This is a genomic window from Maribacter sp. (genome assembly GCF_039974175.1).
GTDB lineage: Bacteria > Bacteroidota > Bacteroidia > Flavobacteriales > Flavobacteriaceae > Maribacter_C.
In genome coordinates this window covers 403,219-460,889 of the sequence record NZ_JBDWJN010000009.1, presented here as the reverse complement: position 1 = coordinate 460,889, position 57,671 = coordinate 403,219, and the positions used below count along the sequence as shown (strand labels likewise).

The following is a 57,671-nucleotide window of genomic DNA, read 5'->3' as shown; positions in this document are numbered from 1 at the left end:
CTCGTTTTGGTGCAAGTTCTTGTATTCAATAGGCTGAATTTTTTCGGATTCATAAATCCAATGGTGTATATACTGTTCTTGTATTGGTATCCTATCAAACAAAATAGGGCAGCCTTTATCGGCCTTAGTTTCTTACTAGGATTATCAATCGATTTCTTTTCAGATACCATGGCAATCAATGCGGCATCTACCATTACTATTGCTTATATGAGACCCGCAATAATGCGTTTCGTTTTTGGGGTTAACTATGAGTTTCAAAGTTTCAAATTGGGGAACGCCACCAAAGTACAACAATTCACATTTTTAGCGTTATTAATAGTAGTACACCATTTGGTTTTCTTTACGTTGGAGATTTTCAGTTTTTCAAATTTGCTTTTAATTTTGAAAAAGGTGGTTTCCATCAGTGCTGCCACCTTAGTGCTTTGCTTATTATTTGGTTCTCTGTTTAGCGTTAGAAAAGGATGAAATCGTCATAATTGAAAAAATAACAAAATAGGCGGATGAAAAAACTGCTACTTTCATCGATAATAATCATTATCGGACTCACTTTTATCGGGCGACTGTCTTATTTACAGATATTTAGTTTTTCCCCTGATGCCGTAATGGAAGACCCTGCTATCAAAGCAATCTATGATTATCCGGAAAGAGGCTATATCTATGATAGATATGGCAAACTTCTTGTTGGTAATGACCCGGCCTATGATGTGATGGTTATCCCCAGAGAAGTAAAGGCTTTAGATACTTTAGAGTTCTGTCGATTGTTAGATATTGACAAAGATAAATTTGTAAAGGAATTAAGACGGGCACGCATATATTCACCTAGACTTCCCTCCGTATTGGTACACCAACTTTCTAAAGAAGATTACGCTAGGCTTCAAGAAAAAATGAGAAGGTTTCCAGGTTTTTACATTCAGAAGCGTTCCCTTCGATATTATGATACCAATTCAGCAGCAAATGTCTTAGGATATATTAGTGAGGTAAATGAGCGTGATTTGGCTAAGAATCCGAATTATGTGCAAGGCGAACTAACAGGTCGAACCGGGGTTGAAAAAGTATATGAAGATTCGCTACGAGGCACTAGAGGAGTACAATACATTCAAAAAGATAGGTTCAATAGAGACATCGGTAAATACAAAGATGGCGAGTTAGATGTGCGACCTGTTCAAGGAAAAGAGATTACCATAACCATTGACAAAGAAGTTCAAGAATATGGCGAACGACTGATGCACGGAAAACGTGGTGGAATCGTAGCCATAGAGCCTTCATCAGGAGAAATTTTGACTATGATTTCAGGGCCAACCTATGAACCCTCTTTATTAGTTGGACGAAAACGTTCTAAGAACTACAGCAAACTACATTACGATACCATTTCTAAGCCCACTTATGACCGTTCCATTCTAGCGGAAGGTTCCCCGGGCTCGCCCTTTAAAACGATCAATGCCCTTGTCGCTTTGCAAGAGGGGGTTATTACCCCTGCAACGACCTTTAAATGTTACAATGGGTTTTATGTTGGAAGAACACTAAGAGGCTGTCACTGTGGTGGGGGCACACGAAATATGAATGTTGGAATTTACAAATCATGCAACGCTTATTTTGCCAATACCTTCCGAAAGATTTATGAAAAATTCCCTACCTCTGATGAAGGGCAGGATGTTTGGTCAAACCATATCAAAAGTTTCGGGCTTGGTGACTATTTAGGCTCAGATCTTCATACCGGTAGAAAAGGAAGAATTCCAACCAAAGAATATTATGACAAATGGTACGGAGATAACCGCTGGTCGTCATCCTATATCATTTCCAATTCCATTGGGCAGGGAGAAGTTTCGGTGACGCCAATTCAGTTGGCAAACATGACTGCGGCTATCGCCAATCGCGGTCATTATTACACACCACATGTAATTAAAAAAGTGGCTGGAAAAGATATTAGCATACCAGACTTCGTAAAACCCAAGCACACTACAATAGATAAAAGGCATTTCGATCCCGTTATCAGGGGAATGGCCGATGTGTATAAAAAAGGTACTGCCCAATACGTTCAAATACCAGATATAGAAATTGCTGGGAAGACCGGAACGGTTGAAAACTTTACGATAATTGACAGTGTTAAAACCCAATTAACAGATCATTCTGTTTTTGTTGCCTTTGCACCCGTTGACAATCCTAAAATCGCTATCGCTGTTTATATTGAGAACGGGTATTATGGGGGTCGCTACGCAGGTCATATAGCTTCTTTACTTATCGAGAAATACTTAAAACGTGAAATTACACGCAAGGACCTCGAAAGAAGAATGCTTGAAAGAACCTTAGAATCGGAGTATGCCAAGCCGTATAGCGGAGAACCTTTCGAGATCAATGAATACGATTGGAGCCAACATGCCATAAAACCAAAAACGGAAGACCTCCGTTCAAGATAAACGATTATGGCAGGTAAAAGTGTACTCAAGCGGGTTGATTGGCTAACCATTATTATTTATGTAGCGTTAGTTTCAATAGGTTGGGTAAATATCTATTCAAGCACCTTTGCCGACGAAACCGTATCTATATTCAATTTTAGTACCCTACACGGAAAACAGTTTTTTTTTATCGGAGTAAGTGCAGCCAGTATTGTATTACTTCTTGCCCTTGAAGCAAGTTTTTATGAACGATTTTCAAGTGTATTATATATCATATCGGTGGTTTTGTTATTAGGTCTTTTTCTTTTCGGAAAGACTATTGCAGGAGCAACCTCATGGTATGATCTTGGTTTTTTCAATTTTCAACCCTCTGAATTAGCAAAGGTTACTACGGCCCTTGCCTTGGCCAAATATTTAAGCGATATACAGACCGATATTAAGCGACGAAAGGATCAGTTGTATTCCTTTTTAGTAATTCTAATTCCTGCAATTTTGATTGTACCACAACCCGATCCGGGTAGTGCGCTGGTTTTTTTTGCTATGATCTTTGTCATTTTTCGAGAAGGTTTACCGCTCTACTATTTGGGTTTTGCCCTATTGGCAGTTTTGGTCTTTATTACCACTTTGATGTTCGGTACTATTTGGGTAACCATCTTTTTGGCTTTAATCATCATGCTCTTTCTCTTGCTAAAAAGAAAGACTTTCAAAGTACCCGTTTTTCCGATGATCTCGGTGGCTGTAATTGCAGTCTTATTTTCACTTTCCGTAAATTTTGTGTTTAATAGCGTTTTTGAGCAGCGTCATAGAGACCGTTTTAGTCTTTGGCTTCGCTTGGAGAAAGACCCCGCAAAGTTGGAGAAAATTAGGAAGACCATTGGTTACAACACCTATCAATCAGAAAAGGCCATTGAATCGGGCGGGTTGTTTGGCAAAGGGTTTCTAGAGGGTACGCGCACCAAAGGTGATTTTGTGCCGGAGCAAGAGACCGATTATATTTTTAGCACTATAGGCGAAGAATGGGGTTTTGCAGGAACTACTACCGTTGTTTTGTTGTTTACGTTTCTATTATTGCGATTGGTCTATTTGGCTGAACGGCAGAAGCATCCCTTTAGTCGAATGTACGGTTATGGAGCAATATCAATCCTTTTTATCCACTATTTTATAAATATCGGAATGGTTATCGGAATACTTCCAACGATTGGGATACCACTACCCTTCTTTAGTTATGGCGGTTCAGGGCTTCTGTTCTTTACCATCTTACTGTTTATTTTCTTGAAGTTGGATTCCAATCGCTTGAAAGAAGGAATTTAGATCAAAATTCTAACCAGAAATTGCAAGCCGCAGTGAAATTTAGGCTTACTTGAACTTCCAATCTTGCAAGCGTAGTTCACGTTCCAATTCCTCTTCAAGTTCATCAGGTAATTCTCTAAAAAAATCAATCCCCGTACGTTTTTCTATGGCATCTATAGTCACTGTGAACTGCTGAATGGATTTTGAACTGGGTCGATTCTCCATTAAAAATGCAATTGCTTTGAGGTTTTTCGAACTTCCCTTCGCCACGATTTTGTAGTAGGCACGTGGAACATCAACATCTTCCTCCCCTATCTCTTCCAAGCCAGCTTCTAAAATACCCCCAGTGATCACGAAATGAGTTCCTGTTTTCTTTACCCATTGTCGGACGCGCATTTCAAGTTGGTTCCAGACCCCTGCATTAAATTCTCGGTCTTGCGGACTTATATTACTTGTATAAAAGGTTTCGTTATATGCATATTCAGAGAAGCGTCGGTCGCCTGCCGGACAAAGATGGCCTCTATCATAACCCGAACCCTTATAATTTCGCCAATCAGCAGATTTCGTCTTCACCTTAGGGTCTTCAATAAAATAAGGTCTTTTACGATTGTCATAGGTTAAATGTTCCTTGTCTAAAACATAGGTCACCCATTCTGCTTGTTCGTAAGGTTCATTGTACGACAGTGAAAAATAATCATGATGTACAATGGCACCGGTTGTGGATGTGGGTAACACATAAGAAGGCATTGTTGTACGTACAGTTTGCCCCTCTGGAGAGGTATAGGTATCTGGCGTATAAAAATTCTCAAAAAGCCAAAACCCCAATACACAAACTAACAGAAGTATTGTATATATGGTCTGGTTTTTTACACTTTTTTTCATTGCATAAATGTACTTTAATTTACATGGAAATCCTTCTTATGAACTGTAAGATGTCCGTCTATATTTCGACTTAAATATGCAACTTCTCCAGTTACTTTTTATACCTTGGAAGGAGAATACGTATTTGTATTTAATACTAAAAAAGAAAGGAAGAACAATTATGCTTACTTGGAAAGATGTTATTCACTTTGCGACTAAAGGAAACCCTACTCCAGATAAAAGGGTAGAAAAAACAGAGGCTGAATGGCTGGAAATTTTAACACCAGAGCAATTTAGAATTACACGAAAAAAGGGAACCGAAAGACCCCACTCAGGAGAATTATGTCATATTCATGACGCTGGAAAATACAATTGCATTTGCTGCAATACACCATTGTTTGATTCTTCTATTAAGTTCGAATCAGGAACAGGGTGGCCAAGTTTCACGGAACCAATCAAAGAAAATGCGATTAAATACGAGAAAGATACCGCATTTGGAATGGTACGCGTAGAGGTCATGTGTAACACTTGCGACGGACATTTAGGTCACGTTTTTCCCGATGGGCCCGAGCCTAGCGGACTCCGTTACTGTATCAATTCAGAATCGATGAAGATTGAAAAAGAAGAGGTGAACAATGAATAAAAATTTAGAAGTTGCAACCCTAGGGGGCGGCTGTTTTTGGTGTGTTGAAGCGGTGTTTCAACAAATTGATGGAGTCGTAAAAATCGTATCAGGCTACACAGGTGGTACCGCCCCCGGCAAACCTACCTACCGCGAAGTTTGTTCGGGATTAACGGGACACGCCGAAGTAGTTCAACTAACGTTTGATACCAGCGTAATTTCATATCACGATATTTTAGAGATATTCATGACGAGCCATGACCCAACTACTTTGAATAGACAGGGCGGTGACCTAGGTACGCAATACCGTTCGGTGATCTACTACCATAACGAGCGACAAAAAGAGGTGTCTGAACAGCTGCTCTTAGAAATGGCGTCTTATTTTGATAGTTCCATCGTTACGGAAATAAGTTCATTAGGGGTGTTTTATGCTGCCGAGGAGTATCATCAAGATTATTATGCAAACAATCAGTCGCAGGGCTATTGTAGTGCTGTTATTACACCTAAACTTGCTAAACTTCGCAAGATGCATGCGAGTAAACTAAAGCGAGTTACAAGCTGATCTAAACTGCAACTTTTTGATAAAACAAAACCCCGCTCGTGGAGCGGGGTTTTGTTTTATATTTTAGTTAACTAAGGTATATTATCCTTTTACGCTGGCTAGCTTACCATTCTTAATGTTGTTGATTTTCAAGTCTTGTAACACATTAACGGCTTCTTCTACATAAACGTCTTTCGCTAAATTCTTGTGCCAACGGTCTCTCTTTTCGCGTAAAACAGAGTCTTGGGTAAACAATTCTTGTTCGTACTTTAATGATTCAAAAGTAAGCTTAGAATCGTATTCATTCATTTTCTTAAAATAGTCTGATTTTTCCTTGTCCTTTATGCTTTCTGCTTTATAGGCTTCATAGTTCAACGAAATCATCGTTTCATCTTGTTGAGACTTTATCCATTGAGCATTCTCTTCTATTAGCTTTATTTGCGGATTCGATGCCATTCGTTTTGTGCTATTGGCAATGGTTTGATCGTAATCGATATAACCATCCCAAAAGTCGTACTCTGCAGGTGTAATCTTGTCCCATTTCAAGGGATTTGATTGATCTCTTTCCCCGATGTCGATATAACTATACTTGTCAGGAACAACAACATCACTTTTGACACCTTCGAGTTGTGTTGAACCTCCATTGATTCTATAGAACTTTTGCGTTGTCAATTTCAAGGCACCCAAATCACCATTCTCGTTACTTCGAACAATATTGTTTAGGTCAATTACATTTTGTACGGTTCCTTTTCCGAAAGTCTGTTTGCTACCTATTACGACTGCTCGTTTGTAATCTTGCATGGCAGCTGCCAAAATTTCGGAGGCAGATGCGGAAAGTTCGTTCACCAAGATCACCAAGGGGCCATCCCACTGAATACGTTCATCTTTGTCATCATATACATCTTTATCTTTCCCAGACGACTGTACTTGTACGATTGGACCATCTTTTATAAAAAGTCCGCCCATTTCAACAACAGTTTTCAAAGAACCTCCTCCGTTATCACGTAGATCTAATATTAAGCCTTCAGCACCTTCTTGCTTTAAGCGTTCTACTTCTTTGGCAACATCTGTAGCAGCATTACGCTCACTGTAGTCGTCAAAGTCTACATAAAATTTGGGCAAATGAATTAAGCCGAAATTTTGATTGTCCTTTTTAATATTTGCCGATTTTGCGAAAGACTCTTCAAGTTCAACAACATCTCTTGTCAATGATATAACTTGTTGTGACCCGTCGATCTTTCGTACTGTCAAATCAACCACGGTACCTTCAGGACCTTTGATCATTTTGATAGCGTCATCTAAACGCATCCCTACGATATCAACCGGTTCCTCGCCATCTTGACCTACTTTCATAATAAGATCACCGACTTCTAAACGAGAATCTCTCCAGACCGGTCCTCCAGATATGATATCGGTAATTTTAGCTCCTTCTGGTTTCTTCTGTAAACGAGCCCCAATGCCTTCAAACTTGCCCGACATACTGGCATCGAACTTGTCTTTATCATCTGGTGCAAAATAATAGGTGTGTGGGTCAAATTCATCTACAATCGTATTGAGGTACTGAACAAACCAATCTTTACGCTCTAAATCATCGACAAAATCAAAAAACTCAGCCAATGTCTTTCGCGTAGACTCTCGAGATGAAGCTTCAGCGTCTTCAGCCGTCATAGGTTTTTCATCTTCCGCATGACCGTGCTTTTTGGCTGTTTCCGCATCTTCATTTGCATGCGATATCTTAGAATCATATGTATTTAAAGTCGCATATTTCAGCTGTTGTCTCCAACGTTCTTTTAATTCCTTTCTGGAGCTGGCAAATGCCATTTTATCATAGGCTATGTCTATCGATTCTTCCTTGGAATAATCGAAAGGACGCTCCAAAACTTCCTGGTAGATTGCTTGTGCATCTGCCATGCGTTGTACCAAGCGCTCGTGTACCACGTTAAAAAACGTAATGTCAGTATTTTTTATCTGATCATCAATTTGAAACTTTTGTTGCTCAAACTCCTTGATATCAGATTCTAAAAAATATCGTTTTGTAGGATCGATGACATCGATAAAATCTTCGAATACATTTACCGAAAAATCATCATCAATATCTTTGGGTTCGTAGTGACCTTTTGACAACACATAGGTGATCAAATCAATTAACAACTTGTCTTTATCATCATTTTCAAAGGTCTTATTCGTAAAGCTGCATGATGCAACTGCAATCAATAGTGCAAATAAACCGTAAGCGAAATTCTTCTTCATAAAATTCTATTTACTATGTAATTTAATTGATGTGAACTATAATGTATCAAAGTAAAACTCCATGCATAGATTCTACTTCAATTGATTCTCTAAGATACTGAAAAAACCGTGCCAGTATGGAGTGAAGCGGTATTTTTTTGTTGTAAGCTACCTTATAGATATCTTTTTTTAAACGTATTTTTACAACTTAAATTATACGTTTTGTCGAAACCTTTGATTCTTGTAACAAATGATGACGGAATTACGGCTCCAGGATTAAGGGCTTTAGTGCGTTATATGAAGGAAATAGGTGATGTTGTAGTGGTGGCTCCAGATAGTCCGCAATCGGGCAAGGGACACGCAATTACCCTAGATATTGCGCTGTATTCCAAGAAAATGAAAATTGACTTGGAAAATGGGGCTAACGAAGAATACAGTTGTAGCGGAACACCTGCAGATTGCGTTAAAATGGCACTACAAGAACTTTTGGGCCGAAAACCTGATATCTGTGTCAGCGGTATCAATCACGGTTCAAATTCTTCTATCAATGTAATTTATTCTGGAACCATGAGTGCAGCCATCGAAGCGGGTATTGAAGGCATTCCGGCCATCGGTTTCTCTTTATGTGATTATTCTTGGAATGCTGATTTTGATCCCGCAGGTGAAAGTATTAAAAAAATTGTGCGCGAAGCCCTTTTGAATGGCATTCCCCAAGGAGTTGTACTGAATGTAAACATCCCAAAACTAAAAGAAAAGGACTTTAAAGGAATTAAAATTTGTCGACAAGCACGAGCCAATTGGAAGGAAAAATTTGATAAGCGAACGAATCCCATGGGAAAAGATTACTATTGGTTAACTGGGGAGTTCGAGCTTTTAGACAAAGGAGAAGATACTGATGAATGGGCCTTGGCCAATGGTTATATTTCAGTTGTTCCAACGCAATTTGACCTAACGGCGCATCACGCCATACAACATATAAATAACTGGAATTTACACGGCTAAACCTCCCTTAAGCGGTACAATTCTTAAGTATGGACTATGATCATAAAACCAACCAAACCACAATGAAAATAAACACTAGAAAAGAATTGCTCATAGGATTTATAGTGGGTATTATTGCGAACACCATTGGTACACTTTTATACATACTATTATTTTCAGATCTTGGTATACCTGAAACTTTTCAAGCTGCGGTGCAACAGGGTCATATTGGCAGTCTTTTAGCCCTAGGCGCAATTTTGAATCTACTTGCCTTTTTCTTGTTTTTAAGAATTCGAAGAGACAATAGAGCGAAGGGAGTTCTGTTCGCAACTATCTTGACCGCCTTGCTGATTTTGTATTATAAGGTGTTTTAAATAAGCTCAAGTTCAAGTATTAAGTTCAAACTCAAAATAAGGGGCATTGAACTTTATACTTGAACTTGACACTTGAACTTAATAATGAAGTACTACATTATAGCGGGAGAAGCTTCAGGAGATTTGCACGGTTCAAATCTTATCAAGGCATTGAAGGTCAAAGACCAAACTGCGGAAATACGCTGTTGGGGCGGTGATTTGATGCAAGCCGCCGGGGGTACTTTGGCCAAGCATTACAAAGAAATTGCCTTCATGGGCTTTTTTGAAGTAATTTTAAATCTCTTTACCATATTCGAAAATATTAGGTTCTGTAAAAAGGATATTACGGAGTTCCATCCCGATGTGGTGATTTTTATCGATTATTCTGGATTCAATCTGCGCATTGCCAAATGGGCAAAAAAGCATAATTATACTACCAATTACTATATTTCTCCCCAGATTTGGGCCTCCCGTGAGGGTCGCATTGAAAAGATAAAACGAGATATCGATGCCATGTATGTCATTCTTCCGTTTGAAAAAGAGTTTTATGCCAAGCATGAGTTTCCCGTTCATTTTGTAGGCCACCCCTTATTGGATGCCATTGCAAATCGACCTAACTTCAATGAACAAAGTTTTCGCTCAAGCCATAAGCTCCAAAATGAAAAACCGATAATCGCACTACTTCCAGGAAGCCGAAAACAAGAGGTCAGAAAAATGCTTTCCATTATGTTATCTGTAGTTGAAGATTTTCCAGATTACGAATTTGTAATTGGAGGAGCTCCAAGTTTAGAGAGTGAGTTTTATGCGCCTTTCCTAAAAAATCCGAATGTTAGTTTTTTATCGAACAAAACCTATGATCTATTGAGCATTGCACGTGCCGCCTTGGTAACCAGCGGCACAGCAACATTAGAAACTGCAATTTTCAAAGTACCGCAAGTGGTCTGTTATAAAGCAAATTGGTTATCATATCAAATTGCCAAACGCATTGTTACCCTCGACTACATCTCTTTGGTAAACCTGATTATGAAAAAGGAAGTTGTAAAGGAACTGATTCAAGGTGATTTGAATACCAAAAATCTTAAAACCGAACTGCATAAGATACTTGACGGAAGCCATCGAGGCAAGCAACTTGATAGCTACGTAGCGTTAGAGAAAACCCTAGGTGGACAAGGAGCTAGTTCAAAAACTGCAGAATTGATCGTGGCGAATGCCAGTTGAGAAGAATACTCCCTGCAAACAATAGAATTTCATAAAGTCGCGTTCCTATAATTAGGAGCACGCATTTTTTAAGGCCCTACCAGAACACACATTTCTAAAATATTTATTTAATTTTGAAGGCATGGGCAATAGAAAGGCTTTGCAACTATATAAATTTGGTTACTTTTTATTGGCATTGCTTCTCGCTAGCTGTGGTGCGGTAAAAAAGAAAACCACCTACGGTACGACGCCCAGAGAACGAACTGTTAGCGTAGCCCCTTCAAAAGAAGATTCACCCAATAGAACACCCAGAAAACGAAAAGAAAAAGTTGTCTTAACACCGGCTGACCATATTATCAATACGGCATTAACCTATTCAGGAACGCGCTATAAATACGGGGGAACCACTAAAAAGGGAATGGATTGTTCTGGTCTTCTCTATGTCTCTTTTGGAAAGCATGATGTTCAACTGCCTAGAGTGTCTTATGTGATGGCAGAGAAGGGCAAACGTGTTCGCATAAACAAAGTAGAAAAAGGCGACCTGCTTTTTTTTAAAACCAAAAAGCGTGGCAGACGTATCAATCATGTGGGAATGGTGGTTTCAGTAGCTGATGACGAGATTAAGTTTATTCACGCTTCGACTTCAAGAGGCGTAATCGTATCGTCGCTTCGGGAAGGTTTCTGGAACAATGCTTTTGTAAAAGCAACACGCGTCTTATAGTTTTCTTTTTTAAGTACATTTAGGTAAGAAATTACCAAAAAATGTCGTTGCTTAAATTTATTCCGATTAAACTTACTCTCTGCCTGATGTTGGGTATTTCAATTGGTGTTCAATTCGAATTAGGCATCTACATTCCGCTGCTCACTTGCCTAATTTCGATTGCCCTCCTTGCGCTTATTTTTGTAAAGCAAACAGGCAGAAATTCGATTTCTTTTGGAATAATGGCTCTTTTGAGTACAATTTGTTTGGGTGTTTTAGCCGTGTCGCTTTGGAAACCCAAAAATCAACAGAACCACTACTACCATCAAAACCTACAAACATCACATCTTTGGAAGGTAAAGGTTCGGGAAGTTCTAAAATCAACTCCCTTTTCCGATCGCTACGTAGGGAAAGTGTTTGCTATGGATGGAAAGAACGTATCGGGCCAATTAGTACTACATCAATATCGAGATTCCGCTACCGCAAAATTTCAGGTAGATGATGAATTGTTGGTCTTTGGGAGGTTGTCGGAAGTAAAACTTCCGTTAAACCCCTATCAATTTGATTATAAAGCCTATCTGAATGACTTGGGTATCTATCATCAGCTCCAGATCAATAAAACCAATCATATGGAGAGCAAACATTCTTCAAAGACCGTGTATGGGTTAGCTGCTTCGGTTCGGCGTAACATTATATCAAAATTAAAGAAAGCCAATTTCGGAAAAGAAGAATTGAGTATTATTCAGGCTTTACTTTTAGGTCAACGTGACGATATTTCGCAAGAAACTTATAACAATTATAAAAAAGCTGGTGCAGTTCATATTTTGGCCGTTTCAGGATTGCATATTGGAATTATTCTTCTAATACTTCAGTTTTTATTGCGTCCGCTAGAGCTTCTTCCGAAAGGAAAAACTATCAAACTTATGGTAATTGTCTTCTTGCTTTGGTGTTTTGCCCTGTTGGCAGGTTTCTCCGCCTCAGTCGTAAGAGCGGTTTCCATGTTTTCTTTTGTAGCCTATGCCCTCTATTTGAATCGCCCCAGTAATACATTCAACATTTTAGCATTATCAATGTTTTCCATTTTACTGCTAATTAACCCCATGTTACTTTTTCAAGTGGGGTTCCAAATGAGCTATGCCGCAGTTTTCGCGATTCTATGGATTTACCCATTATTTCAAAAATTATGGTTACCGAAAAATACGATCATCCGCAAGATATGGCAGTTATTATCGGTTAGTGTAGCGGCACAAATTGGTGTTCTCCCGATAAGTTTGTTTTACTTTCATCAGTTTCCCGCACTCTTCTTTGTATCAAACCTACTTATTGTACCAGCTCTCGGATTAATTCTAGGATTCGGAATCGTAACCGTCATACTGGCGCTTTTTGACGGACTCCCCCTATGGCTGGTTGAAGGCTACAATACAATGATCAACTTTATGAATTCAATAATCGAATGGGTTGCCCAACAAGAAGCTTTTGTCTTCAAAAACATCTCCTTCGATGGTATGCAATTGCTACTTTCTTATGCAATTATTTTCAGTCTCATGCTCTTCTTTGCACGCATAAGTTATAGACGTCTGATGGTGTTTCTAGGATGCGTCGTGGCTTTTCAAATTTGGGTATTTTACACCTCCTTTACTGCAAGTAAAACGTCATCTCTATTAATAGCGCATAAAAACAAAACCTCAATCTTATTACATCAATCGGCGTATCAACTGAATATATATACTTCAGACAGCATAGGTTCCAAGGCAATTGCCAAAGATTATCAAATAGGACTTGGTATAAAGAATGCGCAATTTAAAACGTTACAAAATAGCTATAACTGGAAGAATAAAGAGGTTCTTTTATTAGATAGTTTAGGAGTCTATTCTTCAGAAAATGTAGACTACCTTGTACTTACGCAATCGCCAAAAATCAATTTAGCACGACTTATCGATTCGATCAGACCGAAATACATTATCGCCGACGGAAGCAATTATGGGAGCTATATTGAAAGATGGAAAAAAACCTGTGCGAAAAGAAAACTCCCTTTTCACCATACGGGCGAAAAGGGAGCTTTTTATTTTAAATAAAGGATCAATGGTCAGATAATTCGAACCCTTCGGTTTCGTCATCATGAATAATAGTTTCTTTATCCTCAGCTCCATGGGTAAGTCTTTTAAGCGGTTTTAATAACAATATCACCAAGAGACCGAAGAGCACCGCAAAAACGAATAGCCCTCCAAAAACTTTGAGCTCACCAGCCTGTACCGACTTTTCGCCAATGACGCCTGCCACTTTATTACCTAATCCTGTTGCTGCCCAGTAAACGCCCATCATAAGCGCCATGTATCGAGCAGGTGCTAGCTTTGTGAAAAACGATAGCGAAACAGGAGATAAACATAATTCACCCAGTGTGTGGAACAAGTAGGCAAGTACTAACCAATACATTGCCGAACTACCATTTGCTTCATACTGTAGCGACGCAAAAACCATGTATACGAAGCCTATTCCCATAATCACGACCCCCACTGCCATCTTAAATAAAGAGGAAGCCTCTTTTCCTTTTAATTTTCTTTTGGCCCAAAAATTAGCGACTAAAACAGCAAACAAAATTATAAAACCAGCATTGGCTCCTTGAAACCAGGCGGCAGGCACTTCCCACCCCATAAACATTCTATTTGTTTTCTCCTCAGCGTAGAGATTCATCAATCCACCCATTTGTTCAAAACAACCCCAAAACACCAAAACCATTAGCAAAGATAAAAGCAAGACCACATATCTATCTTTCTCTACTTGCCCGTTAAGATTTTTGTAAATCATCATCATCAAACCCGTGATTAGCGATAAAACAATGAAAAGCGCTCCATAACCCCAATGATCTGGACCCTCGAAAGTAAAACCTGCATAAATGGAAAACGCTAACATAACAGCAACAATACTCAGCTGCAATGGCGATTTAAAGAGCTGTGAAAATAAGGTTCCAAGACTGATGTCTGAAGATTTTTCTTCAAGGGTAGGAGCATTGCCCACGTGAGTCAAAAACCGTTGACCGTAGAGATATACCAGAAGGCCTAAAAGCATTCCAATACCTGCCAAGCCGAACCCATAATGCCAACCGTATAGCGCAGCTACTAACCCCACAGAAAGTGAGGCTGTGAACGATCCTAAATTAATGCCAACATAAAATATACTAAATCCCTTATCTCGACGAATATCATTTTGTTTGTATAAACCGCCCACCATAGTAGAAATGTTTGGCTTTAACATTCCAACTCCAAGAATTACAAGACCAAGACCGGCATAATATGCCCAGATAGCATCAATTGCCAGAACCCCATGACCAGCAGTCAACAAAATAGCCCCAATAGTCACTGCCTTTTTTTGACCAATCAACCTGTCGGCAATAAAACCACCGGGTATACTCATCACATATACCAACATCGTATACCATCCGTAGAGGGCAAGTGCCTCTGTAGTGGTCCAACCCAATCCACTTTGAGGGTCGTTTTCCAGGGTTTTAGCTGTCATATACAAGGTGAGCAAGGCACGCATACCGTAATAGGAAAAACGTTCCCACATTTCTGTAAAAAAAAGTACGTACAGTCCTACTGGGTGTCCAAATAGTTCGCGTTGGTTAGCTGGTTTAATTGAATTTGCCATAATTTTGGTTTGATTTGGTTATAGTTTTGCTTTAATAAAATTGGTCATTTTCTTAAAAAGATGAATACTTGTATTCCCCCCCTGAATGCGATGATTTCTATCAGGATAAATCGCCCATTCGAATTGTTTGTCTGCCTGAATTAAAGCTTCAATCATTCGCATAGAATGCTGTACATGTACGTTATCATCTCCAGAACCGTGCACCAAAAGGTAATTTCCTTTTAATAATTCTGGGTAGTTAAAAGGTGAGTTGTCATCATACCCATTTGGGTTTTCTGAGGGAGTACGCATAAAACGTTCTGTGTAAATGGTATCATAGAAACGCCATGAGGTAACCGGCGCCACCGCTATTGCCGTCTCAAAAACATCATTTCCTTTTAATATACAGTTGGTCGACATATGGCCGCCATAGCTCCAGCCCCAAATACCGGTTCGTTCCTCGTCGATATACGATAATTCACTTAATTTTTTTGCCACTGCTATTTGATCTTCCGTTTCAAATTTTACCAGATTCATATAAGTAACCTTTTTGAAATCGCGCCCCTTAAGACCTGTGCCACGGCCATCGACACAGGCAATAATATATCCTTCTGAAACTAACATTTGATGCCAATAATCATGTGTCGTGTTCCATCTATTGGCTACATTTTGAGAACCCGGTCCGCTATATTGGTACATCAATAAAGGATACTTTTTCGAGGCATCAAAATCTTTGGGTTTGATCATGTACATATTCAAATCGTTACCATTGATTGCTATAGTAGAGAATTCCTTCACACTCATCTCATAGCCTTTTAATTTTTCGGAAAGACTTGTATTATTCAAGATTTCCTTAACCTCCTTTCCACTTGAAGCATAGTGCAGTGTATAAGTATTTGGCGTAGTAGCACTCGAGTAGGTATTTATAAAATAGGTAAAATCTGAGCTAAAGTCAGCCGAATTGGTTCCGGCGGTAACTGCAAGTTCTTTCTTCTTTTTACCGGAGCTTGAAATACTATATACCCCACGATTTATGGAGCCATTTTCCGTAGACTGATAGTAGATTCTGTCTTTTTTGGCATTATAGCCATAATAATTGGTTACCTCCCAGGCTCCTTGGGTTATTTGATTCATCAAAGGCCCTTCTTTGCTATATCGGTAAATATGGTTCCAACCATCTTGTTCGCTGGTCCAAATAAAACTATCGTCAGCTAAGAAGGTTAGGTTGTCAGTAATGTCAACATAAGCTTTATCTTTCTCTTCCAGCAATAGTCTTACTGAGTTATTCTGGGCATTTACATCATGTAATTTCAAATGATTTTGATGGCGATTTAAAGTCTGTACACTCAGATGATTCGGATTGTTCATCCATTTGATTCTTGGAATATAATAGGCATCACCAAGTGCTACCTTTGAAATGTCGGCTGACTTGACATCCAAAAGATGCAAAGTGACCTTTGCGTTTTCCTCGCCCGCCTTGGGATATTTGAATACATTTTGTTTTTGGTATAATTCTTTCCCATAGATATCCATAGAAAACTCGGGCACGTCGGTTTCGTCAAATTTGAGAAAAGCGATTTTGCTACCATTAGAATTCCATTCATACGCCTTTACAAAAGCGAACTCTTCTTCATATACCCAATCGGTTATTCCATTGATAATTTTATTCTTTTCACCATCAGAAGTCAGCTGAGAGGTAGTTTTAGAAGCTATATCAAAAAGAAATAAATTATTGCCAGCAGCATATACAATTTGTTCTCCATTGGGAGAAATTGAAGGTTCTTGAATTTTTGTTTCCGAGATTTTGGTGAGGTCTTTTGTGGCCAAATCGTAGACATAAAAAATGCCCAGTTTAGAATGTCTAAAAATGGGCTCAAGCTCTGTTGCCAAAAGTAGTTTCGATTCTTCATCGGAAAATTGATAGGCGGCAAAGTTTTCAATACCATCAAGATTTTTTGAAGAGACTATTGTTTCAACCTTATCCTGGGTTTTATAATCATATTTGTCTAGGCTAGTACTTCCGTTGGATTCATTTTGATTTAAAATGGTGTATTGCTTTCCATTCCTCATCGAACGAAGGGCTTGCATACCCTCTGGCTGAAATGTACTGTTATATATTTCCTCAACGGAAATCTGTTTTGTTTGAGCCAAGATCGAAGTCGAGAATGTAGCCAACAAAAATAACAAAATGTGTATTTTTTTCATATATCGATAGGAATGCGTTAAATTTTTCAAGTTTACTAATAATTATACGAATATTCACTATTCCGACTAAAAAAGAAGCAAGTTTTAGGTAAAGCCTCGCTGGCTTGGTTTTTTGACCGCAGGCCTCTTTATACGTATCTTTACGCATCAAATCACCAATAGTATGACGAAGCCTATTCAGGGATTTTCAAAACTCACGAAGGAAGAAAAAATAGACTGGATTGTATCGAATTACACCCAAGATGCTGAAACTGCAAAAAACATCTTAATGCGCTATTGGAATACAGATGTCGATTTACAAAAGCTTCATGACGAGTTTATAGAAAATACGATATCTAACTACTACCTTCCCTTGGGCATCGCTCCTAATTTTCTTATCAATACAGAGCTCTATGCTATACCCATGGCTATCGAAGAGAGTTCGGTGGTCGCAGCCGCCAGCAAGGCGGCTAAATTTTGGCTTGATCGTGGTGGTTTTAAAACCACTATTCTTGGTACTGAAAAGATTGGGCAGGTTCATTTTATGTTTTCCGGAAATTTTAACAAGCTTAATACCTTTTTTAAATACGTTGAACCAAAATTGCGCTCCGAAGCTGCTGTTATTACCCGAAATATGGAAAAGCGAGGAGGAGGTATTTCAAAAATCGAATTGCGCGATAAAACTGCTGAGCTTGCTAACTATTATCAGTTGCATTGCACCTTTGAGACCCTAGACGCGATGGGTGCGAACTTTATCAATTCGTGTTTAGAAGAATTCGCAAAGACGTTTAAAAAAGAAGCGCTGTGCTTTGCAGAATTTACAGAGGAAGAAAAAGATATTGAGATTGTCATGAGCATTTTGAGCAATTACGTGCCCAATTGCTTGGTTCGAGCTGAGGTAAGCTGCCCAGTAGAAGAATTGACCGATGACCCTACCGACAGCAAGGAATTTGCCAAAAAAATGATTCAGGCCATTGCCATTGCCAAAGTCGAACCTCATCGTGCCGTCACGCATAACAAAGGTATTATGAATGGTATCGATGCGGTTATTTTAGCCACTGGAAATGACTTCAGAGCTGTCGAAGCTGGGGTTCATGCCTATGCCGCTAAAGACGGAAAATATACCAGTCTTACAAATGCCTGCATCACTGATGGGATATTTAGCTTCTGGATAGAAATCCCCCTAGCCTTGGGCACTGTTGGTGGATTGACAAGTTTGCACCCCTTGGTAAACTTGGCGCTCGAGATACTTCAAAAACCATCGGCCCAAGAATTGATGCAAATAGTTGCCGTGGCCGGACTCGCTCAAAATTTTGCAGCGGTCCGTTCTTTGGTCACTACAGGAATTCAAGAGGGGCATATGAAGATGCATTTGTTAAACATCTTAAACCAGTTGGGAGCCACTGAGGAAGAAAAACTAACCTTAACCAACCATTTCAAAAAGAATTCGGCAACCCATGCTGCGGTCGTGGAGGCATTTGAAAATCTTAGAAGCCAATAATGACTCAGAAATTCTATAGCAACGGCAAGCTTTTACTATCTGGAGAGTATGTGATTCTCGATGGTGCCCTTGGCCTTGCGGCAGCTACTACTTACGGACAAGCTTTACAGATAACCGAACACAAATATCCGCTTATAAAATGGAAAAGTACTTCGGCCGACGGTTCAGTCTGGTTCGAGACTGAAATTGACGCTATTAGTCTTGAAATTATTCATTCATCAGATTTAGACACTGCCAGAACACTACAAGAAATATTGAAGCAGGCAAGGAAGCTTAATGCTGATTTTTTATCTGGCTCAACGGGCTATAGGGCAGAGACCTACATGGATTTTGAGCGCAGTTGGGGTCTCGGCTCCTCTTCTACCTTGATCAACAATATTGCTCAATGGGCCCAAGTAGATGCGTATCAACTACTATGGAAGGCTTTTTCAGGTAGTGGCTATGACATTGCTTGTGCTCAGCACGATTCACCCATTTTATATAAATTAGAGGAAAACCAGCCCAAGGTTACAGAAGTAGTTTTTAATCCACCCTTTAAAGATAAATTGTATTTCGTACATCTTAATAAAAAACAGAATAGTCGTGAAGGCATTGCCCAATATCGAAATCAAAGTTTTGATAAACCACAATTGATAAAAAGTATTTCCGCTATCACACGACAGCTTGTAACATGCACTCGTCTATCTGAATTCGAGACCTTGCTTTGCGCACATGAAGACCTAATTGCCCAAAACCTAAACCTAAGCACCATAAAATCGGAAAAATTCCCCAATTATACGGGAAGCATTAAAAGCCTAGGGGCATGGGGCGGTGATTTTATACTGGCCACAGGAGATAAAAGTACACCTGCCTACTTTAAGAAGATGGGATATCATACCGTGATTCCTTTTAAGCATATGATCTTATAAAAAAAGCCTTCCGAATGGGAAGGCTTTAGATAATTTAAACTGAATGCTATTAATAAAAAGTAGCTCTATTGTCTTCTATTTCGGAAGCCTCTTTTAAGGCGTCGAATACGGCCGTGTTTACCCTGGCAGCAGATGATGACTTCAAGGTGTTTGCGTATGTACTATAATTATCTAAAGTGGTGGCGGCCTCTTTTTTAGTTACCGTCACCATGAACACACCGGTTTCTCCTTCTATCAAGCCAGAAGTTTCTCCTTCACTCATTGCATATGCAGCACCTACTATTGCTGGTTCTCTTCCTGCTCCCGGAATGGTTGGTGACTTTACAGTCAAAGCCGTAGCGTTAGACATTGAAACATTGGCATCTTTTGCCAAATCTTCCATTGATTTTCCTTGGTGCTGCCCAATAATTTGAGCTGCTTTTCTTTCCTTTCTTACCTTGGGAAGAATACTGGCTGATGCATCCTCAACAGACATAACCCCCTCTTTATAGGAAGCAGTTAATTGTACAACCGCATAACCATTGTTGATATTGAAACGTCTGATATCTCCTATCTCTGTATCCTCATTAAATGCCCATTGCACAATATTACGTTGATTGGTAAGCCCTGGTAGATTTTCATCTAAAGCATTGATTTTGTTTACAGGCCTTACCAGGTATTCATTTTCTTTAGCTAAATCGGTAAAAACCTTATCACCTGAAGTAGTTGCCATCTCAAATTTCGTAGCATCGGTAAACAAGGCATTTATGGTTTCTTCCGAAGCTTCGATTTCTCGACCCAAGGTTGCAATCTGAACAATATCCTCTTTGTCATCTACTTTTATAACATGAAAACCAAAATCAGTTTCCACAAGGCCTATTGCTCCCACACTGTTGCCAAAAGCAAAGTCATTGAATTTAGGCACCATAGTACCTTCCTGAAAATATCCTAAATCACCCCCATTAGGAGCCGATGGTCCGTCTGAGTTATCGCGGGCCAACTCTACAAATGCGGCCCCAGGTTTTCGAGCTTCACGGTATAATTCGTTTGCTTTCGCTTCTGCTTCTTCCTTGCTGCGCTTCACATCAGGATTTGCTCGCTGAGCGCCTTCATATGCAATCAGTATGTGACTTGCCTTTACAGAACCATTTGCCTTTCTAGCGATCATCTTTGAAATCTTAAAGAAATCTCCATCGCGATACGGACCAAAGGTTTCGCCAACTCTCAACGTCATCAAGGTATCAGCAAATGAAGCCGGCAATGCTTTTTTAGCTTTAAAAATTGTGTCAAATTTAATATCTGAGTTTCTATCTAAAAAGGCATTGACATCAGTTGTAGTTCTGAAACCTGCTATGGTATCATTTGTATTAGTCAGCGAGTTAAACTCTACAGAGTTATCCATCAATTTTAAAAGACCCTCCTTAACCGCTGTCTCATCAGTAGCTGATGGTTTCTCTTCAAAATATACATACTGAAGATCACGTGATTCATCTTGCTTATACTCCTCTTTATGTGCATTGATATAAGCTGCAATTTCACTTTTGGTAACCGTTATGGTGCTATCGGGAATTGAAGAATAAGGTACTCGAACATATTGCAAATCAACTTTATCATTCGCTAATTTATAGTCAAGCTCGCCTTCCTTTAGTGTTGCACCAACACCTGCCTTGATCAAATTGAAATAGGTCTGTTCTTTAGCGCTTTGAATGATGTTCTGTTCATCTTGCAACCAAAGATCGTACTGAGCAGGATTATTCACTTTCATATCGGCAATGAAATCGCGAAATTTATTTTCATCGAATATACCGCTCTCATCTTGAAACTGAGGGCTTTGAGAATAGCCTGGTATGGTTTTGATATAATTCATGATTTGGTCTTGCTCAATATCAATACCCAAATCTTCAAATTGTTGTCCTAAAATCGAATTGCGAACTTCTTGATCATAAACCTGGTTTACAAGTTGCATAGAGGAAGTGTTGGCAGATCTTCTAGAGGCCGCCTCAATCTTTTGTCTAAAAGCATCAACAGAAATTTCATCACCATTGATTTCAGCCACAGCAGAACCAACTTTTCCAGTACCTCCTGCTAAATCACCGTTAACAAAAACACCTGATATTACAAACGCAAAAAGGGCCAACCCGATGATTAAAATCAAAATGGTAGTCCGCTTTCTAATATTCTCTAAAATTGCCATTGTATGGAGTATTTAAAATCAGTTTGCGAAATTACCATTTTCTTTTCACCTGTTCAAATTTATTGTAGGTATCGGTCGGCTGTAATTCGCTAGTATTGCTATTTTTTTGGCTAAAAACAGCGTAGCAGGTTTATTCAAAAGTATTATAAAGTTCTACAGGAATATAGATGGTAAAACCTATTCCTTATCGAGTAGCTCGAGCATCACTAAATCAATCTTATTACTAGAGACCTCAAGAATGGTAAACCGAAAGTTTTCTATTTCAATTTCTGTTCGCTGTTCTGGAATCTCTCCTGTTTCGTTTACTATCAAACCACCTAATGTTTCATATTCGTCACTTTCGGGTAGTTCAAGCTTGTAATTCTCATTCAGATAGTCAACATCTAAGCGAGCGGAAAGTTTATAAGATGTTTCCGTAATTTGTTCTTCTATCAAATCGGTGGAGTCATGTTCGTCTTCGATTTCACCAAAAAGTTCTTCAACAATATCTTCGACGGTCATGATACCAGAAGTTCCTCCATATTCATCGAGCACAACCGCAATACTTTTGTGTTTTTTGATAAGTACATTTAAAATATCATTGATGAGCATTGTTTCAGGCACAAGTTCAACAGGTCGCAAGATACTTTTTATGGTCTTTGGCCTTTTAAAAAGTTCAAAGGAGTGAACATATCCAATGATGTTATCAACTGTATCTTTAAATATCAATATCTTAGAATACCCAGTTTCTGTAAATAACTTAGTGAGCGTCTTAGGTGTTTCATGAAGCTCAACTGCCGTAATTTCGGTTCGCGGCACCATAACTTCTCTGGCTTTAACAGCTGAAAATTCTAAAGCGTTCTGAAAAATTTGTATTTCAGAATCCAACTCATCTTCCTCTTCAACGGTCTCCATCTGTTCGGTAATGTAGTCACCTAACTCTATTTTGCTGAACGACAATTGTACCTCGTCGCCATCAGTTTTCAAGAACGTTTTCAAAATAAAATCGGAAATTTTGATAATGAACCAAGACAGGAATCCGAAGAGGACATAGAAGATATAAGCGGGAAGTGCCAATACCTTCAACAAGGTATTCGAATAAATCTGAAACAATACCTTTGGGAGAAATTCTGCAGTAAACAAAATAACTATAGTTGAAATCACCGTTTGCGTAAGTAAACTAAAATCGGTCAAAAGTAGATTGATCAAACCGCTCGAAGAAGACGAAAGGCTAACGAACCATTCCAACAATACCTCACCCATAAAGAGACCATAGACCACCAAGGCAATATTGTTACCAATAAGCATGGTAGCTATAAATTTCGAAGGTTTTTCGGTTAAGAGCGTTAATATCTTGGCCAGAAAACCTTCTTGTTTTTTTTCAATCTCAATATGGATTTTATTTGCTGACACAAAGGCGATCTCCATTCCAGAAAAGAAAGCAGAAAATAGCAAGGATAAGATGATAACAAAGGTGGAAGTATCCAAAACTACTCTTGGTTTTCACGTTGTCGTTGCTCGAATTTTTTTCGGTACTTTCTCCGGAACAAAAACATACCTATAGAAGCTATAGCGAAAAAGATAAATAAATAAGCATAGTTACGATCGGTATTCCATACTTGTGTAATCTTGTATATGGAAAAAATAGCTACGAACAGATAGAGATATTCGGTATATCTTAAAATTTTAATCATTAAGCGGTTCTTTTTCTTGCGGTTCTTCTTTTTCTTCAGGTATCAACATTAAACCATAGGTCTTATGTGCATACAGAAAGTTTCGGTCTTTACTAAAATCCATTCCTTCGCCGTCCATGATTGTGCCGTCTTCAGGATTGGTGTAGGTGAATTTTTCATGGGTGAATATCCACTCGTTATCTTGGTCTAAATAAAGCTGGGAAGTTTCCAATTTTTTCCCGTCATGACTTTCTAAGACCACATTACCACGTAAATCTATCAAATTCGTAGCAGAATAAATAATACCGTAGTCGGCTTTAACGATGCTTTTTTGATTTAAATCATCAAAAAAATCAAGTAACAATCCGTTAGGGAAGGTGCGATATGGAAATTCTAAATTTGTATAATCTTCTTGTTTAGGGCTTGTCAATACTGAGATAACTCTAGAAGCCTCTACTGAATCAGCTACAATGACTTTTTTTGCCTCCGTATAGGTAAGTACAAAGTTCTCAGCTATACCGATAGGAAAAACATTCTTTTTAGCCTCATCGCCAACACGTTTGTAATTATCTCCACATGAAAAAAAAAGCATTGCCACGAAAATTGTGGCAATGCTTAGCATATTCTTCTCTAAAACTTTGTTCATTTTACAAACTAGGCACTTTTACGCTTCCTCCAACCCAACAACTAAAGGTTACGGTCTTACCAGCCATGCCATCGGTAAAAATCATTTCTTTTGTTGGTGCTTTTGCAGAATAGCTTGCTGCAGATTTGTTAGCCCTAGAACTCAATGAAGGGTTAACCCGACCTGCTTTGCGGGCCATATCAGCTGCTTTCCAATAAATCGCACGTTTTTCAAAAGTAGTTCCACCACATTGGTTAGCGCTACTTGCATACAAACTAGCAATTAGCAAATAGGCTTTACCATTTGAAGGGTTCGCATCGATGGCTTTTTGAGCATACTTACGTGCTGCTCCTTTACTACCTCGTCTGTATATCGTGGCAACTTTATAAGCGATATTTGATCGTCTTTTAGCATCAGTCTCTAAAGTTATGGCCTTATCAAAGTCTGCAATGGCACCTTTGGTATCGCCTGCTTTTGACTTCAATGTTCCTAGGTAGACATAAACGTCTGCAGATGGGTCAAGCTCAGCTTGAACCTCAACCATTTTACTAAATAATGGGTCGTCTGTACACTCCTTAGCGAACATTCTACCTACTGCTCTTTTTACCCAAATAACATCACCCTTCTTTGCATCAAAGCTTTTTTGATATAATGGAACCAAGTTACCACAATCAGCAAGTGCACCCAACTTAGAGTCTACACTACCTGCAATCTTACCAAAAGATTTTGAATTGGTATTCGCAGCTTTAAATCGTTTCTTTTCCTTAGAAGTCATTGATCCTTCCTTAGGCAATAGTTTTGCAATAATATCAGTTAATTTTCCATTTTCCTCCTCAATCTTTTCCGTTACATCGTCATACACGTCAAATACTTCCTGCAGTTCTTTTTTGCCCGAATTGTGCAAATCAACAAGACTAGAAAAATATAAATAAAGTGCTTTGGGATTTTTAAAATTCGCCCTATCCTCGGTAAATGCTTTTCCCAACTGGCTATAAATCTCGTCGTCAGAGATCATTTTATTATCGTACTTCATAAGTACTTTATCGATCATGACGTCAGCCATTTTGGTTTTCTTAGGAAAATGAACCATGCTATTATCATACAATGCCATCAAATCACTAATGAAGCCATCTTTTTCAGCTCCCGAAGATTTTTTGATCTTGTCTTTTAAGATTCTTTCCCCGTAAATGAAGTTAGCCCGGTTTAAACCTGGACATGTTTCATAGACCATTTTCCACGGAGTATACGCCGCATCGTAATTCTTAACTTTTACATGCTCTGTGTAAATAGAGAGGTTGGTAACACACTCTGTATTCTGAGCTTGGGCATTGCTTATCGCCATTGACCCTAAAAGCATAATTGCCGTAAAGTAGAGTTTCGTTTTCATGTTCATTCTTGTTTAAGTGGTTAATGTACTAAATTTTAGTTAGTTAATCTTTCTTTTTTGGAACCATCTGTCATTTAATGATAATCCAACATTTATTTTGAAATAATTTTCCTGAATTAGCATCATATCGGTTGTTCCTCTTTTACCAATCTCAAAGCCAAGATTAATATTCGAAAAACCGCTAGACGTAAAAGACAGTGGTAACCCAAGTCCAAAAGTTATGCCAAAGTTATCAATCTCCGTGTTATTAACTATCATGCCTGTTTTTTCCATTCGCACTCCGGCACGATATGTAATTCTTTTTAAGAAGTTGTTAAATGAAGTATAATCAGGTATAAAATACCCTCCAAAAGCCACGGTACTGGCATCTTGATAGCTCAAATTGTCAACATCAATGAAGTCGTTTGTAAATGAACTTAGGCCCTGAAAACTATATTCTGCACCTAAAAACCACTTTTTATTCTCTCCAAAACCAAGACCCAAGGTGGCCGTAGTAGGAATTGTCAAACCGGTTTCTTTGAGTCCTCTGGCTTCTAGATCAACATCAATAATTTCGATATTACCCCCAGTAGAAGTAGAAAAAGAACCGATTTCCTGGGTGTTACGCGCCGAGAGATTGGCTTGTGTATTTACCCTAGCCGAAGTATATAAGGTATACTTATCTTTAATTGTCGGAGTGTAATTAACTGCATAATTAAAATCTAGACCGTTTATGGTCGATGTTCTATCGTCTAAGGCCCCAAATTGTACATTTTCAATAATTTGAGTTCTCAAATTATTGATCGTTCCAAAATTGAAACTCGAAGTAACGCCTATACTTAGATTTTTGGTTATTTGATACCCCAGAGACACATACACCTTGTTCAAACCGCCTTCTCCAGAATATTGATTGGTCACATTTGACTCCGTGCCATCTTCATTTGTTGTGGTCGATTCTGACAATATATTGTACCCAACAGAAGTGTAAGGCTTGATACCAAAACCAAGACCCAACCCTTTGCCCACATTAAAGCCAAGGGATAGATAATCAAGATTAACGATCTGATTGCTTTCTTTTGCTGTAGCACTGTTTAGAGACAGCTGATTATAGGAGATACCTGCGGCATAAACGGTACGGCGTAATTTTCCATAGGCTGCCGGATTTTGAAGATTCACGTGAATACTATCTGCATACATGCCAAGTCCTGCCATCATTTGATTTTCAATCGTAGCTGTGGGTCTTATATCACCAATACCAAAATAGGAATAAGGGGAAACAGTTCCGTTTTGAGCATTCGCTCCCATAGCGGCGAAGCACACTATTGCAATAACAATTTTTTTGATCATTTAACGCTTGTTGTATTCCAGCAAATAGTTTAACCCTGCGAGGAGAAATTTGGAATCCGCAAATATGGTATTTTTTAATCGTTTTGACAAAAATTGCGCATCACCGCCTGTTAAAATAACTGTTAAATCTTCAAAACGAGAACTATAGCGTTCTATAACCCCATCAATTTCGGCTAAAACTCCATGTACAACTCCACTATGAATACTTGATTTGGTAGAGTTTCCTATTAAGTCAAGCGGGTCATCCAATTCAAGAAGTGGTAGTTTGGAAGTTTGATTGTGAAGGGCCTCATAACGCATGTGTAAACCCGGAGAAATACCCCCACCTAAGTATTCGCCATAATCGTTCACCATGTCATAGGTAATACAAGTACCAGCATCGACAACAAGCGTGTTAGCGGTTGGGTTATGATAAAAAGCAGCGGTCGCCAAGGCAACGCGATCGACCCCTAATGTTTGCGGTGTGGCATATGAATTTTTAAAAGGAATTTTAGAGCTATGGTTCAAAACATGAACTTGACAAAAGATCGACAAGGCTACAATGTCTTTTTGATTCAAATAACCCACGGCAGAAACGATGGCCCATGTGATGTCAGGGTAAAAATTAAAGATATCTTTTACCTTTTCGATAAACCTTTCAGCTTCCGTACTAACGTCAAAAAGCAAGTTCTGTTTATCAAATACCGCAAGCTTTACCGAGGTGTTACCAGCATCTATGATTAAGTTCATGTAACAAAGATGACAAAATGAAAAATAAACCCATACTTTTTTCTACGTTTTTGTTTGTATATCCTAAATTTGAAATTATATTTGCAGCCCTTTTAGGCGATGCATTGAAGTTGCCGAAAAGGACATGGTGCCTTAGCTCAGTTGGTAGAGCAATGGACTGAAAATCCATGTGTCCCTGGTTCGATTCCTGGAGGCACCACCACAATCCCCTGTAGACTTAATGTCTCCGGGGGTTTTGTTTTTTAGTTGACAATAGGGGTTTCATATTAATCAAGTAAGCGCAGTTAAACTGCTTAATAATTTTACTGGTGCAATGTGAGGGGTAGTCTTTCTTAGACCAACCTATAGTGCCGAATTTAGAGTGCCCATGATGTTCAATACGTTCTCTTGTTTGTCTGAAATTCATATCTCAACGGTTTATATAGATAAGGTTGCGTGTTCGCTCTTGTGTTGCTTAACATCTTGTTCAAGACAAGCACTGCCCTAGATTGACAAGCTACAAAGCACAATTCCGATACCTTATTACGGTATACCTTGTAATGCCTTCGCAGCGCGCATTGGCAACTTTTGGCACTACAACTTTGTACTTATCTATTAAAAGCACAAAATCTAGTTAACGAACATTCTCCCTACAAACCGTGTCTCCTTCTTAATCCTACTTATGGTGCTGTTTATCGATTGCCAATGTCAATGACCCAAGTTTAGAACCGTTTGACAAATAAATAATCTTTGCGGTCAAACTACACAGAACTTTGCGGTATCAACCTCAAATTAGATATTATGAAAACAGTTTTACTTTTAAAAGAAATTTATAGGGATGGTTTTAGAAACATTGGAAGCCTAATAGTAAAAAGATATTTCAAGTTTTTCGCTTGGTTTAGTTTTATTATGTTCGCTATTGTGTTATACGCCTTTATATTTAGGGTTTCCACAGGTTTTGCCTTCGATTAAACTTTAGCAATCTAAATTAGTTTCATACGAACCACGATCTCAAAAGATCGTGGTTTTTTTCGTACTATACCAAGAGCATTGATCTATCAAGAAGGTAGAACGTGTAAGAAATTTGGCAGCCTACCCCTTTAGAGCACAACCAAAAAAAATAGAGATAGGTATACAAACGCTTAACTTCAAAAAATAACCTCTGGTTTTTGGAAAAGTATGGATAACTTTAACGACTAAATCGTAAAACTAAAATTATCCTTGACTTATATTGACAGCAATACATCGCTTGAAATTCTTCAGAAATTGTTTCTTGATAACCGTTGGATAAACCAAGAGGAGCGAATTCTTTCGACCGAAAAACCTGGTGAAGGCAATATGAATGTGGTACTCCGCATCAAAACGAGCATGCGTTCACTGATTGTAAAACAGTCTAGACCCTTTGTACAAAAATATCAGCAGATTGAAGCCCCACTAGCCCGCATCGCTGTTGAACATCAATTTTACCAAACGGTTCAAAATGAAATTCTCAACAAAAATCTGCCATCAATTTTGGGGTACAATGCAGATGCACATCTTCTACTCTTAGAAGATTTAGGGCATTGTGAAGACATGACTTCGTTATATGCCTCAGGAAAAATGAAGGAAGACAGCTTACAGCGCTTGACTTCAATCCTTAGCTTGATTCACCGGAGTGTAGTGCCCAAAGATTTCCCTGAAAATATGGCCATGCGCCAACTGAATCACCAACATATTTTTGTTTTACCTTTTCTAGAGGATAACGGATTTCAACTAGATGACATACAAGAAGGGCTTCAAAAACTTTCAATGTCGTACAAAAAAGACGCATCCTTGAAAGCCATTATTAATGAGGTAGGAAACAAATATTTATCGCCTGGAAATACGTTGTTGCACGGTGATTATTATCCTGGAAGCTGGATGACCGAATCAAAAAATATCTACGTGATTGATCCCGAATTTGGTTTTGTGGGTTTTCCAGAATTTGATTTGGGTGTTATGGCTGCGCATATCATCATGGCCACCTCAAAGGCGTCTTATCTCAATTCAATTCATGAGCTTTATGATGGAGTGCCCGACAAAAAGCTGGTGGCTCAAGTTGCCGGTATTGAAATTATGCGTCGCTTAATAGGGCTAGCACAACTGCCCTTAAAAAGGTCTGTCGAAGAAAAGCGGTATCTTTTGGAACTCGCCCGAAAAATGATATTATCATGAAACGTTTCCTTTTTGTTGTAGGATGTTGTGCATTTCTGGTTTTTTCATGCAAACAACCTAAGTCAAAGCTACATATTCCATCACCTACTAAAGTTAGTTACGGAGCTGATACCCTCATGCTATCAAAAGAAGCGAAGTATGACAAAATTCTAGGAGCCTTGGTTGGGTCTGCCATTGGAGATGCCATGGGCGCTTCTACTGAAATGTGGCACAGAAAAGACATTCAATTGAAATACGGTTATATCGTCGGGCTTACCCCTGCGGTTCGCGAACAGTCTCCTGAGGGAACTTGGGAACATAATTTGAACGCCGGCGCAACTACCGATGATACCCGTTGGAAGTTTTTAATGGTCAATTACTTGACTTCTCAAAATGGAAAACCAAATGCTCAAAACTTCGCCAAGTTCATCACAGATTATTACGCTTCCCTTACCAAAGATTTAAAAGGTACCGCAATCAGCACCGATCCTGATATGCTAGATAACCAGATCGAAAAAATAGACTGGATTAAAGAATGGGCGAGAGTTGCCTTGGCCTATCAAAAAAATCGTGGAGCCTATCAAAAAGCACAAAATAGATTCTATGGAGGTGAAATGTCATGCGCTGGCCAATTGTACACCCCTATGTTCGGTTTACTGGCCAAGACACCCGAAGAAGCTTATACCACGGCCTACGAACATACGCTATTCGATATAGGGTATGGCAAAGATATTTCAGCCTTGGTTGCCGCCATGACTCAAATGGCAATGCAAACACAAAATATAGACTCTATTGTAAACACGGCAACTTTCGTCGACCCCTATGGCTACCAAGACAGTCGTTTGGTGGGTCGCATTTCTAACGCAACTGCCGATGCTTCTGTAAAAAGTGTCTTAGCCGTCAGAGACAAGGTTTTAATAGATTCACTTATCGCCAAAGATTCGATAATGTTTAAAATGCCTAAAGGCTTTCAAGAATCACAAAAGGAATGGGTACGGCAAGAAATGATGTATCAAATACTTGAAAAAAGTGAGAAGGCCATTGCGTTTCACACAGCTGAGATCTGGCAAATTCTAATTACCGGACTCCAATTTGGAGAAGGTGATTTCGAAAAAACCATACAGTTTATCGTCAACTATGGACGTGACAATGACACGGTTGCAGCGGTTGCGGGAATGATACTAGGGGCAAAAGATGGGTATTCAAACCTACCCAAAGATCTTAAAGAAGCGGTTGTCAAAGTAAACAAGGAACAAATAGGGATTGATCTGGAAGTTCTGGCAGAAACACTTTCAAATCAATAATCACCAAATTCGTTTTACGCCATTAATCTCAAAATCTTTCAACCTAATTTCCGAGTCTCCCAAGTTTTCAATAGTCAAATTGGTATAATTTTCATTTGGAAAAAGTTGAGCCGTCATCACATATTGCCCTTTATTCATAAAAACTTCAATCGAAGAATGGTCAATGAACAAGCGAACTTCATATTCCTCTTCAGGTAAACCCGTTACTGGCATTATCTGTATGCTTGCAAAATCTTCTTGAAATGCAACTTTCCCAGAATTTGTTCGATCTAAAAAAAACTGCTCCTCCTCACCAAATAGCGTAAGAAGAACTTCTTCATCCAAACTATTACTCAATTTCAATTGAAAGTTTCTTGCACTCGTTAAGAAGCTTACTTCCGCCTGATTCAAGCTGTCAAAGGAAACAACTTCTTTGGCACCACCAACCACTGTAATATTCTTTTTGCCCTTTCGGTCAACGATAGCTTCTAGGTTTTTGACCGGATAATTAAACAAACTATAATCACCTTGTATTTTTTGCAAGGATAACTTTCGCGGCAAGGTCATGGCACTGCGCCATTTTTCCGTCGGCGTATCTCTTGCATAAGCCCAATTGCTCATCCACCCTATAAAAATTCGGTCGTCCTTGGGTGCATTATAATATGTGACGCCGGCATAGTTATCCGTTCCCCAATCAAGCCATTTGATTTCGGTTTGATCAGTGGTAAACTTCTCACCATCAAAGTTTCCAACAAAATACTGGGTGCCACTACCACCATTTGGCGCACCAGGATTAATACTTATCAAAAGGACCCATTTTTCTTCATCACTTCCCTCTACTTTAATAGGAAACAGATCTGGGCATTCCCAAACTCCACCATGAGCGCCCTCGTCTTTGCCGAATTCGCTCAGTTTGGTCCATTCTTTTAAGTTCTCTGAATTCCATAATTGTAGATGGTCACCGGCAACTAAGGCCATAACCCAAGTACGATTGGCTTCATCCCAAAAAACCTTTGGGTCTCTAAAATCTTTAATACCGTCGTTTTCAATGACCGGATTTCCTTCATATTTCGTCCAGGTATCTCCATTATCAAGACTGTACGCTATTCCTTGGGTTTGAAAATCATTTCTTCCTGCCTTTTCCCCCTTCATCAAATGATAGGTGAAAATCGCAACCAAAGGTGGGTTTTCTGCAGAGCCAAATCCAGACGTATTGGCAATATCGACTACTGCACTTCCAGAGAAAATCAGCCCGTGTTTGTCAGGAAATAATGCGATTGGTTGATGCTCCCAACGAACTAAATCTTTGCTGGTCGCATGACCCCAATGCATAGGGCCCCAAACAATATCTTCTGGATAATACTGATAGAACAAATGGTAAACCCCTTTGTGATACACCATTCCATTAGGGTCGTTCATCCACTTTTCTTCAGGTGAAAAATGAAATTGCGGTCGGTAAGGTTCTGTATAATAGTTCGTCTTAACAACGGCTATTGATTTGGTTTTTTGATTATCGTTTTTACAAGAAAAGAGCAATGCAACTCCAAGAATCAGAGGTAGTATTTTTGTTGGTAATTTCATTTTTTTGAGCGTTAAACGAATTTGAAGCTTATTTCTAAGCCTCCCCTAAAATAGTATCTTTGCACTAATTTATTGAAATACCCATGCGTTTTCTTTTATCATCTTTTCTGATTTTAGTTTTTAGCGCCTCCGTTTTGGGGCAAAAAAAATTAGACAAAGCCTTAGAGCGTTGGAACAACAAAAGTGTTCCTTACGTCTATGTTGACGACCTAAAACTGACCGAAAATATTGTGCTTCTCGATACAAGAAAAAAAGAGGAATTTGAAGTGAGTCACTTAAAAAATGCTATTTGGGTAGGCCATGAAGAATTTACTGAAGAAAGAGTGACTACCAAAATTTTAGATAAAAATGCTCCAATCATAGTGTATTGCTCTATTGGTGTACGTTCTGAAGATATTGGAGAAAGATTACAAAAAGCCGGATACACCAATATAAAAAATCTGTACGGGGGTATTTTCGAGTGGAAGAACCATGGCAATGCGGTTTATAGCCCCAAGCAGATGGAAACAGATAGCGTTCATGCCTTCGATAAAGAATGGGGCAAACTGCTTAAAAAAGGTGTCAAAGTCTATTAGTTCATAACACATATTATTCGCTAGCTTTCCCTCAAACCCCAGCACACTTCATGAGCATCATCCCTCCCATAGAAAATAGAAAAGAAAAGACCGTGGTAGATCATACTAAGGTAACTTCAAAGAATTTACTGCTCATTTTCACCAGAAATCCTGAACTGGGAAAATGTAAAACGCGATTAGCCGCAACTATAGGAGATGTAAATGCTTTGGAGGTCTATAAGTTTCTGTTAAATCATACCGTAAAATTGACACAGCCTGTAAATGCCATCAAGCAGGTTTGGTATTCGGAGGCAATCTGGAATGATGATATTTGGAACAATTCAATCTTCGATAAGAGATTACAACAGGGAAATGATTTGGGTATTCGAATGGCCAAGGCTTTTCAAGAAGGTTTCGCCTCAGGCTTTGAACGTGTAATTGTTATCGGAAGTGATATGTATGACCTTAGCAAAACAGACCTGGAAAATGCCTTTGATATTCTTAAAACCAAAGACTTTGTAGTTGGCCCGGCGGAAGACGGCGGTTATTATTTACTCGGAATGAATGCCTTCAACGCCCAGGTGTTTCAAAACAAAATTTGGGGTACAGCATCTGTATTGCAAGCTACTCTAGACGATTTGAGAAATAAAAATGTGCACTTGTTGGAAGAGCGAAACGATATTGATCTTTACGAAGACATTAAGAATATTACAGTATTTCAACCTTATTTGAAGAACCTATGAGACTTACCGAAAAACAATTACAAGAATCAACTGAATACCTAAAAGCCAAAGGGTTTGCGCATCCTGAAATAGGAATTGTACTAGGTACCGGCTTGGGAAAATTAGCTGACGAGATAGAAAACCCTATAGTAGCGCATTACAATCATATTCCCTTTTTTCCATTGGCAACAGTAGAGTTTCATACAGGTAAGCTATTGTACGGAACCTTTGAAGGGAAAAAAGTTGTTGTCATGCAAGGTCGTTTTCATTTGTACGAAGGTTACGATCTCATGGATGTAACCTATCCAATACGTGTTATGCATCAGCTCGGAATTCAAAAACTGTTTATTTCAAACGCTGCTGGAGCCATAAACCTAGACTTAAAAAAAGGAGATATGATGCTGATCGAAGATCATATTAATTTACAAGGCGGTTCGCCATTGGCCTTCAAAAATGTTGCTGAATTCGGAGATCGTTTTGTAGATATGGCAGCGCCCTATGATGCCGAAATGGGAAATAAATTAATGGCCATTGCTAAAAAAGAAGCTATATCGCTTAGACAAGGTGTATATGCCTCGGTGGTAGGACCACAGCTAGAAACACGGGCAGAATACCGCATGCTGAAGACCCTTGGAGCAGATGCCGTCGGAATGAGTACGGTTCCAGAAGTAATTGTTGCCAATCATTTACGACTACCTATTATAGCGGTATCAGTCTTAACGGATGAATGTGATCCTGATAATTTACAAGCTATTAATATTCAGGAGATTATCGCAATCGCAGAAAAAACAGAGCCAAAAATGGTAAAGCTGTTTAAAGAGTTAATAAAGGAAATATAATAATAGCTCGATGCTAGAGGCTTATTGGTAATTAAGAGTACTGGTAGCACCTCATTTAACATCAAACCTAACACGAATTAAACTTAAAGAATGAGTTATTTAGAAGCAACAAACGATTTATATAAAGAAGCAGCTTTAACCCCCGATGTTGGTCTTTGTTGTACCACAAATCCGATTTGGCAGTTTCCCGGACTTTCAATTCCAACCATAATGCAAGAAATGAATTACGGTTGTGGGAGCACGGTATCTGCCCAAGATTTGGTTAACAATCCTAAAGTACTCTATGTGGGTGTCGGGGGAGGTATGGAATTGCTGCAATTCTCTTATTTCTCTAGACAAAAAGGAGGAGTCACAGGAGTTGATGTAGTTGATGAGATGTTGGAAGCCTCTCGACAAAATTTCAAAATTGCGGAAATTGAAAACGACTGGTTCAAAAGTGAATTTGTAAACCTCGTAAAAGGTGATGCCTTAAACCTTCCCGTTGAAGATGAAAGTATTGATGTAGCCGCGCAAAATTGCCTATTCAACATCTTTAAAATGGATGATCTGAAAAAAGCCGTTGCCGAAATGTATCGTGTACTAAAACCTCATGGGCGCTTGGTGATGAGCGACCCTACATGCGAGCAACCGATGAACGATGAACTGCGAAATGATGATCGTTTGAGAGCGTTGTGCCTGAGCGGAAGCATTCCCATAGCAGAATATGTCAAAGTATTGACCGATGCAGGTTTCGGAACTATTGAGATTCGGGCCAGAAAATCATATCGCGTTTTATCTCCAAACCACTATCCTACCGATGAATTGATTTTTATTGAATCTATAGAAATTGCAGCCATCAAAGACCCCATGCCAGAAGATGGGCCGTGCATGTTCACCGGAAAAACCGCGATTTATTATGGAGATGAAGACTATTTCGATGATAAAGCGGGTCATGTGCTAATGCAAAACCAACCTCTGGCTGTTTGTGATAAAACTGCTGCTGCCCTAGCCAAGGCAAGTGATGAAATACATATTAGCGAGAGTACCTGGCACTACGATGGCGGTGGATGCTGTTGATACATTAAAGCGACATGGTTAAATTGTTTTTAATTCTTTTAGGTTCTTTTTGGATGTCTTGTGGTAACTCACCTCATGCAGCTAAAAAGGCCATATCATTGGAAGAGAAGAAAGAAGAAAGCCTGCGAACTTCTAACGATACCATTTTGTTAGATGATTCTAAAAATGAAGGCGCTACTGTTTCAGAAGAGACAAAGGCCGTTGCAACAACTGCTGCGCCAGTTGCCATAGCGGGGGAAAGGTCTAAACCATCCGAAAAAGAAGTAGTCAAGCCAGATCATTCCAAATGGACTAGCTTATTGGCAAAATATGTGAATGCCAAAGGTGATGTTGATTACAAGTCTTTTCAAAATGATGCCGGCTCGTTAGATAGATACCTATATCAATTGGCTGAAAATAGTCCGGAAAAAGATTGGTCTAAAAATGAAAAGTTGGCCTATTACATCAATCTTTATAATGCAGCAACGGTAAAACTAATACTTGATAACTATCCTACTACAAGTATAATGGATATAAAAAATCCCTGGGGAAGGAACTGGATTAAGACTGGTGATGGTGTGCTTTCTTTAGGAAATATCGAACACAAGATACTTCGAAAGATGAATGAGCCAAGAATTCATTTTGCGATTAACTGCGCTTCTTTTTCTTGTCCGAAATTGTTGAACAAAGCCTTTACCGCTGACCAGATGCAGAAACAATTGCATGAGGTTACGCTTGAGTTTATCAACGACGCAACCAGAAACAGCATTTCCAAAGAAAAAATGCAACTGTCAAAAATTTTTAAATGGTACAAAAAGGATTTTACCAAAAATGGTTCTTTGGCAGACTATATAAAACCATACACGGAAGTTGAAATCAACGGTAACGCAGACATCGACTTTCTCAAATACGATTGGAATTTGAATGAAGCAAAGTAACCCCCAACTAAGTATTATCATTCCTGTATTAAACGAAGAGAATGCTATTGACACGATATTAAGGTCGTTGAGGGAGAATAGTACGGCTGAAAATATAAATGAAATATTAGTAATCGATGGAGGCAGTGAAGATGCCACGATTTCCCTTGCTTCAAATCATAAGGTGACCGTGCTTCATTCTCAAAAAGGTCGTGCCAAGCAAATGAACCATGGCGCGAAAAATGCAAGTGGTGAAATCCTTTATTTTATACATGTAGACACCCTGCCTCCAAAAGACTTCGACAAAAGTATTATAGACACGGTTTTGAATAAAAACCAAGTAGGGTGCTTTCAAATGAAATTTGATAGCAATAGCCGTTTTTTGGGCTTTTTTGCGTGGTTTACACGTGTAAATATCCAATTGTGCCGTGGGGGTGATCAATCGCTTTTTATCACCAAAAGCCTCTTCGAAAAATCTGGTGGATTTGATGAGAACTACGTTGTTTACGAAGACAATGAGTTTATTGGGCGACTATATGAAATAAGTCCCTTTAAAATTCTCCCAAGACACGTAAAAACCTCGGCTAGAAGATATGAAGAACGAGGTGAAGTTGCACTGCAGTATCATTTCGGTATAATTCATTTGAAAAATTACTTGGGCGCGGGACCTGAGCAGTTGTATGACTACTACAAGCGAAAGATAGTACTTTAACGAATACGTCCTATTTCTCCACTTTCAAAGTCTAGAATAACCCCTTCTGAAATCCATTTGGCTAGCGCTTGGCGGTTATCAGGCACAAGAATACGCTTTTGATCCTTTTTATTTCTGATATTTCCGATTTCTATATAGGCCATGGCTGGATGAGTATTTTTGACCAAATACAGACCCGTTCTATCGCCAAAGGTTCCTGTATAGGTTCTGTTGGGTTGATACTTTTTATATTTTTTGCGAAACGTTTTGTGAATACTTTCTGCAAGTTTCTTTCCGTTTTTACTGTTTTTATGGTGATAAAAGAAAACATCAATATTTTGTCCTTTACTCCTACTATCAACATGAGTAACTATTAAGCGCTGAAATTTGCCTCTATTCTTTTGATGTAGCTCATTGACAATATCAACTCGCTGTTTTAACCTCGCCAAATGATTGAGCGGCACAGTCTTATTACCGTAGGCAACCTCATCATGATCGATTTTTAGAATTCGTTCATCGCGAATTCCATCATTATTATCGCGAATAATTACGTAAACTATAGCACCATGAGATAACAGTTCTTTGGCCAATCGCAAAGTAATATCGTATGCATATTCATCTTCTGCAATTGAAGTACCTGCATAATTTGCCATCGCCCCAGGGTCAGGACCGCCATGACCGGAGACCAAATAGTAGACCGCACCTTTTAATTTTTCACTTTTGGAGAGCACCGTAGCATGCTTCTCACCAAAAATGGGATACGCCTTACTTTCAATTTTTTTTATTTCCGTGGATTTTCGTTGTATCGAATCTACAATCGCTACCGTATCGAGCTTAACTGGAGGAATTAGATAGTTGCGCCCTTCGTACAAATGCACACTATCACGTAGATTGACTAGGTTCATAGCGATGAAATCATCATAGGCCTCATATGGGTTTATACCTTGTTTTCTAAGAAGCGAAAGAATTCCATCTCCTTTTTCCGCGGTGGCAGTAGTTAAAGAATCTTGTGCCTTTAGTACCAAGCCTGACAACATAAACAATAGAAAAACAACCCTTAGAAAAACTCCAGAAACCATATATACTAGTCTAATCCTCAATTCCAATTCAAAAATGATGCCTAGAAACACATCGTATATGCAAAATTAGATACGATTTTTGAAAAGTAAATGGTAGCTTTTAAAAAAAAGTTAACGATTTACTTAACAATACCAAAACTTAGAAATATTGTCCGATACCAAATACTACTCCCCTTGAGGCATCCCTTGTAATACCATAACCGTAATCTACCCGAAAGATTGCGTTGAAAATTTTTTTGTGTATAAATCGAACCCCCACGCCTGGGTATATTCGAATGTTCTGACTGTCGGCAAAATCGCCAAAGCCGCCTCCTGGATTACGCCAAGAACCACCATCTACAAAAACATTACTCTGTAGCACAAACCAATTTTTATCGACTAAAGTATGACGGTATTCTGTATTGAAAACGATTGCACCAGTTCCGCGATCAATAGTATTGCCCACCCCACGTATATTTAGATTGTTGTCGACAGTAAAAGGAGCAAAAGGAGTCTCCACATTACTTGCCAGTCCTAAGCGTAGCCTACTGGCCCAGTTTCCTTTTTGACCCACTCGATGAAAGTAAGTGAAATCATTAAATCCGATTAAAAACTCAGGTAAAGAGGCATCAGAGCTTCCGACATATTGAAAATTAAGTTGGCTACGAAATCCTTCCAAATATTGATAAAAGTATTCCAAATCATTATACTCATAAATGAGTTTGATCAAGTGTTTATCTACATTCAACGCTTGGGGTACCTGAGCATTTGTTGCTCCTGATAGGTATTCATAATCTTCGGTAAACAAACTAAACCCGAGTTCAATTCTATTTTTAAAGTTAAACTCATACAAACCCAAAACTTCAAAACCGTTGTTATTGTAGCGATAATCGGCCGTAGTATTATCAAAAAAAACAGGTTCTTGTGTAGTAAAGTCATGATAGTTAAAAGCCAGCCCTAACTTTTTACTAAACAAGTATGGAGCTTTGATACTGAGACCGTAGGAATTGAATATATCATATTGGTAAAAGCCTCCCAACGTTATATTCCTTCCCAAAAGATTAAATTCTTGCAGCCCTATTCTAAAGGCAAAATCATCATTTGAAGAAGTAAACAGGTTTGCAAAAGGAATTAAAGTGAAATTTTCCTCAATATTATAAAACACATTATGGCGCCCTTCATCATTGCTCGAAAATACCTGGAAGTAGGCATGGGAAACCGCGGGAAGTCGTTTTAAACGCTCCATGTCCTCAAGAATTATCGTGGAATCCAAGACCATTCCTGACCGCAATTTGATAATCTTTTTTACAAAGGAAGTCTTTGTTCTCTTGGCGCCTTGAATCTTAACATCTGCCACCAAAGGCTCTTGAGCCAAACCCATAGTCATTATAAAAAAAACCAAAATGGGGAGAAACGACCTCAACATGAATATTTTGCGTTAACAAAATCAAAGATAAGCTATAGCTGTTACAAAGAAATCACAGTTCGCTTATTCAAGCTGAAAAGGTACCTCAGAAAAAAGATTAACCCAATTGTCTTCACTCACACCTAGGAGCGTGAAATTGTAATTTGCCCCTAATTTTAAAGTAGGAGGTGTTCCTTGCGTAACATTCAACACTACATTGTCGAGATTATAATACTGAAAATTTCTTTCGAATGTATAGGTGCCCGACAACAGATTATTGGCAGCATCAGATACCACGTGAAAGTAGATTTTGGTGTCATTATAGCTTCCTTCCTGCCATTCAAAACTAGGCATATTAGTTGTAGCCTCTACAGAGACATTACGTGAAATATATTCCGTAGGCCTTGTATTTTGTTTCAATCGTATCGGATTGGAAAGGTGTGTTTTTCCCCCTTCATCAAAGGCGACAATCACCCATTTTTCAGTAACAGATGCTATTTCAAACTTTTTCAAAAACCCGTTGAAAACATCGCGAATTGGGAAGTCTACAGGAATGTAGTTATCAAAATCGTTCTTGTCAAAAGTTGCATCCTCGGTCTCGAAATACCTAAAATTTGTAGTGTTAGGTCTTGGATAAAAAAATACGCTGATGAATTCATCATCTGCATTACTCGCCGCACAGGCGATTACATTGTCTAGCACTACTTCTTTACTTGCTAGACTAGAGTCTAGTGTAGGTGCTAAAATATTTTCAGCATCAGTAGAACAACTCAGAATTAAAAGTGCGATAATGGGGGGGCAATATCGTAACATATCAATTGGTTTTATAATATTCTGTAATTATTTTTTGAGCAGGTTTATTTTGCGGAGTAAAACGATTGTCGTCAGCCCCGCCAGATTCTTCATGGTTTATAAACCACTTCCAGACATATCCGCCGGCAAACCAATCTTCTGTCCAAAACTCAGAAAATATAGCTTTCTTGGCATTTACTTGAGCGTCTAGGTTGACATTTTCCTCATTGCGATCTACAAGCCATGGTTTCTTCGCGTTATAGTCCATGCTGCGATATCCAAACTCGGTAAAAAGAACAGGTTTGTCTTTTTCTTTTGAAAGAGCAACTATTTTCTTTTTCCAAGGCTGCCATCCTTTTTTAAGTTGTTCTACCGAGGGAGTTTTTTCTTCCGATAACGGAAAGTATGCATCTATACCGATGTAATCGAGGTCCTCCCAAAAGGTTGTTCTAGGGTACTCATCCCAGTTGGCCGCATAGGTCAATTTTCCTCTGTACACCTTTCTAATTTTTTGAACAAGATTCTTCCAGTATGCCGGTCTATTTTTTACGAATTGTTCCAGCTCGGTTCCGATACATAAAATACCTGCTTTGGTTTCCTCTGCCAGTTTAGCATAGGTAAGAATGAAATCATCATATGATTTTTCTAGAGCTCTCCAATCTTCCTCCGAATTCATTTTAAGCGTACCGGTAAACTCTCCACGCCAAATCCAAATTTGAGGTTTGACCATTACTTGCACTCCATTCTTGTGTAAAAGTTCAATATATTGTTTTGCACCGTTCTTGGTTTCGCCAAACCATTGTCGGTCGGTATTATGAATGATTTCGGGAGAATTGATGTCGCGTATAAATCCAAATGGCATCACTGCAGCGTGATTGGCATGCAGCGATAATACCTCATCAACATGTTCTTGTTTTGCCTCTTCACGGGAAGCAACAAAACTAATGCCATTGATTTTTGGCGTTATCTGGCTTGCACATGAAAACTGCAATAAGCAAAGTATCAAAAAACCTAAAACCCTCATTTATTTGCATTTAACTCGCAAAAATAAGGGTTTTTAAGTGATTTTTTAAAAATATAGGTGAAAAGTCAATCTTCAAGACGCCCTGTTGCAGCGAGAGCAAATTCGCACCAAAAGATTATTTGCAGGTTCAAACCATGCGCTGCCTTTAGAAGCGGGCTAAGGAAAGGGGGCTTAGAAAATACCTCGTAATCCAAGATTAAAGGTTTGTCCTAAACCAGTATTACTGCCTCTAACAAAATTGGTATACAAAATTTCAAGGTTTAAGGCCTTGGTTAACTGATACTTAGCGCCTCCGCCTACCGCTGTAAAATCTTGTGCAAAATTATTCCCCAAATCGATTCGTTGTGAATGTTGTGCCAATGCTAAAACGGTAAACTTCGAACTAGGAAAATAACTTAGAAATACCCCTGGATTGATGTTCAAGCTATTATTGGCAAAGCTTTTCTCTTCGTCACCAAAGTTAAGTTCTGTAGTAAGCTCAGTGAACAATTGCCATTTATTACCTGGAAAGGTATAATCGTAGAACAGGCGATTCTGCCATACAGACCCTTTTTGTTCAAGAAAAACGCCATTTTCAGTCTCATTATCAATCAAAGGAATAAAAAACGAACTTTGAATTGAAAAGTTACTCAAGGAGGCAAAAGGAACAAATTTGATAGACGGTGCAAAGGCTGTTAACCCTGAACGTGAGTTGTTATCTCCGCTAAAATTAAAGACATCTAAGGCCCCCCTGTCATTATCTTGGGTACTTATAACATTCGAACGCAATCTTGCTATAAATCCAAGGTTCACTCTTTTATTTTGCCCTACTCCGGTGTAAAACTCAAAAGTAGAAGTGAAGAACGACTGTCTAGGTTCTTTACCTTCGGAAAAAGTACTTTTCGTCTGCGTATACAAGTTATTGAACCATTTTATATCAACTTGTCCTTTTCCAATAAGTTTTGAAGGAGTGTATTGCTGAATATTACTTTGTTCTTGCTGAGGCTCATCAACCATTTCCTCTTTTTCTTTCATCTCATCTTGAGCGAAGCCTATTGAAGTTGCAAAGAGTATTGCTAATACTGCGATATAATTATTTATTGTTTTCATAATTGGATGTTTATTTTTATTGTTGTTTTGAAATAGAAGCCCAGCCCTATCTCTTAATGAAGGCGAAATAGGATAAAACTTCTGAAATGTATTGGTAATTATTTGACTTCGTTTAACGTCCAGTCATACTGATAGTATGATACTTTAGCTTTTTCTGGTAGTTTTTCAGCTTTGTATTGATTGATAAAATCTACAAGTTTCTTTCCGTCTTGTTTAAAATCTCCGGGATACCATTCAAAAATTTGAGAAACCTTGACCTTGTTCTTATTAACACGGATAAAATTCGGATCATTTATGGCCAATTTGGTCTGTGTTTCCAACTGCGAATCTAACATAGAAGGCGTATAAGCGTCACTTATTATCGGCGGACAACCTAAGCCCCCACATACCAAAACAAAATGGAATCGGGGTTCTTTAGGAAAGTTTTTACGTAATAGTTTATTTTCAATATCATTAAGGGTAATTTTGGTACCTCCTATTTCGTTTTTATGACCATCAAAAAAGCCAGGCTTGTCTAAAGGCGATTTTATAGGATAATTTTTTACGATCCCGTCGATTACCAAAAGGTTGTATCCATTAATCCAAAACGCTTGGTACTCTTTGGCATTGTCTGTTGAGACTGAAATGCCTTTAGCCATTTCAAGCAATTCATTCAATGCGTTTGGATCATCTTTGATTGCCTTGTAAGCCACCCTACCATTTTTCACGTTCGCTTTAAAGAAAGCATCTGACTTTGAAAAGAAATCAGCAGTGGTTTGCGCAAATGAAAAGGATACTGTTAGAAATAATACGATTACTAAACTTATATTTTTTTTCATGATAAATTGGTATTGTCATTCAAAACTGAAACCTCTGTCGAAAGCATTTTAACATCCCTACAAAAAAAATTGACTTTTATGCTTTTTTTAAGATTTTATAAATCAGCGGGTTACAAGTTCGAAAGTCCTTGACAAACCTTACAAAAAAGGTTAATATTTAAATTGTTTCTAAATTAAGCAATGCGATTAAGTTCTTACATTTAAAGGCGACCTAATTTTCGTTTACAATACATAAACATATGGAACATATTGTTATTATAGGAAACGGCATCGCCGGAGTTACGGCAGCCCGGCACATCCGTAAGAATTCAGATAAACAAATCACAATTGTGTCAGCCGAAACCGATTACTTTTTTTCTCGTACTGCACTCATGTATGTTTATATGGGACATATGAAGTTCGAACATACACAACCCTATGAAAATTGGTTCTGGAAAAAGAATAGAATCGATTTGGTTAAAGGTTTTGTCAATACCGTTGATCACCACAATAAGCAGTTGGTTTTAGCCGATGGAAATTCAATCGGTTATGACAAACTAATTCTGGCAACGGGGTCGAAGCCCAATAAGTTTGGTTGGCCCGGACAAGATCTTCAAGCTGTTCAAGGCTTGTATTCCAAACAAGACTTAGATCAATTGGAAGCAAATGCACCGGATAACAAATCTTGTAAACGAGCCGTCATCGTAGGTGGCGGATTAATTGGAATTGAAATGGCCGAAATGCTTCGCAGTAGAAATATTCCTGTTACTTTTTTGGTACGTGAAAGTAGTTTTTGGAATGGCGTCTTACCAGCTGGAGAATCTGCAATGATCAACGAGCATATTCTTGAACATCATATAGACCTGCGTTTGAGCTCTAATCTTAAAGAGATCTTAGCGGATGAAAATGGTCGCGCTCGGGCTGTAGTAGTGCAGGAAACCGGCGAAGAAATCGCATGTGATGTCGTAGGACTTACGGCGGGCGTTACACCCAACATAGATTTTCTAAAAGAATCAGGTATCGAACTGGGCCGCGGCATTAAAGTCAACCGCTATTTAGAAACCAACATCCAAGATATCTATGCCATAGGTGATTGTGCTGAACAGGATGAAAGTATTGGTCAAAGAAGAGCTATTGAAGCCGTTTGGTATACTGGCAGAATGATGGGTGAGACAGTTGCGCAGACTATCTGTGGTAATAAAATCGAATACAAACCAGGGCATTGGTTCAATTCGGCAAAATTTCTCGACCTTGAATATCAGACTTACGGATGGGTTTTTAGCGAAAGAGGAATGAAAGAAAATGAACAACACTTTCATTGGAGAGACGACAATGAGAAAATATGTATTACGGTAGCGTTCAACAAAGCAACCAAACAATTTTTAGGCATTAACACCTTTGGTATTCGAATGCGGCATGAAATTTTTGACCGCTGGTTAACTGAAAAACGCGATGTGAATCATGTAATGGAACACCTTAAAGATGCCAATTTCGATCCAGAGTTCTATAAGCAATATGAAGGTAAGATTGTTTCCAAATTTAATTCAGAATTCGGAACAAGTATCGCCCTCAAGAAAAAAAGTTGGAAACGAATTTTTAGTAACGCATAACCGATAGCAAAATGAAAGTATTACAACATATAGGCATAGCCATCTTTTTAATCGGTTTGGGAGTTTTCACTGCCCTTCCTTTTATAGGAGATTTTAAACTTGACCAAAGCACTTTTGACGAATTGATTAGCAGTCAGGGTATCAAAAGTGAAATTTTCGTTTCAGACCTAAAAAGTAAGTTGGTAAACAAGAATTTCTCAGGATACCAATCCTTAGCCCCTTTGGTAAAAGAATCTATTGAAAAAGCAAATGTTGAGCATACTAAAAACAAAGAGTGGGGAAAGAAGGTTTATGCCGGTAGCGATGATTTAGCAACCGCCATTCGCAAAAAATCAGGCTACGGTTATATTCCTCAAAATAAAGGATTAATGTGGTTCTTAACTTTCGGACTTGGAATCATAGGTGCGCTGATGTTCATTCTTCCGCAACTAGTGACCTTAGGTAAAAAGGGTATTAAGAATGACCATATCTATCACCAAAATTCCACTAATAAAGGTTGGATAGCTTGGTTGGTTTTTATCTTTCTGGTCAGCTTCTATCTCGTTCTGTATTTCAAATCAGAATATGCGGTCAACTGGACCTACCTGGTAGACCCAATAAGTGAGAGCCTAAGTGGCAATCTAGCAGGGCACTGGTTTGTTTATGGTTTTATGTATTGCGTGGTTATGACCGTAATGGCTATACGTATGTACATCAAGTACCGTCACAACATGTATCAAATGGTACGAACTACCTCTGTATTATTCTTTCAAATTGTCTTCGCATTTTTAATTCCTGAAATTATGGTGCGTTTGCAACTGTCTTATTCAAAAGGTTATGATTTCAAAAATGCATTTCCATTAGACTACGATTTCTTTTTCAATTGGAATTTAAAAGAACTTATTGCAGGGGGTGGTCTAGGTATGTTTATACTTGTTTGGGGCATCGTATTGACTTTGGTCATTGTTCCTGTAATGGTATATTTCTTCGGTAAACGATGGTATTGTTCATGGGTCTGTGGGTGTGGAGGATTGGCAGAAACATTGGGCGACCCTTATCGCCAACACTCTAGCAAATCGCTATTCTCTTGGAATGTTGAGCGATGGCTAATTCATGGTGTATTGGTTTTTGCTGTAGTAATGACAGGCTTTACGCTATACGGTTTCTTTGCGGAAACAAGTACCGTACTAGGAATAAAAGTGCAAAGCATCATGAACACCTATAGCTTTCTTATAGGCGCTATTTTTGCAGGAGTCATCGGAACAGGTTTCTACCCTATTTTTGGAAATCGTGTTTGGTGTCGTTTTGGTTGTCCGTTGGCTGCCTATTTAGGTTTTGTACAACGGTTTAAATCAAGATTTAGAATTACGACGAATGGAGGGCAATGTATTTCCTGCGGAAACTGTTCTACTTACTGTGAGCAGGGTATCGATGTACGTGCCTATGCACAGAAAGGTGAAAATATTATTCGTTCAAGCTGTGTAGGTTGTGGCGTTTGTTCTGCAGTTTGCCCAAGAGGTGTATTGAAACTAGAAAACGGACCCGAAGAAGGACGTATCAATCCTACAGAGGTATTACTTGGCAATGATGTCGATTTGATGGAATTGGTCAATAAGAAATAAGCATTTAGACCGCTGCCCTACTCAAAACTCTCAACCGGCATGAAAAGAGACTATTTGGCATAGCTTTACTAAACCCTAGCTTTCTCAAATAGCGATGTTCGTCAACTTACATACCGTTTTGAGGTATAGTAAAAGTCATTCTTCAAAATACCAAAACCAATGTTAAAATACCGCTGCAAAATGTTAGTTGCCGAGTATACCTTCGACATAACTTAAAAACACTCTCATGCTTGCCAAGGTATGTGCTCTTATGGTTCTATTGTTGTCCTTTGGAAATTTGTCTAAAGCAAATAGTACCTACCACAAAGAATACTACGAAACGGGTAAAACTAAGTCGGAAGGATGGATCTATAATGGTGTAAAAACCGGCTATTGGAGGTTCTACCATTCTAGCGGAAAAATTTCAGCACAAGGTGAATATAAAAATGATAAACGCATAAAGTATTGGCATTTTTATAATGCCTGGGGGAAAAAGACCTCTGAGGGCCATTACACGCATGGAAAAAAAGCCAATTGGTGGCTTTTTTATGACGTTAACGGAAATGTTAATCACAAATGTCAGCTCAGCAACGGCATTAAAAATGGCTATTGTTTAAAGTATAACAATACCAAATTGACCTCAGCAGAAAAATATAAAAATGGGAAGAAGATTAAAGAATGGTTCAGTTTCAGTAGTTTTAGACGCGAAAACAAGCTTTCAGATTTAAAATAAGGACATGAATACATTTAGAATTTTTGAATTGAAGCGAAAATTAGATTTTTTGTGCAGTTATATGGCTTGTTTAGATTTGCATAGTAGCGCCACGGAATGAGTAAAGGACAAGTTATTTGTGCAAAAGATCATTTTCTAAACGAGTTGAAAAAGTTTAAATGGGTTCAATAATCAAAGTCATCATTCCAGCTTTTAACGAAGCAGATTCCATTGCTGAAGTAATCAAAGAAATTCCCGATTCAGTTGAGGAAGTAATTGTGGTCAATAACAATTCCACAGATGAAACTGCACGAAATGCAGAGGCGGCAGGGGCCACCGTATTGACAGAAGCTAGAAAAGGATACGGATACGCTTGTTTAAAAGGCATGGATTATATCGCAAAACAATCCAATTTACCTGATATTATCGTATTTATCGACGGAGACTATTCTGATTATCCAGAAGAACTCAATAAAATTGTAGACCCCATTATAAATAATGGTTATGATTTTGTAATAGGTTCAAGAGTTAAGAGACTAAGGGAAGAAGGTAGTATGACCCCTCAGCAAATTTTTGGAAATTGGCTGGCAACCTTTCTGATGAAATTGCTCTTTCGGGCAACATTTACAGACTTAGGACCGTTTAGAGCCATAACGTATGATAAGTTATTAACACTTGAAATGGAAGATAAGACCTACGGCTGGACAGTAGAAATGCAGCTAAAGGCGCTTAAAACCAAGCTGGCATATACCGAAGTACCAGTACGTTACAAGAAGAGAATTGGTGTTTCAAAGGTGTCAGGTACCGTAAAAGGTAGTATATTTGCAGGCATAAAAATTCTTGGTTGGATTTTTAAATATAGTTTAAAGTAATATGGGTTTGACAATCGCTTACATAATCTTGGCAATTTATAGTATCGCGCTATTGCTGATTTTCTTCTATAGCCTTGCACAGTTGAACCTTTTGGTTAATTACTTGAGCAATAAACGCCAAAATCAGACCGCACCTAAATTCAACTTATTAGACCCGAAAGAGATTCCTTATGTAACTATACAACTTCCGGTCTACAATGAAGAGTATGTGATGGACCGTTTGCTGGAAAACATCTCTAAAATAGAATATCCTAAGAGTAAGTTGGAGATTCAGGTATTGGATGATTCTACAGATGATACTGTAATTGACACGGCAAAGCATATAGAAACGCTCAAACAAACAGGCTTAGATATTACGCACATACGGCGCACGAACCGCCAAGGTTTTAAGGCTGGGGCCCTGAAAGAGGGCTTGGAAGTTGCCAAAGGAGAATTTGTAGCTATTTTTGATGCAGATTTTCTACCTGATAGCGATTGGTTGAAAAAGACCGTTATCTATTTTAAAGACCCTGAAATCGGAGTTGTACAAACTCGATGGGGGCATATCAACAGAGACTATTCTACCCTTACTAAAATTCAGGCTTTTGCATTGGATGCGCATTTTACCTTAGAACAAGTGGGTAGAAATTCAAAGGGACACTTCATCAACTTTAACGGCACTGCCGGTATCTGGCGAAAAGAATGCATACTCGATGCAGGAAATTGGGAAGGCGATACACTTACCGAGGATCTTGACTTGAGTTACCGAGCGCAATTAAAGAATTGGAAATTTAAATACTTGGAAGATGTGGAAACTCCTGCAGAACTTCCTGTTGTTATTAGTGCAGCACGTTCACAGCAATTTCGCTGGAACAAAGGTGGAGCCGAGAACTTTAGAAAGTCCGTTTGGAGTGTATTAACGGCAAAGAACATCAACTTTAAAACGAAGTTTCACGGTGTAATGCACTTATTGAACAGTTCAATGTTCTTATGCGTTTTTCTAGTATCTCTTTTGAGTATTCCAGCCATGTACATCAAGGCTATTTACCCGCATCTAGACTGGGTATTTACCACACTAAGTTTCTTTGTATTAAGTACTATTATCCTTTTTGTTTGCTATTGGTTTACTTATAAAAGTATTCAAGGTAGTAGTTTCGATAATTTCGTAGATTATATCAAACTCTTCTTTACTTTCTTTTCTGTTGCCTTGGGTTTCTCACTGCACAATTCTATCGCAGTTTTAGAAGGGCATATGGGGAAAAGAAGTGAGTTTGTAAGAACACCCAAGTTCAATATAAATAGCATTACAGAAAGTTGGAAAGGCAATAAATACCTTGCCAAAAAACTATCGCCAAATATGATTCTTGAATTTGGTTTGATGGGTTATTTCCTTTTTGGAATGTACAGCGCAATACCTCTGAATGATTTCGGGCTCTTCCCTTTTCACTTTATGTTGTTTTTGGGCTTTGGTTATGTTTTCTTTAAGTCGCTAACTGCACGGGCATAATAGCTACCTTGTCTTATTCGGTTTCAAAATAAGAAAATGAGAATCCATTACGTTTCCTGTTAAAATGATATCATCATACGGTACCGCTACTGTAGACGCAGACATTGATGTACCGTCATTAATGTATACTTTTTCAATAGAATAATCATTGCTACCGCGATAGTCGATTTTAATAATTTCAGACGGCGCTGTTTCTTTTTTACCAGCAGCATATGACGAAAAACGCAACAGATTTGGGTGTGCTCCTATCCACAAATTACCTTCAGAGTCAAATTCAATATTATCTACACCAGTACCGCAATCAATATCTTCAATAAAATCTAGCAATCCGTCTTCATTTACTGCATAAACCTTCACTTCAAAATTTCTTGGAGATGCCACAAAAAGTAGTTTTCGCTTTTTATCATAGTTAATACCATTCGCATAACCGATACCCTTAGCCACCTCAATATAATTTTCACCATCAAAATAGACCACATTCGACAGTCCTATACCCACATAATCTTCAACAAATCTTCCTATCCCATCTTCATACTTGTGGTCATTTGTAAAGTAGAAACGGTTTTCATCTATCATAACCACGTCATTAGGGCTCACAATTGCGGGGTCGGTAATTGTCTTTTCAAAGGTCAAGGTGGCATCTTGCAATTGGAACACCTCAAATGAATGCCCTTTTTGCGTATGGTTTACAGCCATGACCTTATAGGTGCTATCGTTCTGATACATTGAAATGCCGTGGGGGGCGAATGGCATCTTTAGATCGGCTGTTAGTTTTTTGGTTTCATACTGTTTCGAATTCAAATCGATCAGATATAGCGCGCCCAACCGTTCTTGTACCTCCAATTCGCTTTTTCTAGGGGAAGCAGAAACCAATGCAAAACCATTTTCAGGAATTAGCGTTATATCTTCTGCCCCGGCAATTGCTATTTCTTTTACCACCTGACCATCAAAGGTATTTTCTATTGTTCTTAAATATCCAGTAGAAACTACCACATATGCTGCATAACACAAAATGAGCAACAGCGCATATCCCACAATTTTCTTTAAACGCTTCATATTTGTTTTTATAAGTAGCTTTGAATTTAGCTTTTTCAATTTTCTAATGCAACTAAAGGCCATCAACCAAAAATTCCTTTACATGAACTATAAACATCAACTCCTTGCAATACTATGCATGGTAGCCACAGTGAGTAACGGCATTGCTCAAGATTCAAAACAAGAGGTCTTAAAAGTTGTGAATACCTTTTTCCGTACTATGGAGAATAAAGATGCCACTGCATTTAATGATTTGTTTTTGGAAAACGCCTACGCTTATTCTATACGACAACAAGGAGACTCTACACTCGTGCGGAATTCCATTTTAAAGGCAAGTACCACTACGAATAGTTTAAAAGAGCGACTTCGCGACGAAGAAATCACAATTCATATACACAATAATGTCGCCGCAGTTTGGGCCGCATACGATTTCTGGATAAATGACAAACATTCTCATTGTGGTTATGAAATTTTTACCTTAATCAAAACAAATAACGCTTGGAAAATAGCTTCTCTTACCTACTCGGTAGAACAAGATGCATGCAACGAATAATTTTCGTTTCTTCGTAATACCGCTATTCAAACCAAAAATGCCCAACCGAATCATTACATATTGGAAGCTCCATCAGGTATCGATGATACTTGCCTTTCTGAGTTTAGCTTTCTATTTCACCTTTGCTTACTATTTGGAGCGTACAGATTTTATTATGCTCCTAACCCTTTTTGTCGCGCTTTTCTTTTTGTGTTTCAAACTCGTTCAATTCGAAAAATGGAATTTTAAATTGCTTCTGGCAGTGGGTATTATTTTCCGTTTGGTCTTTCTTGTAGCGGAGCCTAACCTCTCGCAAGATTTCTATCGTTTTATTTGGGATGGTGAATTGGTAAGCCATTTCATGAATCCGTATTTGAATGTTCCGAATACATTAATCGATCAAGCAGATTTGGCAATCGCTAATGCTGTGGAACTGCATAACGGTATGGGAAGCTTAAGTGCAAAACACTACAGCAATTATCCTCCCTTAAACCAACTCATTTTTGCCTTAGCTGCCCTACTTGGTGGGAAGAGCATCTTGGGTTCGATAGTGGTTATGCGGGGTACCATTATTCTGGCGGATATTGGAATATTCTATTTTGGACGCAAGCTTTTAAAAAATATCAATCAGTCACCGCACTTGATTTGTTGGTATTTCTTAAATCCCTTGGTTATTATTGAATTGACTGGCAACCTTCATTTCGAAGGGGTAATGCTTTTCTTTTTTGTTTGGGCGTTATATCTACTTTCGGTACACAAATGGCAATGGGCAGCTGTTGTTTATGCGTGTTCCATATCGGTGAAACTGGTACCACTTTTATTCCTTCCACTCTTCTTAACGCATTTCAAGTTTAAGAAAAGTGTTGTGTTTTATTTAATTATAGGAGTGACCTCTCTCTTGCTATTTGCCCCATTTTATTCCTCAGAATTTATCAGTAATTACTCCCAAACCATTGGACTCTGGTTTTCAAACTTCGAATTCAACGCGGGTATTTACAATGGCATAAAGCAAATCGCCACGCAATTCGATGCAAAACCTTGGGTATTAATTAAAACCTATGGAAAAATAACTCCCATAATTACTATTGCAATCGTATTGCTTTTTACATTCCTTAGAAATAATCAAAAATTAACTGTGCTGATAACGTCTATGCTCTGGGTATTGACTTTGTACTATTTGATGTCTACCACAGTCCACCCATGGTACCTTATCTTCCTTGTTGTGTTGACGGCTTTCACAAAATATCGATTTGCATTTATATGGTCAGCCGCAGTCGTACTAAGCTATTTTGCGTATTCGTTGGTAGACTTCAAAGAAAACTTATGGTTATTGGCGATTGAATATCTCGCAGTTTTTACCTTCTTGATTTATGAATTGCTGGCATATCGTAACAAAACGTAAAGTTTTTGTAAAAAATAACATCTGGATTAGGTGAATTCAAGATAATTTGTACATTTACCCCGTAATGCACGCACAAAATGACATATTTACTACCATGAGCATCACTGCTCCCGTACGTCCGTTCGCTCCCCGCCGTCGCCCGTAAGGGTACTACACAATTTATGGAACTAGGTGAGTCCAGTTCCGCACAAGCACATCACATTTCTCTTTTTACTCTTTTAAATCATTATAGCAATGAACATTATTGTTGCTAACACATCACACTTTAAGTACGCACAAATTATTTGCGACACAATTGCCGCATCGGCCAAGGTGCGCGGAACGGGAATTGCCAAACGTACGCCCGAATACATTCGAAAAAAGCTAGAGAATGGCAATGCCGTTATTGCTTTAGATAACGATACTTTCGCTGGTTTTTGCTATATCGAAGTTTGGGGTCATGAAAAGTACGTTGCCAATTCTGGATTAATCGTACATCCCGATTACAGGTCAAAAGGACTCGCCAAACAAATTAAGGTATGCATTTTTAAGCTGTCGCAAGAAAAATTTCCTGAAGCCAAAATCTTTGGCATTACCACCGGACTGCCAGTAATGAAAATCAATTATGAATTGGGCTACAAACCGGTGACCTTCTCTGAACTTACTGATGATCCAGAATTTTGGAAGGGCTGTCAAACCTGCAAAAACTTTGATGTGTTGACCAGAACCGAACAAAAAATGTGTCTGTGTACAGGCATGTTATATGACCCTGCTACCAAATCAAAGAAGAAAGAAAAGAAGATCAATGGTAAAGCATTTAAACGGTTGAAAAGTATCAAAGAAAGCTTGTTTTTAAAAAGAAAAAAATAGTGTAGAGAGAAGAGAACGTTGACTCTTTTTACAGCAGTCGGTTCACTTCCTTGCCAAGTAGAAAATTGAATAAATAAAAATGATTCCCGCCTTCGCAGGAATGAACCAAATTATTATGAGCAAATTAGTTTTAGCATATAGCGGTGGATTAGACACGAGTTACTGTGCGAAGTATTTATCAAAAGAAAAAGGTTTTGAAGTGCATGCTGTGAGTGTGAATACCGGCGGGTTTTCTTCAGATGAAATCAAAACAATTGAAGAAAAAGCAATACAGTTGGGAGCAACCTCCTATACTTCAATCGATGCCGTTCAGACCTTCTACGAAAAAGTGGTCAAATACCTCATCTTTGGAAACGTATTAAAAAACAATACCTATCCGTTATCAGTTAGTGCAGAACGTATTGTACAAGCAATTGAAATCGTAAATTATGCCAAGAAAGTGGGTGCAAAATATATCGCACATGGAAGCACTGGCGCCGGAAATGATCAAGTGCGGTTTGACATGATTTTTCAAATTATAGCCCCAGAGATTGAGATTATCACTCCAATTAGAGATAATAAACTAGCTCGAGAAGCTGAAATCGAATATTTAAAGCAAAACGGGGTAGACTATCCTTGGGAAAAAGCCAAATATTCTATCAACAAAGGCCTTTGGGGAACATCGGTAGGTGGTGAAGAAACCTTAACCTCTGAAAAGCCCTTGCCAGATTCCGCATATCCTAGTCAGTTGCAAGAAAAAGAACCATCTGAAGTGAAACTCACCTTTAATAAGGGCGAGTTGGTTGCTATTAATGACAGCAAAGATAATCCTGTAGCAAATATCGAAAAGCTAGAAGCACTGGCCTCTAAATACGCGATTGGCAGAGATATTCACGTAGGCGACACCATTATTGGTATTAAAGGACGTGTCGGTTTTGAAGCTCCAGCATCATTAATAATCATTAAAGCACATCATTTGTTGGAGAAACATACGCTAACCAAATGGCAGCAATATCAGAAAGAGCAGCAAGGTAATTTCTACGGAATGCTTTTGCACGAAGGAAATTATCTAGATGCCGTAATGCGCAATATCGAAGCATTTTTGACAGATACTCAAAAGACGGTTTCAGGAGATGTTTATGTAGGATTGTATCCTTTCCAGTTCAGGCTTCATGGAATCTCTTCAAAGCACGACTTAATGAATGCCTCTTTCGGAAGTTATGGCGAAATGAACAAAGGTTGGTCGGCTGATGATGCCAAAGGCTTCATCAAAATACTATCTAACTCAGGAAAGATCTATAATCACGTAAATGAAAATACTTGATGCAGAACGAGATATGCAGTCAGCAATGCACAGTTCAAAAGAGGCAAAAGTGATGTTGATGACACAGGCCATATGCCAAGGGTCTCAACGTAAAATTTAGAACAAAATAAACAAATTCCTGTCTTGGCAGGAACAAACTAAAAGTATGATAACAGCAGGAATAATAGGCGGTTCAGGATATACAGGTGGAGAATTGATTCGAATTCTATTACATCATCCACAGGTGGAAATTGATTTTGTGTATAGTACTACAAGAGCGGGTAAAGCCATTTCCTCGGCGCATCCTGATGTATTGGGCACAACCGATTTAACTTTCACTTCAAATGTAAATTCAGAAGTAGACGTGGTTTTTCTGTGTTTAGGGCATGGAAATTCTACCAAATTTTTAGGTGAACACCAGTTTTCTTTGGCAACAAAAATCATTGATTTAAGCAATGATTTTCGCTTACAAAAAGATGCAACTTTGAACGGGAAAAACTTTGTTTACGGCCTTCCCGAATTAAAAAAAACACAGATCCAACAAGCAAAATACATAGCCAACCCCGGATGTTTCGCAACAGCAATTCAGTTAGCGCTACTGCCTTTAGCAAAAACTGGGGCGCTGACTAAAGCCGTTCATATCAATGCGGTTACCGGAAGTACAGGTGCAGGAGTGAGTCCATCAGGAACTACTCATTTTAGTTGGAGAAACAATAACGTTAGCTGGTATAAACCCTTTACTCACCAGCATCTGGGTGAAATCAATGAAAGTCTAAAATCACTACAACAAAATTTAGGAGAATTGTTTTTCCTACCCAATCGAGGGAATTTCACCAGAGGTATCTTGGCCACCGCCTATACCCAATTTGAAGGAAGCGAGGCCGACGTTGTTCAACTGTACAAAGATTTTTACTCAGAAGCCGAATTCACACATATAGCCGAAGAACCTATACATTTAAAACAGGTAGTGAATACCAATCAATGCCATGTTCATTTGCATAAACATAACGATACCTTACTCATAACATCAGCCATAGACAATCTCCTAAAAGGGGCTTCAGGTCAAGCGGTTCAAAACATGAATCTGATGTTTGGGTTTACGGAAAGTGAAGGTTTGCAGTTAAAAGCAGGGGTGTTTTGATAACCCCTTTCTGTTCGAGCGCAGTCGCGACTTAATTTTATTAAACAAGAGTTGAATTATAAAGATTCCTGCTTTCACAGGAAAGATATTAAAAGCAATTACAAATGAAAATAGCCATAATAGGAGCTGGAAATTTAGGCCTTTCTATAGCCAAAGGGGTATTGCACAGCAATGGTGCCACTAGCATGTACTTGACCAAAAGAAATGTAGCATCTATAAAAGAGTTCGAAAATTACGGAAATGTCTCCGTAACTTCCGATAATAGAGCAGCCGTACAAAATTCCGATATCTTGATTTTTGCGGTTCAACCCGCTCATTTTGCTCAAATCTTGGGAGATATCAAAGATTTATTAACCGAAAAGCATGTAGTAATTTCCACTATAACAGGTTTTGGCATTGCCAAAATGGAAAGCATTATTGGTTCAGAAAATTATATTATTCGCAGCATGCCGAATACGGCCATATCTGTTGGAAAATCAATGACCTGTATCTGCGCTAACGAAAAGGGGGCAAAACGTATCGACCTGGCAAAAGCCATTTTTAACAGAATGGGACATTCTCTGGAGATCCCAGAGGAACAGATGCAGGCCGCAACGGTAATATGTGCCAGTGGAATTGCCTTCTGGATGCGTTTGATACGCGCTACAACACAAGGTGCGATTCAACTAGGTTTTGATGCCAAAGAAGCACAAGAACTGGCCATGCATACCTGTAACGGAGCGGCAAGCTTATTAATTGAGTCAGGCAATCACCCCGAAGAGGAAATTGACCGCGTTACCACGCCCATGGGCTGTACTATTCAAGGACTTAATGAAATGGAGCATCAAGGTCTGAGTTCTTCCCTAATACAGGGAATTGTAGCCTCATTCGACAAGATAACAGAGTTTAAAACGAAGTAAAACATAAATACAAATGTCAAAATAAAGTACAAAATGTACTGCAATGCTCAGCGTGTTGAATTTGATATTTGGGTTTGAATTTGAATTTTAAAGTATGAACCTATTCGATGTATATCCACTTTACGAGGTAAGTCCGGTTTCCGCAAAGGGAATTACTGTAACTGACGACAAAGGTCAAGAATACCTTGACTTTTATGGTGGACACGCCGTGATTTCAATTGGGCATTCGCACCCACATTATGTAAAGCGATTAAAAGACCAGTTAGATAAAATAGGGTTTTACAGCAATGCCGTTCAGAATCCACTTCAAAAGGAATTGGCAACAAAATTGGGAAAACTATCTGGATGTGAAGATTATAATCTCTTCCTCTGTAACTCTGGTGCCGAAGCCAATGAAAATGCCTTGAAAATGGCCTCATTCCATACTGGAAAAACTAGAGTGATCGCCTTCAAAAACGGATTTCACGGGCGAACCTCAGCAGCAGTTGCGGCCACAGACAATGAAAAAATAAACGCTCCTTTAAACAAACAGCAAAAGGTAACCATTTTACCCTTGAATGATCTTGATAGCTTTGTAACTGAAATAACCAAAGGAGATGTTTGTGCGGTTATCATAGAGGCCATTCAGGGTGTGGGAGGGTTAGACGAACCTTCAACACCATTTTACCAAGAGATTGAAAAATTGTGCGGGCAAAACAATGTAATTCTTATTGCAGACGAAGTGCAATCGGGCTTCGGAAGAAGCGGTAAATTTTTTGGCTTCCAACATCACAACATTAGACCAAACATTATTAGTGTTGCCAAAGGTATGGGTAATGGCTTTCCTGTTGGTGGCATTCTAATTCATGAAGACATTAAAGCGTCTTACGGATTACTGGGAACCACTTTTGGCGGAAACCATTTGGCTTGTGTTGCAACCTTGGCGGTTTTAGAAGTATTGGAAAAAGAGAATCTCATAGAAAATAGCAAGGTACTGGGTGAATATTTCAGACAAAAGGCGACAACAGTTCCACAGCTAAAACGTGTAAAAGGCAGGGGCCTAATGTTGGGGCTGGAA

51 protein-coding genes and 1 tRNA gene (2 of these 52 only partly in view) are annotated in these 57,671 nt (G+C 38.7%); 34 read left to right on the top strand and 18 right to left on the bottom strand.

Going from position 1 to position 57,671, the window contains the following annotated elements:
- The 3 genes in view from ABJN95_RS08445 to rodA are tightly spaced (at most 35 nt apart) and all read left to right on the top strand, a layout consistent with a single transcriptional unit that may run on beyond the window.
- A protein-coding gene (locus ABJN95_RS08445) for a rod shape-determining protein MreD (protein ID WP_348369942.1) crosses the window boundary here: on the top strand, window positions 1-465 show its 3' portion. Its footprint begins 45 nt before the window's first position; only the last 465 of its 510 coding nucleotides appear in the window; the start codon falls outside the window, past its left edge; it ends in the stop codon at window positions 463-465.
- Between the two features lie 35 nt (window positions 466-500).
- Complete coding sequence (mrdA, locus tag ABJN95_RS08440) at window positions 501-2,414, top strand: penicillin-binding protein 2 (protein ID WP_348369941.1); 1,914 nt, start codon at window positions 501-503, stop codon at window positions 2,412-2,414.
- Between the two features lie 6 nt (window positions 2,415-2,420).
- Window positions 2,421-3,704, top strand: a complete 1,284-nt coding sequence (gene rodA / locus ABJN95_RS08435) for a rod shape-determining protein RodA (RefSeq protein WP_348369940.1) — start codon at window positions 2,421-2,423, stop codon at window positions 3,702-3,704.
- 45 nt (window positions 3,705-3,749) lie between these two features.
- On the opposite strand, the gene ABJN95_RS08430 is transcribed toward rodA, so the two are convergent.
- The gene (locus ABJN95_RS08430) at window positions 3,750-4,565 is read right to left on the bottom strand and encodes a DNA/RNA non-specific endonuclease (protein WP_348369939.1); all 816 of its coding nucleotides are present in this window, start codon (window positions 4,563-4,565) and stop codon (window positions 3,750-3,752) included.
- Window positions 4,566-4,725: 160 nt separating this feature from the next.
- On the opposite strand from ABJN95_RS08430, the gene msrB reads away from it, so the two are divergent.
- Both msrB and msrA read left to right on the top strand, forming a co-directional pair.
- Window positions 4,726-5,187, top strand: coding sequence for a peptide-methionine (R)-S-oxide reductase MsrB (gene msrB, locus ABJN95_RS08425; RefSeq protein ID WP_348370085.1), 462 nt, complete (start codon window positions 4,726-4,728; stop codon window positions 5,185-5,187).
- Complete coding sequence (msrA, locus tag ABJN95_RS08420) at window positions 5,180-5,728, top strand: peptide-methionine (S)-S-oxide reductase MsrA (protein WP_348369938.1); 549 nt, start codon at window positions 5,180-5,182, stop codon at window positions 5,726-5,728. Before msrB ends, msrA begins: the two co-directional genes overlap by 8 nt.
- 81 nt (window positions 5,729-5,809) lie before the next feature.
- Here the strand turns inward: msrA and ABJN95_RS08415 are convergent, their stop codons facing one another.
- The gene (locus ABJN95_RS08415) at window positions 5,810-7,957 is read right to left on the bottom strand and encodes a carboxy terminal-processing peptidase (protein ID WP_348369937.1); all 2,148 of its coding nucleotides are present in this window, start codon (window positions 7,955-7,957) and stop codon (window positions 5,810-5,812) included.
- Window positions 7,958-8,158: 201 nt separating this feature from the next.
- On the opposite strand from ABJN95_RS08415, the gene surE reads away from it, so the two are divergent.
- The 5 genes from surE to ABJN95_RS08390 all read left to right on the top strand — a co-directional run bounded on the left by surE (window position 8,159) and on the right by ABJN95_RS08390 (window position 13,242).
- Complete coding sequence (surE, locus tag ABJN95_RS08410) at window positions 8,159-8,938, top strand: 5'/3'-nucleotidase SurE (RefSeq protein ID WP_348369936.1); 780 nt, start codon at window positions 8,159-8,161, stop codon at window positions 8,936-8,938.
- A 68-nt stretch (window positions 8,939-9,006) separates the two neighbouring features.
- Complete coding sequence (locus ABJN95_RS08405; protein ID WP_348370084.1) at window positions 9,007-9,291, top strand: hypothetical protein; 285 nt, start codon at window positions 9,007-9,009, stop codon at window positions 9,289-9,291.
- An 84-nt stretch (window positions 9,292-9,375) separates the two neighbouring features.
- A complete protein-coding gene (gene lpxB / locus ABJN95_RS08400; protein WP_348369935.1) occupies window positions 9,376-10,488 on the top strand; it encodes a lipid-A-disaccharide synthase in 1,113 nt (370 codons plus the stop codon).
- A 121-nt stretch (window positions 10,489-10,609) separates the two neighbouring features.
- Complete coding sequence (locus ABJN95_RS08395) at window positions 10,610-11,188, top strand: C40 family peptidase (RefSeq protein WP_348369934.1); 579 nt, start codon at window positions 10,610-10,612, stop codon at window positions 11,186-11,188.
- An 86-nt stretch (window positions 11,189-11,274) separates the two neighbouring features.
- Entirely contained in the window at window positions 11,275-13,242 is a 1,968-nt protein-coding gene (locus ABJN95_RS08390) for a ComEC/Rec2 family competence protein (RefSeq protein WP_348369933.1), read from the top strand.
- A gap of 4 nt (window positions 13,243-13,246) precedes the next feature.
- On the opposite strand, the gene ABJN95_RS08385 is transcribed toward ABJN95_RS08390, so the two are convergent.
- Together ABJN95_RS08385 and ABJN95_RS08380 are read right to left on the bottom strand one after the other, a co-directional pair.
- Window positions 13,247-14,812, bottom strand: a complete 1,566-nt coding sequence (locus tag ABJN95_RS08385; RefSeq protein ID WP_348369932.1) for a peptide MFS transporter — start codon at window positions 14,810-14,812, stop codon at window positions 13,247-13,249.
- A gap of 18 nt (window positions 14,813-14,830) precedes the next feature.
- A complete protein-coding gene (locus tag ABJN95_RS08380; RefSeq protein ID WP_348369931.1) occupies window positions 14,831-16,996 on the bottom strand; it encodes a S9 family peptidase in 2,166 nt (721 codons plus the stop codon).
- A 163-nt stretch (window positions 16,997-17,159) separates the two neighbouring features.
- Between ABJN95_RS08380 and ABJN95_RS08375 the strand changes: the two genes are divergently transcribed.
- Together ABJN95_RS08375 and ABJN95_RS08370 are read left to right on the top strand one after the other, a co-directional pair.
- Window positions 17,160-18,476 (top strand): hydroxymethylglutaryl-CoA reductase, degradative, encoded by a 1,317-nt coding sequence (locus ABJN95_RS08375; RefSeq protein WP_348369930.1) that lies wholly within the window; start codon window positions 17,160-17,162, stop codon window positions 18,474-18,476.
- Window positions 18,476-19,384, top strand: coding sequence for a GYDIA family GHMP kinase (locus ABJN95_RS08370; RefSeq protein ID WP_348369929.1), 909 nt, complete (start codon window positions 18,476-18,478; stop codon window positions 19,382-19,384). Before ABJN95_RS08375 ends, ABJN95_RS08370 begins: the two co-directional genes overlap by 1 nt.
- A gap of 49 nt (window positions 19,385-19,433) precedes the next feature.
- On the opposite strand, the gene ABJN95_RS08365 is transcribed toward ABJN95_RS08370, so the two are convergent.
- The 6 genes from ABJN95_RS08365 to ABJN95_RS08340 all read right to left on the bottom strand — a co-directional run bounded on the left by ABJN95_RS08365 (window position 19,434) and on the right by ABJN95_RS08340 (window position 27,276).
- The gene (locus ABJN95_RS08365; protein ID WP_348369928.1) at window positions 19,434-21,557 is read right to left on the bottom strand and encodes a peptidylprolyl isomerase; all 2,124 of its coding nucleotides are present in this window, start codon (window positions 21,555-21,557) and stop codon (window positions 19,434-19,436) included.
- 177 nt (window positions 21,558-21,734) lie between these two features.
- Window positions 21,735-23,024: a hemolysin family protein gene (locus ABJN95_RS08360; RefSeq protein WP_348369927.1), complete on the bottom strand. Its 1,290-nt coding sequence runs from the start codon at window positions 23,022-23,024 to the stop codon at window positions 21,735-21,737.
- Between the two features lie 198 nt (window positions 23,025-23,222).
- Window positions 23,223-23,855: an LPS export ABC transporter periplasmic protein LptC gene (lptC, locus tag ABJN95_RS08355; protein WP_348369926.1), complete on the bottom strand. Its 633-nt coding sequence runs from the start codon at window positions 23,853-23,855 to the stop codon at window positions 23,223-23,225.
- Between the two features lies 1 nt (window position 23,856).
- Window positions 23,857-25,221 (bottom strand): hypothetical protein, encoded by a 1,365-nt coding sequence (locus ABJN95_RS08350; RefSeq protein ID WP_348369925.1) that lies wholly within the window; start codon window positions 25,219-25,221, stop codon window positions 23,857-23,859.
- Window positions 25,222-25,260: 39 nt separating this feature from the next.
- Entirely contained in the window at window positions 25,261-26,547 is a 1,287-nt protein-coding gene (locus ABJN95_RS08345) for a hypothetical protein (protein WP_348369924.1), read from the bottom strand.
- Window positions 26,548-27,276: a type III pantothenate kinase gene (locus tag ABJN95_RS08340; protein WP_348369923.1), complete on the bottom strand. Its 729-nt coding sequence runs from the start codon at window positions 27,274-27,276 to the stop codon at window positions 26,548-26,550.
- A 126-nt stretch (window positions 27,277-27,402) separates the two neighbouring features.
- Between ABJN95_RS08340 and ABJN95_RS08335 the strand changes: the two genes are divergently transcribed.
- The 4 genes from ABJN95_RS08335 to ABJN95_RS08320 all read left to right on the top strand — a co-directional run bounded on the left by ABJN95_RS08335 (window position 27,403) and on the right by ABJN95_RS08320 (window position 30,731).
- Window positions 27,403-27,478 (top strand) — tRNA-Phe (locus tag ABJN95_RS08335).
- 578 nt (window positions 27,479-28,056) lie between these two features.
- Window positions 28,057-28,227: a DUF6747 family protein gene (locus tag ABJN95_RS08330; RefSeq protein ID WP_348369922.1), complete on the top strand. Its 171-nt coding sequence runs from the start codon at window positions 28,057-28,059 to the stop codon at window positions 28,225-28,227.
- Between the two features lie 249 nt (window positions 28,228-28,476).
- On the top strand, window positions 28,477-29,448 hold the full coding sequence (locus ABJN95_RS08325; protein ID WP_348369921.1) for a phosphotransferase: 972 nt from the start codon (window positions 28,477-28,479) through the stop codon (window positions 29,446-29,448).
- Window positions 29,445-30,731 carry an ADP-ribosylglycohydrolase family protein gene (locus ABJN95_RS08320; protein ID WP_348369920.1) on the top strand — a complete coding sequence of 429 codons (1,287 nt, stop codon included), beginning with the start codon at window positions 29,445-29,447 and terminating at the stop codon, window positions 30,729-30,731. Before ABJN95_RS08325 ends, ABJN95_RS08320 begins: the two co-directional genes overlap by 4 nt.
- On the opposite strand, the gene ABJN95_RS08315 is transcribed toward ABJN95_RS08320, so the two are convergent.
- On the bottom strand, window positions 30,732-32,291 hold the full coding sequence (locus tag ABJN95_RS08315) for a glycoside hydrolase family 32 protein (RefSeq protein ID WP_348369919.1): 1,560 nt from the start codon (window positions 32,289-32,291) through the stop codon (window positions 30,732-30,734).
- A gap of 83 nt (window positions 32,292-32,374) precedes the next feature.
- On the opposite strand from ABJN95_RS08315, the gene ABJN95_RS08310 reads away from it, so the two are divergent.
- The 6 genes from ABJN95_RS08310 to ABJN95_RS08285 all read left to right on the top strand — a co-directional run bounded on the left by ABJN95_RS08310 (window position 32,375) and on the right by ABJN95_RS08285 (window position 37,070).
- On the top strand, window positions 32,375-32,866 hold the full coding sequence (locus ABJN95_RS08310; protein WP_348369918.1) for a rhodanese-like domain-containing protein: 492 nt from the start codon (window positions 32,375-32,377) through the stop codon (window positions 32,864-32,866).
- A 50-nt stretch (window positions 32,867-32,916) separates the two neighbouring features.
- Complete coding sequence (locus tag ABJN95_RS08305; protein ID WP_348369917.1) at window positions 32,917-33,588, top strand: TIGR04282 family arsenosugar biosynthesis glycosyltransferase; 672 nt, start codon at window positions 32,917-32,919, stop codon at window positions 33,586-33,588.
- Complete coding sequence (locus tag ABJN95_RS08300; RefSeq protein ID WP_348369916.1) at window positions 33,585-34,406, top strand: purine-nucleoside phosphorylase; 822 nt, start codon at window positions 33,585-33,587, stop codon at window positions 34,404-34,406. Before ABJN95_RS08305 ends, ABJN95_RS08300 begins: the two co-directional genes overlap by 4 nt.
- Before the next feature lie 90 nt (window positions 34,407-34,496).
- Entirely contained in the window at window positions 34,497-35,462 is a 966-nt protein-coding gene (gene arsM, locus ABJN95_RS08295; protein WP_348369915.1) for an arsenosugar biosynthesis arsenite methyltransferase ArsM, read from the top strand.
- 14 nt (window positions 35,463-35,476) lie between these two features.
- Entirely contained in the window at window positions 35,477-36,379 is a 903-nt protein-coding gene (locus tag ABJN95_RS08290; RefSeq protein ID WP_348369914.1) for a DUF547 domain-containing protein, read from the top strand.
- The gene (locus tag ABJN95_RS08285) at window positions 36,366-37,070 is read left to right on the top strand and encodes a TIGR04283 family arsenosugar biosynthesis glycosyltransferase (protein ID WP_348369913.1); all 705 of its coding nucleotides are present in this window, start codon (window positions 36,366-36,368) and stop codon (window positions 37,068-37,070) included. The genes ABJN95_RS08290 and ABJN95_RS08285 overlap by 14 nt, the downstream gene beginning before the upstream one ends.
- Here ABJN95_RS08285 and ABJN95_RS08280 read toward each other — a convergent pair.
- The 6 genes from ABJN95_RS08280 to ABJN95_RS08255 form a co-directional block, all read right to left on the bottom strand.
- Complete coding sequence (locus ABJN95_RS08280; RefSeq protein WP_348369912.1) at window positions 37,067-38,128, bottom strand: N-acetylmuramoyl-L-alanine amidase; 1,062 nt, start codon at window positions 38,126-38,128, stop codon at window positions 37,067-37,069. The two genes, ABJN95_RS08285 and ABJN95_RS08280, sit on opposite strands and share 4 nt — an antisense overlap.
- Window positions 38,129-38,267: 139 nt before the next feature.
- Window positions 38,268-39,533, bottom strand: a complete 1,266-nt coding sequence (locus tag ABJN95_RS08275; protein WP_348369911.1) for a POTRA domain-containing protein — start codon at window positions 39,531-39,533, stop codon at window positions 38,268-38,270.
- A gap of 63 nt (window positions 39,534-39,596) precedes the next feature.
- Window positions 39,597-40,325: a hypothetical protein gene (locus ABJN95_RS08270; RefSeq protein WP_348369910.1), complete on the bottom strand. Its 729-nt coding sequence runs from the start codon at window positions 40,323-40,325 to the stop codon at window positions 39,597-39,599.
- 1 nt (window position 40,326) lies between these two features.
- Window positions 40,327-41,328, bottom strand: coding sequence for a glycoside hydrolase (locus ABJN95_RS08265; protein ID WP_348369909.1), 1,002 nt, complete (start codon window positions 41,326-41,328; stop codon window positions 40,327-40,329).
- Window positions 41,329-41,499: 171 nt separating this feature from the next.
- Window positions 41,500-42,342, bottom strand: coding sequence for a hypothetical protein (locus ABJN95_RS08260; protein ID WP_348370083.1), 843 nt, complete (start codon window positions 42,340-42,342; stop codon window positions 41,500-41,502).
- 173 nt (window positions 42,343-42,515) lie between these two features.
- Window positions 42,516-43,235, bottom strand: a complete 720-nt coding sequence (locus ABJN95_RS08255; RefSeq protein ID WP_348369908.1) for a DUF547 domain-containing protein — start codon at window positions 43,233-43,235, stop codon at window positions 42,516-42,518.
- Between the two features lie 239 nt (window positions 43,236-43,474).
- Here ABJN95_RS08255 and ABJN95_RS08250 point away from each other — a divergent pair, with 239 nt between their 5' ends.
- From ABJN95_RS08250 to ABJN95_RS08230, 5 genes are all read left to right on the top strand, one after another.
- Window positions 43,475-44,824 carry an FAD-dependent oxidoreductase gene (locus tag ABJN95_RS08250; RefSeq protein ID WP_348369907.1) on the top strand — a complete coding sequence of 450 codons (1,350 nt, stop codon included), beginning with the start codon at window positions 43,475-43,477 and terminating at the stop codon, window positions 44,822-44,824.
- A gap of 11 nt (window positions 44,825-44,835) precedes the next feature.
- On the top strand, window positions 44,836-46,425 hold the full coding sequence (locus ABJN95_RS08245; protein WP_348369906.1) for a 4Fe-4S binding protein: 1,590 nt from the start codon (window positions 44,836-44,838) through the stop codon (window positions 46,423-46,425).
- A gap of 226 nt (window positions 46,426-46,651) precedes the next feature.
- On the top strand, window positions 46,652-47,137 hold the full coding sequence (locus ABJN95_RS08240; RefSeq protein WP_348369905.1) for a hypothetical protein: 486 nt from the start codon (window positions 46,652-46,654) through the stop codon (window positions 47,135-47,137).
- 158 nt (window positions 47,138-47,295) lie between these two features.
- Window positions 47,296-47,988 (top strand): glycosyltransferase family 2 protein, encoded by a 693-nt coding sequence (locus ABJN95_RS08235; RefSeq protein ID WP_348369904.1) that lies wholly within the window; start codon window positions 47,296-47,298, stop codon window positions 47,986-47,988.
- Window position 47,989: 1 nt separating this feature from the next.
- Complete coding sequence (locus ABJN95_RS08230; protein ID WP_348369903.1) at window positions 47,990-49,474, top strand: cellulose synthase family protein; 1,485 nt, start codon at window positions 47,990-47,992, stop codon at window positions 49,472-49,474.
- Window positions 49,475-49,477: 3 nt separating this feature from the next.
- Here the strand turns inward: ABJN95_RS08230 and ABJN95_RS08225 are convergent, their stop codons facing one another.
- A complete protein-coding gene (locus ABJN95_RS08225; RefSeq protein WP_348369902.1) occupies window positions 49,478-50,530 on the bottom strand; it encodes an SMP-30/gluconolactonase/LRE family protein in 1,053 nt (350 codons plus the stop codon).
- 82 nt (window positions 50,531-50,612) lie between these two features.
- Between ABJN95_RS08225 and ABJN95_RS08220 the strand changes: the two genes are divergently transcribed.
- The 7 genes from ABJN95_RS08220 to ABJN95_RS08190 form a co-directional block, all read left to right on the top strand.
- Window positions 50,613-51,062 carry a nuclear transport factor 2 family protein gene (locus tag ABJN95_RS08220; RefSeq protein WP_348369901.1) on the top strand — a complete coding sequence of 150 codons (450 nt, stop codon included), beginning with the start codon at window positions 50,613-50,615 and terminating at the stop codon, window positions 51,060-51,062.
- 37 nt (window positions 51,063-51,099) lie between these two features.
- On the top strand, window positions 51,100-52,443 hold the full coding sequence (locus tag ABJN95_RS08215; protein ID WP_348369900.1) for a mannosyltransferase: 1,344 nt from the start codon (window positions 51,100-51,102) through the stop codon (window positions 52,441-52,443).
- A gap of 234 nt (window positions 52,444-52,677) precedes the next feature.
- Window positions 52,678-53,292: a GNAT family N-acetyltransferase gene (locus ABJN95_RS08210; protein ID WP_348369899.1), complete on the top strand. Its 615-nt coding sequence runs from the start codon at window positions 52,678-52,680 to the stop codon at window positions 53,290-53,292.
- Window positions 53,293-53,407: 115 nt separating this feature from the next.
- Complete coding sequence (gene argG, locus ABJN95_RS08205) at window positions 53,408-54,595, top strand: argininosuccinate synthase (RefSeq protein WP_348369898.1); 1,188 nt, start codon at window positions 53,408-53,410, stop codon at window positions 54,593-54,595.
- A 145-nt stretch (window positions 54,596-54,740) separates the two neighbouring features.
- Window positions 54,741-55,715: an N-acetyl-gamma-glutamyl-phosphate reductase gene (gene argC, locus ABJN95_RS08200; RefSeq protein WP_348369897.1), complete on the top strand. Its 975-nt coding sequence runs from the start codon at window positions 54,741-54,743 to the stop codon at window positions 55,713-55,715.
- A gap of 104 nt (window positions 55,716-55,819) precedes the next feature.
- Complete coding sequence (gene proC / locus ABJN95_RS08195; protein WP_348369896.1) at window positions 55,820-56,614, top strand: pyrroline-5-carboxylate reductase; 795 nt, start codon at window positions 55,820-55,822, stop codon at window positions 56,612-56,614.
- A 94-nt stretch (window positions 56,615-56,708) separates the two neighbouring features.
- Window positions 56,709-57,671 carry the 5' portion of an aminotransferase class III-fold pyridoxal phosphate-dependent enzyme gene (locus tag ABJN95_RS08190; RefSeq protein ID WP_348369895.1) on the top strand. The gene runs 165 nt beyond the window's last position, so the window shows 963 of its 1,128 coding nt (coding positions 1-963); the start codon lies at window positions 56,709-56,711; its stop codon lies beyond the right edge, outside the window.

Excerpts from the sequence above, each read along its gene's own strand:
- mrdA (WP_348369941.1), top strand. The coding sequence starts at position 501 with ATGAAAAAACTGCTACTTTCATCGATAATAATCATTATCGGACTCACT.
- rodA (WP_348369940.1), top strand. The coding sequence starts at position 2,421 with ATGGCAGGTAAAAGTGTACTCAAGCGGGTTGATTGGCTAACCATTATT.
- ABJN95_RS08430 (WP_348369939.1), bottom strand. The coding sequence starts at position 4,565 with ATGAAAAAAAGTGTAAAAAACCAGACCATATATACAATACTTCTGTTA.
- msrB (WP_348370085.1), top strand. The coding sequence starts at position 4,726 with ATGCTTACTTGGAAAGATGTTATTCACTTTGCGACTAAAGGAAACCCT.
- msrA (WP_348369938.1), top strand. The coding sequence starts at position 5,180 with ATGAATAAAAATTTAGAAGTTGCAACCCTAGGGGGCGGCTGTTTTTGG.
- ABJN95_RS08415 (WP_348369937.1), bottom strand. The coding sequence starts at position 7,957 with ATGAAGAAGAATTTCGCTTACGGTTTATTTGCACTATTGATTGCAGTT.
- lpxB (WP_348369935.1), top strand. The coding sequence starts at position 9,376 with ATGAAGTACTACATTATAGCGGGAGAAGCTTCAGGAGATTTGCACGGT.
- ABJN95_RS08395 (WP_348369934.1), top strand. The coding sequence starts at position 10,610 with ATGGGCAATAGAAAGGCTTTGCAACTATATAAATTTGGTTACTTTTTA.
- ABJN95_RS08390 (WP_348369933.1), top strand. The coding sequence starts at position 11,275 with ATGTTGGGTATTTCAATTGGTGTTCAATTCGAATTAGGCATCTACATT.
- ABJN95_RS08385 (WP_348369932.1), bottom strand. The coding sequence starts at position 14,812 with ATGGCAAATTCAATTAAACCAGCTAACCAACGCGAACTATTTGGACAC.
- ABJN95_RS08380 (WP_348369931.1), bottom strand. The coding sequence starts at position 16,996 with ATGAAAAAAATACACATTTTGTTATTTTTGTTGGCTACATTCTCGACT.
- ABJN95_RS08375 (WP_348369930.1), top strand. The coding sequence starts at position 17,160 with ATGACGAAGCCTATTCAGGGATTTTCAAAACTCACGAAGGAAGAAAAA.
- ABJN95_RS08370 (WP_348369929.1), top strand. The coding sequence starts at position 18,476 with ATGACTCAGAAATTCTATAGCAACGGCAAGCTTTTACTATCTGGAGAG.
- ABJN95_RS08365 (WP_348369928.1), bottom strand. The coding sequence starts at position 21,557 with ATGGCAATTTTAGAGAATATTAGAAAGCGGACTACCATTTTGATTTTA.
- lptC (WP_348369926.1), bottom strand. The coding sequence starts at position 23,855 with ATGAACAAAGTTTTAGAGAAGAATATGCTAAGCATTGCCACAATTTTC.
- ABJN95_RS08350 (WP_348369925.1), bottom strand. The coding sequence starts at position 25,221 with ATGAAAACGAAACTCTACTTTACGGCAATTATGCTTTTAGGGTCAATG.
- ABJN95_RS08345 (WP_348369924.1), bottom strand. The coding sequence starts at position 26,547 with ATGATCAAAAAAATTGTTATTGCAATAGTGTGCTTCGCCGCTATGGGA.
- ABJN95_RS08340 (WP_348369923.1), bottom strand. The coding sequence starts at position 27,276 with ATGAACTTAATCATAGATGCTGGTAACACCTCGGTAAAGCTTGCGGTA.
- ABJN95_RS08330 (WP_348369922.1), top strand. The coding sequence starts at position 28,057 with ATGAAAACAGTTTTACTTTTAAAAGAAATTTATAGGGATGGTTTTAGA.
- ABJN95_RS08320 (WP_348369920.1), top strand. The coding sequence starts at position 29,445 with ATGAAACGTTTCCTTTTTGTTGTAGGATGTTGTGCATTTCTGGTTTTT.
- ABJN95_RS08315 (WP_348369919.1), bottom strand. The coding sequence starts at position 32,291 with ATGAAATTACCAACAAAAATACTACCTCTGATTCTTGGAGTTGCATTG.
- ABJN95_RS08310 (WP_348369918.1), top strand. The coding sequence starts at position 32,375 with ATGCGTTTTCTTTTATCATCTTTTCTGATTTTAGTTTTTAGCGCCTCC.
- ABJN95_RS08305 (WP_348369917.1), top strand. The coding sequence starts at position 32,917 with ATGAGCATCATCCCTCCCATAGAAAATAGAAAAGAAAAGACCGTGGTA.
- ABJN95_RS08300 (WP_348369916.1), top strand. The coding sequence starts at position 33,585 with ATGAGACTTACCGAAAAACAATTACAAGAATCAACTGAATACCTAAAA.
- arsM (WP_348369915.1), top strand. The coding sequence starts at position 34,497 with ATGAGTTATTTAGAAGCAACAAACGATTTATATAAAGAAGCAGCTTTA.
- ABJN95_RS08290 (WP_348369914.1), top strand. The coding sequence starts at position 35,477 with ATGGTTAAATTGTTTTTAATTCTTTTAGGTTCTTTTTGGATGTCTTGT.
- ABJN95_RS08285 (WP_348369913.1), top strand. The coding sequence starts at position 36,366 with ATGAAGCAAAGTAACCCCCAACTAAGTATTATCATTCCTGTATTAAAC.
- ABJN95_RS08280 (WP_348369912.1), bottom strand. The coding sequence starts at position 38,128 with ATGGTTTCTGGAGTTTTTCTAAGGGTTGTTTTTCTATTGTTTATGTTG.
- ABJN95_RS08275 (WP_348369911.1), bottom strand. The coding sequence starts at position 39,533 with ATGTTGAGGTCGTTTCTCCCCATTTTGGTTTTTTTTATAATGACTATG.
- ABJN95_RS08270 (WP_348369910.1), bottom strand. The coding sequence starts at position 40,325 with ATGTTACGATATTGCCCCCCCATTATCGCACTTTTAATTCTGAGTTGT.
- ABJN95_RS08265 (WP_348369909.1), bottom strand. The coding sequence starts at position 41,328 with ATGAGGGTTTTAGGTTTTTTGATACTTTGCTTATTGCAGTTTTCATGT.
- ABJN95_RS08260 (WP_348370083.1), bottom strand. The coding sequence starts at position 42,342 with ATGAAAGAAAAAGAGGAAATGGTTGATGAGCCTCAGCAAGAACAAAGT.
- ABJN95_RS08255 (WP_348369908.1), bottom strand. The coding sequence starts at position 43,235 with ATGAAAAAAAATATAAGTTTAGTAATCGTATTATTTCTAACAGTATCC.
- ABJN95_RS08250 (WP_348369907.1), top strand. The coding sequence starts at position 43,475 with ATGGAACATATTGTTATTATAGGAAACGGCATCGCCGGAGTTACGGCA.
- ABJN95_RS08245 (WP_348369906.1), top strand. The coding sequence starts at position 44,836 with ATGAAAGTATTACAACATATAGGCATAGCCATCTTTTTAATCGGTTTG.
- ABJN95_RS08240 (WP_348369905.1), top strand. The coding sequence starts at position 46,652 with ATGCTTGCCAAGGTATGTGCTCTTATGGTTCTATTGTTGTCCTTTGGA.
- ABJN95_RS08235 (WP_348369904.1), top strand. The coding sequence starts at position 47,296 with ATGGGTTCAATAATCAAAGTCATCATTCCAGCTTTTAACGAAGCAGAT.
- ABJN95_RS08230 (WP_348369903.1), top strand. The coding sequence starts at position 47,990 with ATGGGTTTGACAATCGCTTACATAATCTTGGCAATTTATAGTATCGCG.
- ABJN95_RS08225 (WP_348369902.1), bottom strand. The coding sequence starts at position 50,530 with ATGAAGCGTTTAAAGAAAATTGTGGGATATGCGCTGTTGCTCATTTTG.
- ABJN95_RS08220 (WP_348369901.1), top strand. The coding sequence starts at position 50,613 with ATGAACTATAAACATCAACTCCTTGCAATACTATGCATGGTAGCCACA.
- ABJN95_RS08215 (WP_348369900.1), top strand. The coding sequence starts at position 51,100 with ATGCCCAACCGAATCATTACATATTGGAAGCTCCATCAGGTATCGATG.
- ABJN95_RS08210 (WP_348369899.1), top strand. The coding sequence starts at position 52,678 with ATGAACATTATTGTTGCTAACACATCACACTTTAAGTACGCACAAATT.
- argG (WP_348369898.1), top strand. The coding sequence starts at position 53,408 with ATGAGCAAATTAGTTTTAGCATATAGCGGTGGATTAGACACGAGTTAC.
- argC (WP_348369897.1), top strand. The coding sequence starts at position 54,741 with ATGATAACAGCAGGAATAATAGGCGGTTCAGGATATACAGGTGGAGAA.
- proC (WP_348369896.1), top strand. The coding sequence starts at position 55,820 with ATGAAAATAGCCATAATAGGAGCTGGAAATTTAGGCCTTTCTATAGCC.